Source organism: Phreatobacter sp. (assembly GCF_052440005.1).
Lineage (GTDB): Bacteria > Pseudomonadota > Alphaproteobacteria > Rhizobiales > Phreatobacteraceae > Phreatobacter.
In genome coordinates this window covers 1-47,790 of sequence record NZ_JBQVQL010000027.1, presented here as the reverse complement: position 1 = coordinate 47,790, position 47,790 = coordinate 1, and the positions used below count along the sequence as shown (strand labels likewise).

Sequence of the window (47,790 nt, the reverse complement as noted above, 5' to 3'; positions counted from 1 at the left end):
GGCTGGACGAGGAGCTGCCGGCGATCCTCGTCATGGGCGGAGGCGGCGGCATCGGCCCGATGGAGGCGATCGTCTCGCGAACGGCGGCGGCGCTCGCGGCGGCGAGCCCGGGCGCGCCGGCAGCGCAGATCGTCGTGGTCTGCGCCAGCAACGTGCGGCTGAAGCAGCGGCTCGCGGCGGAGGCCTGGCCGGTGCCGGTGACGGCTCTCGGCTATGTCGACCGGATGAGCGATCTCATGGGGGCCTGCGACCTGCTCGTCACCAAGGCGGGGCCGGGCACCATCGCGGAAGCCAGCATCCGCGGCCTGCCGATGATCCTCTACGGCTTCATTCCCGGCCAGGAGGCGGCCAATGTCGACCACGTGGTGGATGCCGGAGCCGGCCTGTTCGAGCCTGACGTCGCCGCCCTCGCGGGGCGCGTGGCGCATCTCGTCACCAATGGCCGTGGCGAACTCTCGGCCATGGCCGGGCGTGCGGCGTCCCTCGGGCGGGCGGATGCGACGCGCGCCATCGTCGGCTCGATCCTCACCGACGTGCTGGGAGCCTGAGCGGTCGCTCAGCCCCGCTCGACGCCCTCGATCTGGGTGCGCCGCTTGGCGATCTCGCTGCCGACGTGGTCCATGAAGACCCTGACGCGCGCGGTGGAGCGCAGGTCGGGATGGGTGAGGATCCACAGCGAGCCGGGAATCTCTGCGATCGGCCCCGAGAGCGGCACGAGGTTGGGGAAGGTACGGGCGATGAAGCAGGGCAGCAGCCCGATGCCTGCGCCCTCGGCGACGGCTTCGGCGAGGCCGAGCACCGTGTTGATGCGCCAGCCGATCCGGTCCTCGCCGACATGCTGGACCAGCCAGCGGCTGGGCTTCAGCGACGACAGGTTGTCGCCGAGGCCGATCCAGGCGTGGGAGCGGTAGTCGACCGGGTCGAGGTCGATGATCTTCATGCTCTCGGCCGCGTAGATCGCCCAGGGAATGGCCGAGAGGCGGCGGCCGACCAGCGTCTCGGGCGGGTCGGCGGTGGCACGGATGGCGACGTCGGCGTCGCGCTTCGACAGGTTGAGCGACTGGTTGCCGACGACCACGTCGAGGGTGATCTCCGGGTAGGCCTTGCGGAACGAGGCGAAGATCGGCGTCAGCAGGTGGACGACGAGGGTGTCGTTGGTCGTCACCCGCACCTCGCCCTGGGGCCGGAGGTCCTGGCCGGTGAGGCGCCGCTCGAATTCGACGATGTCCTCGGACATGCGCTCGGCGAGCCTGACCATGCCCTCGCCGGCGGCGGTGAGCGAGTAGCCGGTGCGGCTGCGCTCGAAGAGCCGCGCGCCGAGCCTCTCCTCCATGGCACCGAGCCGGCGGAAGACGGTGGACTGGTTGACGGCGAGGAGTTCGGCGGCGCCCGCCAGCGAGCGCGCCGAGGATACGGCGAGAACCGTGCGGTAGTCGTCCCAGGACACGAGCGGCTGCGTCATGGCTGTCAAGGCTCCGTCCGCTTGCAGGCACGCAAGCATCTCATGGCACTATCGTCAATTTATTTGCAGCGTGTGACGGCGCATATGGGGGTTCGAGCAAGGCTGCTCCCCGGTTTTCGTTTCCCACCCAAGGACCACCCCCATGGCCAAAGTGCTGTTCATCGAAGCGAGCCCGCGCAAGGGCCGCTCCTATTCGACCCAGGCCGCCCAGGCCTTCCTCGACGCCTACAAAGCCGCCCATCCCGGCGACACGGTCGAGACCCTGGACCTCTGGGCCGCCGACCTGCCCGCCTTCGACGGCGCCACGCTGGACGCCAAGTACGCTGTCATGGGCGGCAAGGACTTCACCGCGGAGCAGGCCCAGGCTTGGGCGAAGGTGGTCGCCGCCGCCGACCACTTCAAGGCCGCCGACAAGATCGTCATCGCGACGCCAATGTGGAACTTCTCCGTTCCCTACGTCCTGAAGCACTACATCGACGTCATCGCCCAGCCCGGCCAGACCTTCGGCTGGTCGCCGGACCAGGGCTATTTCGGCCTGGTGAAGGGCAAGCCCGCCCTGGTGGTCACCGCCTCGATGGGCGCCTACGGGCCGGGCACGGGCGCCGAGGCCATCGACTTCCAGAAGCCCTATGTGGAGTGGATGCTGAAGTTCTTCGGCTTCGAGACCATCCACTCGCTGCAAGTGATCAACACCGGCATGCCGGATTCGGCCGAGGCCTCCCTGACCGAGGCGAAGGCGAAGGCCGAGGCGCTGGCGAAGGCCTTCTGACGGCCCCAACGCTCCATCGGCTCCCCATGCCCGGCCCCGCGCCGGGCATGATGCGTTTCAGGGGGCGAGAGGCCCCGTGCTTCCGCGCACGACCAGGGTCGGGGGCAGGATGATGCGGGCGGCCGGCAACGCCGGGTTCACGGTGCGCACCAGCACCCGCTCGCAGGCCCGCCGGCCCTGTTCGCTCGGATGGGTGGAGACGGTGGTCAGGCCCGGCGCCCACATGGCGGCCTCGCGCACGTCGTCGGCGCCGACCACCGAGAAGTCGCGCCCGGCCTCGCGACCGCGCTGGCGCAGGCCCATCATCACGCCGAAGGCGATGAGGTCGTTCATGCAGACGGCCGCGGTCGGCGGCGCGGCGAGGTCCAGCAGTTGCTGGACGCCGGCAAAGCCGGTGTCGCGGGTGCCGAGACCGGTCACCAGGAGGGCGGGGTCGAAGGGCAGGCCCCGCTCGGCGAGCCAGGTGCGATAGGCGAGCCGGCGGTTGCGGCCGGTGGACATGGTGTCGTTGCCACCGACCACGGCGATGCGCCGGTGGCCGAGGCCGTGAAGGTGGTCGAGGGCGAGGCGCGTCGCCGCCACGTCGTCGGATGCGACCACGTCGAGGCCGATGCCCTCGATCTCGCGGGTGATCTGCACGACGGGGATGCCGACGGCGGCGATGGTGCTCAAGGCCTCCCCCGTCGAGCCATTGGCGGGGCAGAGGATCATGCCGTCGGGGCGATACTCCTTCAGCGTCGCCAGCACCCGGTCCTGCTTGACCGGATCGTCGGAATAGGTGCCAAGCAGCACCGTATGGCCCGAGCCGGCCAGCGTCTCCTCGATGGCGGCGAGGATCTCGCCGAAATAGGGGTTCACCACGTCGTTGACGCCGACCGCGATCATGTTGGTGCGGGCGGTGCGCAGGCTTGCGGCCGAGCGGTTGTAGACATAGCCGAGCTCGCGGGCGAGCGTCTGGACCTTCTCCCGCGTCGCCTCGGCGACGAGCGGGCTCGACCGAAGCGCGAGCGAGACGGTGGCTGTGGAAACGCCGAGTTGTTCGGCAATTTGCAGAAGGGTGACGCGTCCGGGCCGCGCGCCCTCCCCGATCATGTCGTTCATCGCCTGCGTCCCCGCCCCATTCTAAAACTCAATTTAAAAGTTTGAAGGCAAAATTCAATCGTTTTACCTCTCGTCCCTTCGGCACAGCGGCGCTAGGCTCCCGGTCAAACAAAGGTCACGGGAGGACACAATGACCAAGCAGAAGATCGGCTTCATCGGCGTCGGACTGATGGGCCACGGCATGGCCAAGAACATCGTCGAGAAGGGATATCCCCTCACCGTGATGGCGAACCGCAACCGCGAGCCGGTGGAGGATCTCCTCAAGCGCGGCGCGAGCGAAGCGAAGAGCGCGAAAGCGGTGGCGGAGGCGAGCGACGTGGTCTTCATCTGCGTCACCGGCTCGCCGCAGGTGGAGGCGGTGGTGAACGGGCCCGAGGGCCTGAGGGCCGGCGCGCACAGGGGCCTCACCATCGTCGACTGCTCGACGTCCGAGCCGACCCTCACCCGCCGGCTGGCGGAAGAACTCGCGCCCCTCGGCGTCACCTTCCTCGACGCGCCGCTGTCGCGCACGCCGAAGGAGGCCTGGGAGGGCAAGCTGGATGTCATGACCGGCGGCGCAGAGGCCGACCTCGCCCGCGTCCACGACGTCATCGCCTGTTTCGCCGGCCGCATCGTCCATGTCGGGCCGACGGGGGCCGGCCACACGATGAAGATCGTCAACAACTTCGTGTCGATGGGTTATGCCGCGCTCTATGCGGAGGCGCTCGCGGTGGCCAAGGCCAACGGCGTCGCCCCGAAGGCGATGAACGCGGTGCTGTCGGGCGGGCGCATGGATTGCGGCTTCTACCAGACCTTCTTCAAGTACGTCATCGAACGCGATGAGAACGCTCACAAATTCACGCTCGCCAATGCCCACAAGGACATGCGCTACTGCGCCTCCATGGCGCAGGCCTCGGGGATCGCCAACCCGATGGGCAATGCGGTGAAGAACTATTTCGCCATGGCCGAGGCGCAGGGCAACGGCGGCAAGTACGTGCCCATGCTTTCCGACGAGGTCGCCCGCTGGAACGGACTGAACCTGACGGACTGAGGCGCGGGGGGCCCGCACGGGAGACGCGCGGCGCCCCCTCCCGCCTTGCTTCGATGGGCGTTATGCTTATGTTCCGCGCATATTTCGAACCGCGTTGTTCACAGGGATTTCGCCCGTGGTGTCCTATGTCGAGGCTGGCTCGGCGCAGATGCGCAAGAACGGCCAGATCAAGCTCTATGGCGAGGAAGCCTTCGCCGGCATGCGCAAGGCCGGCCGCCTCGTCGCCGAATGCCTCGACATGCTCGTCGACGAGGTGAAGGAGGGCGTTCCGACCGACCGGATCGACCAGCTCGTCTTCGCCTTCGGCATGGACCACGGCGCCTATCCGGCGACCCTGGCCTATCGCGGCTACGAATATTCGTGCTGCACGTCGCTGAACCACGTGGTCTGCCACGGCATGCCCAACGACAAGCCGTTCCGCGACGGCGACATCGTCAACATCGACGTCACCTTCATCCTCGACGGCTGGCACGGGGACGCCTCGCGCATGTATGCGGTCGGCGACATTCCGCGCCGCGCCGAGCGGCTGATCGACGTGACCTACGAATCGCTGCTGCGCGGCATCGCGGCGGTGAAGCCCGGCAATACGGTCGGCGACATCGGCCACGCCATCCAGAGCTATGTCGAGCCGCAGCACATGAGCGTCGTCCGCGACTTCTGCGGCCACGGCGTCGGCAAGCTGTTCCACGACGAGCCCAACATCGTCCACCTCGGCAAGCCGGGCGAGGGAAGCCTCCTGAAGCCCGGCATGATCTTTACCATCGAGCCGATGGTGAATCTCGGCCGCCCGCACGTGAAGGTGCTCTCGGACGGCTGGACCGCGGTGACGCGGGACCGCTCGCTCTCGGCGCAGTTCGAGCACACGGTGGGCGTGACGCGCGACGGCGTCGAGGTTTTCACGCTGTCGCCGAAGGGCCTCGACAAGCCGCCGGTCGGCCGCGCCGCCTGATCAGAGGCGCCGCTCGGGCAAGGGATTGTCCTCGCTCTCGCGGATCATGCCGCGCAGACGTCGCCAGATGCGCTCGGCGAGGCTGAGCGCGCGGTCGACCTCGGCATCGCTCGGCAGGGTCATCCCCTCGCCTCCCGGCTGCGCCGGGCGGGACGCCTGGGCGCCGCCGCGCCGCAGCGCCTCGTTCTCCGCCTTCAGCCGCTCGACCTCCTGCTCGAGCGCTGCCCGGTCGTCGGGCACCAGCCGGCAGGCCAGCGAGCCGCCGGTGCGGGTGCACAGCGAGATCGCGCCGGTGCGGCTGTCCATCCGCAACAGGCCGTCCGGCGTTTCGCGCAGGACGAAGCGGCCGTTCTCGGTGCCGGTCCCCGCAGGAAACCCGGCCGGCGACTGGGCGAGCGCCGGGGTTGCGGCGAGAGCGAGGACGGCGAGGGCAAGACGGGCGTGCATGGCAGCCTCCGGTTCACCTCCCATCATCGCCACCAACATGTCGCGACGATGGCCGGGGGATGAACGACAGCTAACGGACGCGGTCGGCGGGATGGTGGTGGCCCGCGTGGCCATGGTCATCATGGTCGTGGTCGTGGTCGTGGCCATGCCCCAGCAGCGCGCCGAGATCCTCGCCGCTGCGCCATTCGCGCCATGACTGGGCGAGGATGAGCGTGGCGGACTGCAGGAACAGGCCGGCCATGACGAAGGCGACCGCGAGGTCCGGCCAGGGGCTCGCCAGCCACCAGACGAGCAGCGCCGCGACCATGACGATGACGTTGCCGATGGCGTCGTTGCGCGAGCAGAGCCAGACGGAGCGGACATTGGCGTCCCCGTCCTTGTGGGGCGCGAGCAGGAGGACGCTCGCGAGGTTCGCGGCGAGCGCGAGGAAACCTACGGCGCCCATGAACTCCGCCTTGGGCACGCCGAGCACCAGCACCTGCCAGGCGGTCGAGCCGAAGACCCACAGGCCCATGAGGAGGAGGCTCACGCCCTTGGCCATGGCGGCTGCGGACCGCACCTTCAGGCTTCTGCCGATGACCGCCAGCGAGAGCCCGTAGGTCAGGGTGTCGCCGAGGAAGTCGAGGGCGTCGGCCTGCAGCGCCTGAGACCCCGCGAGGCGCCCCGCAAGCATCTCGACGATGAACATCGTCGCGTTGATGGCGATGACGATCCACAGGATGCGCCGATAGCGCGGATCGGTGCCGTCGAAGCCGGCGGGATGTCGCTCGTGGGTGGCGGTGGACTGCATGGCATTCTCCTTCCCGGTGCGGCGACCGGTTGCATGGCGTGAAGGAGGGCATAACTTCTCTAGCCACTAGAGGATCAAGAGGGTTTCGCCATGGCCACGAAGAGCGAGGGGCTGCCCATCGGCACGCTCTCCCGGCGCACGGGGGTGAAGGTGCCGACCATCCGCTACTATGAGCAGATCGGCCTGATGCCGTCGGCGCCGCGCACCGCCTCGAACCGGCGCAGCTACGGGGCGGCGGACGTCGACCGGCTCGCCTTCATCCGCCATGCGCGGGCGCTCGGCTTCGGGATCGCGGAGATCGGCGAGCTGCTGGACCTCGCCGGCCATCCGGACAGTCCCTGCGCCGATGCCGACGCCATCGCCCGCCGCCACCTCAGGGCGATCGAGGCGCGGATCTCGCGGCTGGAGGCGCTACGGACGGAGGTGGCGCGGATGCTGGAGGCGGGCCCGCACGGCTGCATCGGCCAATGCCGGGTGATCGAGGTGCTGGCCGATCACGCGCTCTGCGCGGCGGACGGCCACTGACCAGCGGAGGCGCCCTCCTCCGCGAAGCGGGCCGAGATTTCCTGCTCGACGAGTTCGCAGGCCTGGTCGGTAGTCAGGAAGGCGATGTCGGCGGCGTCGCGGCCATGGCAGATGCGCACCATGCCCTCGACGGGGGCGAGCCGCGTCAGGTCGACGATCCACCACGAGCCGTCGAGGAAGACCTCCATCACCGCGTGGAAATCGGGGGGAGCGAGGTCGGCGGCGTAGCAGCTCACCGCACGGGCGGGGATGCCGAGGGCCCGGCAGAGGGTGATGCCGAGATGGGCGAAGTCGCGGCAGACGCCGGCGCGCAGGGTGAAGGTATGGGCGGCGTCGCTCTCCGCCGTGCTGACCCCGGCGACGTAGTCGACGTGGGCGGCGATCCAGTCCGCGATCGCCATGACGCGGCCGACGCCGTCCTCGATGCCGCCGAACTCCCGGCAGGCGAAGCGCACGAAGAGGTCGGAGGGGCAGAACCGGCTCGGCAGGAGGAAGGGCAACACGGCCAGCGGCAGCTCGGTGCGGTGCCACTGGCGTGCGGAGGCCGGCAGCAGCAGCCGCGCGCCGTTGTCGATCTCGGCCTCGTAGGCGAGTTCGAAGCGCTCGGGCACCTCGCCGCGCAGCCAGCGGGTGCCCTCTAAGTCGGCCTCCTCGGCAAGGCGCGTGTCCGGGCCGAGCGTCAGGCGTTCGGCGAGAATGCGCTGGTCGGGCGAGCGCGCCGCCTGGACGACCGCCGTGACATGGGTGCCGGGCCGGCAGGCATAGACCAGCCGGGTCGCTACGATGATGTTCATGGGAGATCGCCCTCTTCGCACCCGCACAACGACCGAAGCGGTGTCCAGTTCCCGTCGCGCCCGCAGCCACGCTGACAAATTCGACTTTGTCGGATAAACCGACAGGCATGGAACCCAACCGTTTCGAGCGACTGGCGCCGACGCCGACCTACCAGCGGGTGGCCGAGGCGATCGAGAACGACATCCTCGGCGGCAAGCTCCAGCCGGGCGACCGGATCGGCACCGAGGCCGACCTCGTCCGCCAGTTCGGCGTCAACCGCTCGACCGTGCGCGAGGGTATTCGCCTGCTCGAGCAGGGCGGCCTGATCCGCCGCGACCAGAGCCGGCGGCTCTATGTCAGCCTGCCGCGCTACAACCGGCTGGCGACGCGCGTGAGCCGTGCCCTGGTGCTTCACCAGGTCACCTTCCGCGAGGTCTGGGAGGCGGCGATGACGCTGGAGGCCGCCACCGCCGAGGCGGCCGCGGCGCGCGCCACGGCCGAGGACGTCGCGGCGCTGGAGGACAATCTCGCCCGCATGGCCGGGATTACCGACCACCAGGCGTTCTGCGAGGCCGACAGCGACTTTCACGCGCTGCTGGCGCGGGTGTCGAAGAACCGGGTGCTGGAACTGGCGCGTGAGCCGGTGGGGCTGCTCTTCACCCCGACGCTGAAGATGATCATGGATCAGGTCGCCTCGGCCGGGCCGCGCAATCTCGTGGCCCACCGCCATCTCATCGAGGCCTGCCGTTCCCACGACGTGGCGACGGCGCGGGACTGGATGCGCCGCCACATCGCCGACTGGCGGCGCGGCTTCGAGATCGCCGGGAAGTCGCTGGACGATCCGATCGAGCGGACTTTCGCGACCCATCTGGGCCTGCCCGGCGCCTATCGGTGAGCCGCGGCAGGCCGCCGCTCTCTCCTTCGACGGATGCGCCGAGAGGCTCGCGCGCGCGGTCCGAGGCTTGACCGCGCCACCCTTTGGCGGCCACTGTTCGATTGTCCGACAAAGTCGGCCGCCACGCTGCCGTCATGACGGCGCAGGCCCCCAAGACGGCCCCAAGGCCGCGCCCATTCGAGGAAACCGTCACCGCCGCCGGCGGACCAGGGAGCAGATCCATGTCGCCACACCCCATGCCTTCCTTCGGGCTGCGCCGTCTCGCCGGGCGCATGCTGGCCGCCGCGGCGGCCCTGACCATCGGCCTCGTCGCCGCCTCCGAGAGCCGGGCGCAGGAGACCTTCCGCGTCGGCATCGTCACCTTCCTGTCGGGCCCTGCCGCCGAGAGCTTCGGCGTCCCGGCGCGCCACGGCGCCGAGTTCCTCATCGAGCAGCTCAACAAGGGCGCCGCGCCCGCCCCCTACAACCAGGTCGGCTTCGGCGGCATGCGCATCGAGCCGGTCATCGTCGACGAGAACGGCGGCGCTACCAAGCAGGTCCAGGAGCTGCGCAACCTCTACCAGCGCGAGAACGTCGACGCCGTCGTCGGCTATATCGGTTCGGGCGACTGCCTCGCCGTCGCCCCGGTGGCGGAGGAGCTGAAGAAGTTCCTCATCCTCTTCGACTGCGGGACGCCGCGCATCTTCGAGGATGCGAGCTACCGCTACGTCTTCCGCACCGCGGCCCACGCCACCCAGGACAACGTGGCGCTTGCCCGCTACATGCGCGCCCGCAACATCAATGTCGGCAACTTCAGCCTGATCAACCAGGACTACGCCTGGGGCCAGGACTCGCGCGGCGACTTCATCGCCGCCATGCAGCAGCTCTATCCGCAGGCGACGATGAACGCCGACCTGCTGCCGAAGTTCGGCGCCGGTCAGTACGGCACCGAGATCTCGGCGCTGGCGCGCGCCAATTCCAACGTCATCTACTCGTCCCTGTGGGGCGGCGACCTCCAGGCTCTCATCCTGCAGGGCGCGCCGCGCGGCGTGTTCCAGCGCTCGCAGCTCGTCCTCAGTGCCGCCGACCACGTGCTCCAGCCGCTCGGCGAGCGCATGCCGAACGGCACGATCATCGGCGCCCGTGGCGCCTATGGCCTGATGTCGCCGGACACCCCGCTCAACCGCTGGTTCTTCGACGGCTACAGCCAGGCCCGCGGCGGCGTCTATCCGGTGCAGGCCGCCTATCGCGTCACCCAGGCCCTGCTCGGCCTGAAGGCCGCGGTGGAGAAGGCCATGGCGGCGAACGGCGGCAAGAAGCCGACGCCCGAGCAGATCGCCGACGCCATGCGCGGCCTCGAGTGGGAGAGCCCCGGCGGCCTCATCCAGATGAAGCTCGGCAACGGCCATCAGGCGATCCAGACCATGGCGATCGGCCGCACCCGGTGGGATGCCGCCCGCCGCCAGGTGGTGATCGAGGACATCCAGCGCTTCGCCGCCGAATGCGTCAATCCGCCGGCCAACATGCGTTCGCTCGACTGGATCAAGGCTGGGTTCCCCGGCGCCAAGTGCGACACGCCCGCCAACTGAGGCCTGCCCGGCGCCGCGGCCAGAACCTGGCCGCGGCGCCGCCCAATGCCCTGCGGAGACCCCCGTGCAGCTCGCCCTCACCATCCTCATGGACGGCCTGATCTATGCGTCCTGGCTGTTCGTCGTGGCCCTCGGGCTGACGCTGGTCTTCGGCGTCCTGAAGATCCTCAACATCGCCCACGGCAGCCTCTACGCCATCGGCGCCTATGTGGCGGCGAGCCTCGTCACCCTCTTCGCCTCCTGGGGGCTCGGCGGCCATTTCGCGCTGCTCGCCATGCTGCTCGCGGCCGTCGGCGTGGCGCTGGTCATGGGACCGCTGATGGAGCGCTATCTCCTCAGGCTGTTCTATGCCCGTGACGAGGTGGTGCTCCTGCTCGTCACCTACGCCCTCTTCCTCATCCTCGAGGACGCGGTGAAGCTGATCTGGGGCGTCAATCCCTACTACGTCTCGGAGCCCTACCAGCTCTTCGGCAACGTCGCCTTCGCCTCGCTGTTCTATGTCGGCTACGACTTCGCCCTCATCGGCCTCGCCATCGCCTGCGGCATCGCGGTGTGGTTCGCGCTGAACCGCACGCGCTCCGGCAAGGTGGTGCTGGCGGTGATCTTCTCGCGCGAGATGAGCGCCTCGATGGGCGTCAACGTCGACAAGGTCCACATGATCGCCTTCACCCTCGGCGTCTTTCTCGCGGCGATCGGCGGCGCCTTCACCGCGCCGATGATCTCGGTGCAGCCGGGCATCTCGGTCTCGGTGATCATCGTCTCCTTCGCGGTCATCATCATCGGCGGCCTTGGCTCCATCGAGGGGGCGGCCATCGGCGCCGTCATCGTCGGCCTGGCGCGCGCCGCCGCGGTCCATCTCATGCCGGAGGCCGAGCTCTTCTCCATCTATCTCGTCATGGCGGCGGTGCTCATCTTCCGCCCCGAAGGCCTGTTCCAGCGCGCCGCAGCGAGGAAGATCTGATGTCCCGCATCGCCCTCGTCCTCGGCGCCGCCGGCATCATGGCGGTCCTGCTGCTGGTTGGCCTCGCCCTGCCGCGCTGGCTGCTGTTCCTCGTCACCCTCGCCGCCTCGCACGGCATCGTGTCGGTCGGCATCCTCGTCATCATGCGCGGCGGCCTCGTCTCCTTCGGCCAGGGGCTCGTCTTCGCCATCGGCGGCTATGCAGCCGCCCTCTCGTTCACCCAGCTCGGCATCACCGACGTCATCGTGCTGATCCTCATCGGCACGCTCGCCGCGACGCTGGTGGGGGCGGCCGTCGGGCCGCTGCTCGCCCGCTACACCGGCATCTTCTTCGGCATGCTCACCCTCGCCCTGTCGATGGTCGCCTACGGCGTCCTCATCAAGTCGCCGGCGGTGGGCGGCTCCGACGGGTTCAACATCCCGCGCGGCACGCTGTTCGGCGTCCGGCTGGAGGGCGCCGGCGGCGACTACGCGCTCTACGCCCTCGCCATCGTGCTGACCGGCATCGCGGCCACGGCGGTGGCGCTCCACACCCGTTCGGCGCGCGGCCTGATGACCCGCGCCATCCACGGCAACGGCCTGCGGGTCGAGTACCTCGGAACCTCGGTCCAGTCGGTCATGGCGATCAATTTCACCGTCGCTGCGGCGCTCGGCGGCCTCGGCGGAGCGCTGACCATCGTCGCCCTCGGACACATCGAGCCGACCTTCGCCTACTGGACCCAGTCCGGCGAGTTCGTCTTCGTCGCCATCCTCGCGGGCTCGCAGAGTGTCACCGCCGTGTTCATCGCCTCGCTGGCGCTGGAACTCGTGCGGTCCTTCTCCAACCTCTATTTCCCGAACACCTGGCAGCTGGCGCTCGGCCTCTTCCTGCTCGCCATCATCCTGTTCCTGCCCGCCGGCATCGGCTCGCTGTGGGCGGGCCGACGCAAGGCGCCGGCGACCGGCGCGGAGACGCAGGCATGACCGCGGATACCCGCCCCGTCCTCTCGGCCCGGGGCCTCGCCAAGAGCTTCGGCGCCGTCGTCGCCGCGGCCGACGTCACCATCGAGGTGCCGGCGGGGCAGAAGCTCTGCCTGATCGGCTCCAATGGCGCGGGCAAGACCACATTCGTCAATATGGTCACCGGCTATCTGAAGCCGGATTCCGGCGCGATCGCGCTCGACGGCGAGGCGATCACCGGCCTCGCGCCCCGCGCCATCGCGCGCAAGGGCATCTGCCGGTCGTTCCAGATCCCGCAGCTCTGCATCGAGCTGACGGCGGAGGAGAACATGCTGGTGGCGATCGCCGCCGCCGAGCCGCGGGGGCTGTCGTTCTGGTCCGACCCGGCGGCGGGCGGACGCGACGCGCGGGCGCGCGAGCTCCTCGACCGCTTCGGTCTCCTCGCCATGGCCGAGCGGCCCGTGAGCGAGATGCCCGGCGGCATGCGCAAGCTCCTCGACATCGCGATGGCGCTGGCGCGGCGGCCGCGGCTTCTGCTGCTGGACGAGCCAACCTCCGGCGTCAGCGCCGAGGAGAAGTTCCCGGCCATGGACCGGGTCATGGAGGCGGTCTCCGGCCAGGCCTCGACCATCGTCTTCGTCGAGCACGACATGGACATCGTGCGCGGCTATGCCGACCGCGTCATCGCCTTCTATTCGGGCCGCGTGATCTCCGACGGCACGCCGGACCACGTGCTGAGCGATGCCGAAGTGAAACGCTATGTCAGCGGAGGCGCGGCATGACGGCCCCGAACCTGCTCGAAGCGAGCGACCTCTCCGTCTCCATCCAGTCGATGCAGGCCCTGCGCGGCTTTTCCATCGCCGTCCCGCAGGGCGCGATGATCGGCATCGTCGGGCGCAACGGCGCCGGCAAGACGACGCTGATGCGCACGATCATGGGCCACCTGCCGCTGGTCGCCGGCCGCGTGACCTTCGAGGGGCAGGACCTCGCCGGCGTGCCGCGCCACGGCCGGGCGCCGCTCGGCATCGGCTACATGCCGGAAGACCGCCAGCTGGTGCCGGAACTGACGGTGGAGGAGAACATCCTGCTGCCCGTCTGGGTGTCGAAGACGCTGAAGGCGGAGGAGCGCCTCGCCTTCGTCTACGGCATGCTGCCGGAGGTCGAGGCGATGAAGGACCGCAAGGCCCTGCTCCTCTCCGGCGGTCAGCAGAAGCTGGTGGCGCTGTGCCGGGCGCTGGCGGTGGGCACGCGGCTCCTGCTGCTGGACGAGCCCTTCGAGGGCGTCGCCCCTGCCCTGTCGCACCGCCTCTCGGAGGTCATTTCCGGCCTGAAGGGGACCGAGCTCTCGGTGCTCATCTCCCAGTCCGACCTCAACCATTCCCAGTCCCTGTTCGACCGGCAATATGTGATCGAGCGGGGCGCCAACGTGACCGCCTCCCATGCCGCCTGACACCTCCTCCGCCACGCCGAACTGGATCGGGACCGACGGCCCGCAGCTCCGCCTCGAGGCGCATTTCGGCGACCGGGTGGTCGCGTGTTTCCCCGACCGTCCGCAGAGCCTCTATGCCCTGCTGGCGGAGGCGGCGGCGCGCCGGCCCGGCGGCGAGGCCGTGGTCTGCGAGGAGACGCGGCTGACCTATGGCGACCTGTCGCGGGCCGTCGAGCAGCTTTCGGCGGCGCTCGCTGCGGAGGGCGTCGCCGCCGGCGACCGCGTCGCCATGCTGATCGGCAACCGAACCGAGTTCGTCACCGTCCTCTTCGCCCTGGCGAGGCTCGGCGCCATCGCCGTGCAGATGGGCCTGCGGCTGCAGGGCCCCGAGATCGCCCATGTCCTCGCCGATTGCGGCGCGAGCGTCCTGATCCACGAGTCCGACCTCGCCGACCGCCTGCCGCCGCCGGCGGAGGTGCCAGGCCTCGCCCGCCGCGTCGCGGTGGGCGGAACCGTTGCCGGCACGGAGACCCTGGACGCGGTCCTGGCGCGCCATGCCGGGGCGACCGCGCCCCCTGTCGCCCCGGTGGCCGAAGAGGACACGGCGGTCATTCTCTACACCTCGGGCACGACGGGTAGGCCGAAGGGCGCGATGCTCACCCATCTCGGCCTCGTGCACTCCTCCCTCGTCTACGAGCACTGCATGGCCCTGACGGCGGTGGACCGCTCGCTCGCCGCCGTGCCGCTCAGCCACGTCACGGGCCTCGTGGCCAACGTCACCTGCACGGTGAGGGCGGCCGCGACCCTCGTCATCATGCCCGCCTTCAAGGCGGCCGACTTCCTGAAGCTCGCCTCGCGCGAGCGGATGACCATGTCGGTGCTGGTGCCGGCCATGTACAATCTCTGCCTGCTGCAGCCGGACTTCGCCGCCTACGATCTCTCCGCCTGGCGTATCGGCGGCTATGGCGGCGCACCCATGCCGACCCCGACCATCGAGAAGCTCGCCGAGCGCTGCCCCGGCCTCATGCTGATGAACGCCTACGGGGCGACGGAGACGACGTCTCCGACGACCATCATGCCGCCGCGCTTCACCCCGACCCACGGGCACAGCGTCGGCATCGCGGCGCCGGGGGTCGACATCATCGTCGTCGACGACGCGGGCCGCGAGGTGCCGCGCGGCGAGGTCGGCGAGATCTGGATCCGCGGGCCGCATGTGGTGAAGGGCTACTGGAACAACCCGCAGGCGACGCGGGACGGCTTCACGGCGGGCTTCTGGCACTCCGGCGACATCGGCAGCGTCGACACGGAAGGCTTCGTGCAGGTGCTCGACCGCAAGAAGGACATGATCAACCGCGGCGGCTACAAGATCTTCACCGCGGAGGTGGAGACCATCCTCATCGCCTGCCCCGGGGTCGTCGAATGTGCCGTGGTGGCGGTCCCCTGCCCTGTGCTCGGCGAGCGGGTGCATGCCTTCGTCGTCACCGACGCCAGCGACCCTGCGCCCGACACCCTGCGTGCCTGGTGCGCGGCGCGGCTTTCCGACTACAAGGTGCCGGAGACGCTGACGCTCCAGAGCGAGCCGCTGCCGCGCAATGCCAACGGCAAGGTGATGAAGCGCGTGCTGCGCGACGGACTCGGATCGCCGCCCGCCCGCTGAGGCAGGGAACATCGGCCTCGTGGCGTGCGGCCCGCCTGGAGATTTCTTCTCTCATACATGCTGCGAAAGAGACGTTTTCTTTTATTCTCCGACCACAATTGTCGCGAATGGAGAATTTTCTTACTCTCATGGCTCGTTCTCCGCCTGAAACAGGTCGTGCCATGTCCCTTTCGCTGACCCGCCGCACCATCCTCGGCGCCGCCCTCGCGGCCCCCGCGCTCACCTCCGTCCGGGCTCAGGGCACGCGGGCCCGCGTCGGTGTCATCCCCATCGTCGGCGCCGCGCCGATCTTCGTGCTCGACCGCCAGGGCTGGGCCCGCGAGGCCGGCCTCGATCTCGCGTTCACCACCTTCGAATCCGGCCCCAACATGATTCAGGCGCTGGCTTCGGGCACGATCGACGTCTACGTCGCCGGCGTCGCCCCGCTCGGGGTCGCCCGCTCGCGCGGCGTCGACGTCAAGGTCGTCGCCAGCACCGCCACGGGCGAGAACGTCTTCGTCGCGACGCCGCGCCTCGCCGCCTTCTACAAGCCCGGTGCCTCCCATGCCGAGGCGCTCAAGGCCTACCGCGCCCAGACCGGCAAGCCGGCCAGGCTCGCCACCCAGCCGCCGGGCTCGGTGCCCAACACGACGCTCCAGTACTGGCTCTGGGAGCAGATCAAGGCCGACCGGGCCGATGTCGAGATCGTCGCCATGGGAATCGACGCCACCCAGCAGGCGATCCTGGCCGATGCGGTCGAGGGCGCCACCATCCGCGAGCCGGCGCTCACCATCGTCCAGACGCGCAATCCCGCCATCAAGCTCATCGCAGTGGGCGACGAGCTCTTCCCCGGCCAGCCCGGCACGGTCGTCGCCGTCTCCGGCGCCTTCCTCGCCCGCAACGAGGAGCGGGTGCAGGGGCTCGTCAACGGCCTCGTCAAGGCGGGTCGGCTGCTGACGCAGGACCCGGACACGGCGGCGCCGGATGTCGCCGCCAACCTCGCCAAGGGCATCGTGGACCCCGCGATCATCCGGGCGGCCCTGAAGTCGCCGGCGAGCAAGTTCAGCATTGATCCGCGCGCCATCATCGCCCCCACCAAGGCGATGCAGGATTATCAGGTGAAGCTCGGGTCCCTGCGCGAGTCCGTGTCGCTCGACGGCCTGTTCGAGACCCGGTTCTTCGAGAAGGCGCCGGCGGCGAGCTGAGCCGCTGGCAGGACGCACATCATGACCGACACCACTCTCGCTGTTGCCCCGCCGGCAGCTCCGCCGGCGCGGCCCGCACTGGACGGACTGAGGCGCGTCGGCCTCGCCGCCGCCGGCCTCGCGCTGTTCATCCTCGTCTGGGAGGCGCTGCCGCGGCTCGGCCTGTTCAACCCGATGCTGCTGCCGGCACCGAGCGTCATTCCCGCGGCCTTCTGGGCGGAGCTGCAGTCGGGCGCCTGGGCCTCGGCGGTGAGCGCCAGCCTAGGCCACTACACGATCGGACTCGTCGTCGGATCCGTGCTCGGCCTCCTCGGCGGCGTCGCCACCGGCATGTCGCGTCTCGCCGAGGACATGACATCCTGGGTGGTGCGCGTGCTGCGCCCCATTCCGGGCCTCGCCTGGGTGCCCTTCGCCATCATCTGGTTCGGCGTGAGCCCGTCGTCGGCGGTGTTCATCATCGCCATCGGCGTGTTCTGGATCGTCTTCTTCGCCGCCCAAGGCGCCATCCGCAGCGTCGACCGCGACCTGATCGAGGTCGCCGACGCCTTCGGCTTCCGCTCGGCACATGAGCGTCTCTTCAAGATCCTGCTGCCGGCGGCCATGCCGGGCATCCTGGTCGGCCTGCGCACCGCGCTCGGCCAGGCGTGGATGGCGGTGGTGGCAGCGGAAATCTTCGGAGTGCCGGGCCTCGGCCAGCGCATGATCCAGGCCTCCAGCCTGCTCGCGACCGAACTCGTCGTCGTCTACATGCTGACAATGGCGGCGCTCTACGGTCTTCTCGACACGGTTTTCGTGGCGGTTCAGGGATGGGTGCTGCGATGGAAAGCGTGATCGACATCGAGGGCCTGTCGCTCAGCTTCACGCGCGACGGCCAGCGCAACGAGGTGCTGCGCGGCCTCGACCTTTCGGTGCCGCGCGGTGCCTTCATCGCCATCGTCGGCTCGTCGGGCGTCGGCAAGTCGACACTGCTGCGCGTGCTGATCGGGCTCGCCACGGCGAGTGCCGGAACGGTGAAGATCACACCGCGGCCGGGCCAGCGCCAGCCGCTCGCCCTCGTCTTCCAGGATTCGCGCCTGCTGCCCTGGCGCTCGGTCGTCGACAACGTCGCCTTCGGCCTCGAGGGCGGCGGCCTATCCCGCGCGGAGCGGCGCGGCAAGGCCCGCGAGGCGCTGGAGATCGTCGGGCTCTCCCATCTCGCCGACCGCTGGCCGCACCAGCTCTCCGGTGGCCAGCGCCAGCGCGTTTCGCTCGCCCGCGCCCTCGCCGTGGAGCCGGAGGTGCTCCTGATGGACGAGCCCTTCTCGGCGCTCGACGCCATCACCCGCGAGGGTCTGCAGGACGAACTCGTCCGCATCTGGCAGGTCACCGGCAAGACCGTGCTCTTCGTCACCCATGACATCGAGGAGGCGACCTATCTCGCCGACCGGGTCGTCGTGCTGGCCCGAAGCCCCGGCCGGGTGGTGGCCGACCAGATCCTCGACGCGCCGCGGCCGCGTCGGCGCAGCCAGTCGCAGGAGCCGGACCTTGTGGCGGGAATCCGCCAGCACATCAGCGGCGAGACCATGGTGGACGGAACGGGCATCTGAGCCGCGGAGCGTCGCGGCTTCGCCTCTGGGTTGTCATCGGCGCGACTGTCGGCTAGCGGTGCCTCGCCACCTCTGCCGGAGTGAACATCCTTGCGCCGCCTCCAGTCGCTGTTCCTGACGCTGATCCTCGCTCTCGTCATGGCGGCGCCGCTGGTGCTGCGCGCCGAGACGATCACGGTGGAGGAGACCCAGAAGGTCGCCGAGGCCCGCCGCATCATCGCCGAGGTCGAGCGCGATCAGGAGGCGCAGGCGGAGAATTTCGCCGGCCTGCTCGACCTGCGCGAGAAGATCGAACCGGTCCGCGACACGCTGCGCGATATCGTCGGCGCCCTGCAGCAGCGCCTGACGGCCGAAAACGCCCAGCTCAGCGAGCTCGGACCGGCCCCCGCCGCGGGCGCGCCGGCCGAGGCGGCCGACGTCGCCGCATCCCGGCGGCAGAAGCAGGAGACGGTGGGCGAGATCGAGCGCCACCTTCGGGCGACGCGGGCCCTGCTCGTCCAGGCCGAGCAGATCTGGGGCGAGATCAACGAGGCGCGGCGCGAGCTCTTCACCTCGCGCATCTTCGCGCACCAGAACTCCATCCTCTATCCGCGATTCTGGCGCCAGCTCGTCGAGATCAGCCTGCCCAACCTCAGGGCGCGGCTCGGCTTCAAGGCGGAGGAACTCTCCCGCGGCATGGCGCGGGGCGACGCCTGGCCGGTCATCGGCGGCCTTGCCGGTCTTTCGCTGCTGGCGGCGGCGCTGCTGACCTGGGCAAGGCGGCGCTTCGAGCGGTTCAGGGCCCGCGCCATCGCCGCCGGCGAGGAGGCTCCCAGCAAGGCGCGCGTCGTCGCACTCGCCTATCTCGTCATGGCCATGCGGGCCCTGCCCTACCTGGCGGTGAGCCTCCTCATCTGGATCGCCGTCGCGCGGTTCGACGTCGGACCGGAGGACATCCAGAACTTCCTCCTGGGGCTCTCGGGGGCGGTTCTGGTCTACGGCCTGGCGACGGGAGCGACGCACGCCGTCTTCTCGCCGCGGCACGCCGCCTACCGCGTGCTGAAGACCGACGACGGGACGGCCGGCCGCGCGGTGCTGTTCCTGGACGTGGTGCTCGCCACCTATCTCGTCGGGCTGGTGATGCTGGGCATCGTGCAGCTTGCGGAGACGCACCTCTCCGTCACCGTGGCGGTGACCGCGCTGGTCTCGCTCTGGGTGACGGTGACGGGCGCCGCGCTGCTCCTGCGCTACAAGCCGCGCTTCGCCGACCCGCCGGTCTCCGGTCTCATCTCCCTGCCGCTGCACCTGATGCGGCCGATCTTCTGGGTCCTGGCGCTCGTCATCATCGGTTCGCTGCTGATGGGCTTCATCGCCCTGTCCGGCTTCGTCGTCGGCAGGACGCTGGCCACCGCCATCATCCTCTGCCTCGCCGTGATGATCTACGTCGCGATCGACACGGTGTTCTACGAGGCGGTGGCGCCGGGCGCCAAGGCCAACGCCACGCTCTCCTCGGCCTTCGGCGTGCGGCCGGCGACCATCGATCTCGCCGGCACCATCATCGGCGGCATGATGCGCGTGGCGACGGTGCTCTTCACCGTCCTCGTGCTGTTCAGCCCCTGGGGCCTCGAGTTCGGCAATCTCAACCCGTTCGAGGACGTGTTCTTCGGCGTGCGCTTCGGTGAGGTGCGCGGCTGGCTCGGCGCAGCGGGCATCGCCGTCATCTTGTTCAGCGCCGGGCTGATGGTGACGCGGCTCTTCGTCTCCTGGCTCGACGGCCAGCTCCTGCCGCGCACCGGCCTCAACGACGGCGTGCGGCATTCGGTGACGACGGTGGCGGGCTATGCCGGTTTCATCATCGCCATGACCGCGGCGCTGGCGGTGGCGGGCGTGCAGCTGCAGAACGTGGCGCTCGTCGCCGGCGCCCTGTCGGTCGGCATCGGCTTCGGCCTGCAGCAGGTGGTGCAGAACTTCGTCGCCGGGCTCATCGTGCTCGCCGAGCGCCCGATCCGGGTCGGCGACACGATCGTGGTGAAGGGCGAGGAGGGCAAGGTCACCAAGATCAGCGTGCGCGCCACCGAGCTGACGCTGGGCGAGAACTCGACGGTCATCGTGCCGAACTCGGACATCGTGTCGTCGATCGTGAAGAATCGCTCGCTGGTCGATTCGACCCACCGGGCGACGGTGCGCCTGTCGGTCGCACGCGACAGCGACCTCGACAGCGTCTTCGACATCCTTCGCCGGGCGGGCGAGGAGCACGCCAACGTGCTGAAGACCTCGGCGCCCTCGGTGTCCATCGTGCGCGTCAGCGAGGTCGGCATCGACTTCGACCTGTCGGTGCTCTGCGACCGCGTCGCGAATCTCGACAGGGTCCGGTCCGATCTCTACCGCGCCATCCTCACCGCCTTCCGGGCGGCGGGAATCGGTCTGGCGGAGGCGCGGACCATCGTCATTCCGTCCGGCCCCTCGGCCTGAGCAGCGGGCGGCGGACGGCGAGCCGCGGGAGCGACGACGTTTCGGGTTTCGGATGAAACGCCGCCGGGTGGGATGGTGGGGGAAGTAGGACTCGAACCTACGAAGGCGTAGCCAGCGGATTTACAGTCCGCCCCCTTTGCCGCTCGGGACATTCCCCCGTCCCAGTCCCGTGCGGCCGTGGCCGCAGGGCGTGGCGGGCTTGATAGGGACGCCCCCCCTCCCTGTCAACCGGCAAAGCTTCAACATGGTGCGCCCCATTGCGAAGGCGCGCGTCGCGTGGGATGAGGACCCATGACCACATCGCCTCCCAAGGGCCCGAAAAAGCCCTTCCGCCCCTTCTCCAAACCCGGCAAGCCGTTCAAGGGCCGCGGCGGACGCGTCTTGCGCGAGCCCGCCCCGGAATTCGCGACGGGAACGGTGCTGCTCTATGGCTGGCACACCGTGTCGGAGGCCCTGCGCAACAAGGACCGGCGCATCCGCCTGCTTCTCGCCACCGAGAACGGCGCCAAGCGGCTGGACGAGGAGGGCATCGCCCACGAGGCCACCATCGTGCCGGTGCGCGACATCGACCGCCGCCTCGCGGCGACGCCCGACGCGGTGCACCAGGGCCTCTTCGCCGAGGCCGACGCCCTCGATCCGCCCCATCTCGACACCATGCCGGCGGAGGGCGTGCTGCTGCTGCTCGACCAGATCACCGACCCGCACAATGTCGGCGCCATCGTGCGCTCTGCGGCGGCTTTCGGGGTGAAGGCGATCGTCACCACCAACCGGCATTCACCGGAGGCGACCGGCGTGCTCGCCAAGAGCGCCTCGGGCGGCCTCGAGCACGTGCCCTTCGTCACCGTGCAGAACCTGTCGCGCGCCATGACGGAGCTCAAGGACCGCGGCTTCCAGGTGATCGGCCTCGACAGCGAGGGCGAGGCGGACCTCGACGCGGTCAAGCTGCGGGAACCGGTGGCGCTGGTGCTCGGCGCGGAGGGCAAGGGCCTGCGCCAGCTGACCCGCGACACCTGCGATACGCTGGCGCGCATCGACATGCCCGGCGTGATCAAGAGCCTCAACGTCTCCAACGCCGCCGCGTTGGCGCTCTATGCCGTGACGACGCGGCTCGGCCTGCGCCGCTGATCAGTCGCGGCGCGGCGGACGCTGGCGGGGCTGCTGCAGCGGCGACCCGTCGAGGGTGATGACCCGCGCCGCGGATCCCCTGGGATAGTAGGGCTGGCGCGGGGCCATGGCAGGCCGCGCGGGCGATCCCGTCACCGGATAGGCGGCCGAGCCCGGCCCGACCGGCCGCAGCGGCATCACATGCGGCGGGTGGGTGTAGATCGGCGGCTGGTAGATCGGGAGCGCCTGCCGATAGTCGACGACCGGCGGCCGCTCGCGCCAGACACCGGCGCGGGTCCGGCGCACGGGGCAGCCGGCGCAATGGTAGACATGGCGGGTGACGATCTCGCCGCCCCTGCCCCGCTCGTCGATAATGGCGATGCTGCGGGTCTGCGCGGCCGCGGCGCCCGTCAGGGCGATGATAACCGGCAGCGCCAGCAGAGCCGGCATGGATGACCAACCACGCATGGCGGACCTTTCGCGTCGCAGTACCTGCCCCATGAACAGACTAGCGTTTCGGACGCGGCTCCGGAAGCAGCCGCGGCCCGTCACCTGCCGGCGTGGTGAATGCAGCAACGCTCAGCCGGACACGATCAGGCCGGCGAGCAGCGCCCCCGTGAGGAGCACGGCGGCGATGGTCGCGGCCATGTGGGCGAAGCGATAGAAGGCCTCGACCCGGGCGCCGGAAATGGCCGTCTGGGCGAAGCCGGGGCTCGGCCGGTGGGCGTCCTCGAGCAGCAGCCAGACCTCCGTGGACCGGAAGGGCATGCGCGGGGCGCGCCAGGCCTTGAGGATGAGGATGGCGGCGGCGAGCAGAAACGAAACGCCGCCGATCTTCAGCGCGAGCGCCGGCTCGGAGGCGAACCCGATCATGCCGGTGACGATAGCGAGGACCGCGAAGCCGCACCCGCGGGAGGTCGATACAAAGGCGGCACGCCTGATCTCTGGCGACATGGGCAACCACGACGAACGTGACGAATGTCGGACGCTATCATGCAGGGCGCGGCATGTGACCGCACCCTTCGGCGGCTCACGCGCTGTTGAACGGCCTCGCTCAAATGACCCCGAAGAGCCGGCCGAAGGCGGGCAGCGCGAGAGCGCCGATGCATGCGAGCCAGATGGCAAGAGACGTCGGATCGCTCTCCTTGCGGCCGGTCGCACGCTCGAAGATGGCGGCGGGAATGCCGGCGAGAAGCACTGAGCCCACCGCCAGGAGAAGCGAGGACAGGTAGAACTGGACCACCGGCGAGGTGATGAACAGCGTCGCCAGGATCGGCCGGAGCAGCACGAAGGCGCCGTCGTAAAGCGGCGAGAAGTGCATGCCGTTGACGAGGCCGAGGGTGGCGATGCCGAGCAGGTAGCCGTCCTGCTTCAGGGCTCTTTCACGATCGTCCATGTCAGGCTCCCACTTTCGGCAGGAAACCGAACATGGCGGCGATCAGCAGCCAGAGCATGCGGAGGATCACCAGCCAGAAGATGGCGGCGATCATGACGAGGCCGTTCGGGACGATGGCGGGCGTGATGGTCCTGACGGCGCCGAGCACGGGATCGGTGATTTGGGCGAAGACCCGCCAGATGACCTTGTCGCTGTCGGGCTTGAACAGCAGCGACAGGATGTAGCGCCCGATGAGCGTGTAGAGCATCGCTGCGAGCAGGAGATTGGGCCCGTGGTAGAGCCAGTCTGCGCCGGTGAGGTTCATGGTCACTCTGACCTAGCGCGAAGCAGCGCCCGGGACAAGAACGGGCGGGGGAGTTGAATCCCCCGCCCGATGGTCTCGTATCGAATGGAACACCCAGATCAGGCGGTCTTCTCTTCCATGATGGTGCCGCCCTTCGGTCGACGGCAGGCGTCGATGAAGTCCTGCATTTCCTTCGACGGAGCGGGGGTCAGCAGCGACACCACATACATCACCAGGAACCCGACGGGCAGGCCGAACAGGGCGGCGGAGATGTTGTTGATGTTGAACCAGCCGACCTTCGAGGCGAGCGGGTGCGAGGCGACGACCCAGCCGTCCATGGCGTTCGGAGCCGCCATGGCCGCGGTGAGATCGACGACCGGCGCCCAGGTGATCGGGTTGAGCAGCGCCGACATGCCCAGGTACTTCACACCGAAGCCCGGGAAGTAGCGCGTCACGACCAGATACATCATGCAGACGCCGAAGCCGGCGAGCATGCCCCAGAAGGCGCCCTGCTTGGTCGTCCGCTTCCACCACACGCCGAGGACGAGTGCGGGGAAGAGGCCGGCCGCCGCGATCGAGAAGGCCCAGGCCACCATCGAGAGGATGTCGGCGGGTCTCTGCGACGCGGTCCAGGCTGCCGCGACGGCGACGATCACCAGGAAGATGCGCGAGACGATGAGACGACGCTGGGTCGGCGCATTCGGGTCGATCATCTTGTAGTAGATGTCGTGCGACAGGGCGTTGGCGATGGCCAGCAGGAGACCGTCGGCGGTCGACAGCGCGGCGGCGAGGCCACCGGCGGCGACGAGGCCGGCGATCACATAGGGCAGACCGGCGATCTCGGGCGTCGACAGCACCACCACGTCGGTGTTGATGCCGAAGTCCTGCCAGCGGAGGATGCCGGCATGGCCGGCGACCGCACTGCAGGCCTCACGGATGGCCTCGGCCGAAGCCGCCGCCTTGCCGCAGACCGTGACCAGGCCGAGCGAGCCCCAGTTGTAGACCCACTGCGGCATGTCCGCGATGTTCTTGCCGATCAGGGTCGAATAGACCTCGAGCTTGGAGAACGCCGCATAGGCCGGAGCGGTGAAGTAGAGCAGGAAGATGAAGAGCAGCGACCAGGCCACCGAGATGCGGGCTTCCTTGACGCTGGGCGTCGTGAAATAGCGCATCAGGACGTGCGGCAGTGAGGCCGTGCCGACCATCAGGCAGAGGATCAGCGCGAAGTAGTTCGCCGGCGAGTAGCTGGTGAACGGCGCGACGTGCTGCTTCATGCCCGCGGGAGCAAGCCCCTGCTGGATGAAGCTCTGCTCGAGCGAGGAGATCTGCGAGATCGCCTGGCCGTAGGTGAGCTGCGGCACCGGGATGCCGAACTTCTTCGCGGACAGGATGATGACCGGGATGAGGTAGGCGACGATCAGCACGATGTACTGGGCAACCTGGGTCCAGGTCACCGCGCGCATGCCGCCGAGCATCGAGCAGACGAGAATGCCGAGCAGGCCGACATAGACCGCCACGACGAAGTCCATGCCCAGGAAGCGCTGGGCGATGATGCCCGTCGCGAAGATCTGCGCCACCACGTAGGTGAAGGAGCAGGCCATGAGCACGATGACACCCATCATGCGGGCAGCGTTGCCCTCATAGCGGGCGGCCAGGAAGTCGGGCACCGTGTAGGCACCGAACTTGCGCAGGAACGGCGCGACGAGGATGGCCACCAGCACGTAGCCGCCGGTCCAGCCGAGCACGAAGGCGAGACCATCGTAGCCGAGCAGGAAGAGCGAGCCGGCCATGCCGACGAAGGAGGCGCCCGACATCCAGTCGGCGCCCGTCGCCATGCCGTTGTAGAAGGCCGGCACGCGCCGCCCCGCCACATAGTATTCCGACACCTGCATGGTGCGCGAAATGATGCCGATGAACGCGTAGACCAGGATCGTGAAGCCCACGAACATGTAGCCGAGCACCCGGTTGGGGACGCCCAGCTGCTCGAGGATGGCGATCAGCACGATGAAGGCGGCGAAGCCTCCGGTGTAGATGCCGTAGACCTTGCCGAGATTGTTGAGAAAGTCGCCACTGCCGGCGGATTCTTGCGTTGCCATGTCCGCCCCCTCTTATTCTTCCGAAACGCCTTCTTCGACATCGATCTTGTCCTGGGCCCTTGCGAACCAGAACAGCATGATGACGAAGGCGATGAGAGACCCCTGAGCGGCCATGTAGAAGCCGAGCGGGAACCCGAGGATGACGATCTTGTTCAGCGGAACCACGAACATGTGGACGGCGAAGCTGAAGAAGAACCATAGACCCAACATGATATACATGAGGGTACTGGTCTTGGCCCAATAGGAATCGTGTTTTTCAGGCATCCAATTATCCTCCCTGATCTTTGCGACGCCTCTTGTGGGCGCTTGGGGCGGGAACCACCCAGCGGGCCCGTTTAGAATCCGGGCTGAAACATGACCGTATTTAGGCATACGCAGTTGGTCTCTTAAACTTTTGTCTAACCATGTGGCGGCCGGCCCGGATGGCCCGGTTCGAGGCCACAAGTGCGCTCTTTTGCCGCTGCAAACGGGATTTCGCTTCCCGGTCGGATGTCACCGACCAAAGTCTCATCGACCATTGTCCAAGCGACAGGACGCCGCACAGTCCGTAGCCAATCCGGCAAGGGATGCACCTGCATGGTGCCGACCGAACGACAATAACAATGGAATAGAGCGCCTCCTGCCGAAGGAGGCACTCCCACCCCGGAAGGAAAACGCCATGACTATGGCCACAGCCGCCGTGCCGGCGGGCGCATCCGTGCGCCCGATGACGAAGGAAGAGCGCAAGGTCATTCTCGCCTCTTCGCTCGGTACCGTTTTCGAATGGTACGATTTCTATCTCTACGGCTCTCTCGCCGTGATGATCGGCGCCCAGTTCTTCGCGCCCTTCGACGCCAATACCCGCGCCATCTTCGCCCTGCTGGCCTTCGCCGCGGGCTTCCTGGTGCGCCCGTTCGGCGCCCTGGTGTTCGGCCGGCTCGGCGACATCGTCGGCCGCAAGTACACCTTCCTCGTCACCATCCTGATCATGGGCATCTCGACCTTCCTGGTCGGCCTGCTGCCCTCCTACGCCACGATCGGCTGGGCCGCCCCCGTCATCCTGATCATCCTGCGCATGCTGCAGGGCCTCGCCCTCGGCGGCGAATATGGCGGTGCGGCGGTCTATGTGGCCGAGCACGCGCCGGTCGGCCGGCGCGGCTTCTACACCTCCTGGATCCAGACGACGGCGACCGTCGGCCTGCTGCTCTCCCTCGTCGTCATCCTCACCATCCGCATGTATCTGGGTGAAGAGGCCTTCGCCGCCTGGGGTTGGCGCATTCCCTTCCTGCTCTCGGTCTTCCTGCTCGGCGTGTCCGTCTGGATCCGTCTGCAGATGAACGAGAGCCCGGCCTTCCAGAAGATGAAGGAAGAGGGCACCGGCTCGAAGGCGCCGCTGTCGGAAGCCTTCGGCCAGTGGAAGAACGCCAAGATCGCCCTGCTCGCCCTGTTCGGCCTCACCGCCGGCCAGGCCGTGGTCTGGTACACCGGCCAGTTCTACGCCCTGTTCTTCCTGCAGAGCATCCTGAAGGTCGACCTGTTCACCGCCAACGTACTGATCGCCTGGTCGCTCATCCTCGGCACCGGCTTCTTCATCGTCTTCGGTGCGCTGTCCGACAAGATCGGCCGCAAGCCGATCATCCTGGCCGGCTGCCTCATCGCGGCGGCGACCTTCTTCCCGCTGTTCGGAGCGCTCACCAAGGCCGCCAATCCGGCCCTGCACCGCGCCCACGAGCAGGTGAAGGTGGTCCTCACCGCCGATCCCGCCGGTTGCGGCAACGTGTTCAACCCGGTCGGCACCCGCGTCTTCACCGCACCCTGCGACGTCTCGCGCGTCGCCCTCGCCAACCAGGCGATCAAGTACGAGACGGCGAAAGGCCCGGCGGGTTCCGGCGCCTCGGTGACGGTCAACGGCACGGCGATCCCGATCGACGCCGCCTTCGCCCGCAACCTCGCCACCGCCACCGTGGCCGCAGGCTATCCGGCGGCCGGCAACGCCGAGATCATCAAGGTCAACGGCTTCTTCGCCGCCCTCGGCAGCGCAACCTCGCTCTGGATCATCGGCATCCTGACGATCCTCGTCATCTACGTGACGATGGTCTACGGCCCGATCGCCGCCGCGCTGGTGGAACTCTTCCCCACCCGCATCCGCTACACCGCCATGTCGCTGCCCTATCACATCGGCAACGGCTGGTTCGGCGGCCTGCTGCCGGCGACCTCCTTCGCGATGGTGGCCGCCACTGGCGACATCTACTACGGCCTCTGGTACCCGATCGTGATCGCGCTCATGACCTTCGTCATCGGCCTGCTCTTCGTCCCGGAGACCAAGGATCGCGACATCTTCACCTACGACAACAAGTAGGACGCAACGTCCCATCCCGATTGCAGGGCGGCGCCGGAGACATCTCCGGCGCCGTTCCCGTTTCAGGGCCCCCTTTGATCGCCCATGGCCCCTCCCGCCGTCAGGCGGATTGCCAGCACCTCCGCCACGCCGCGATACTGGCGCTGAAGAGCCGCAACGGCCGCCGCACCCCGGAGGAGCCTCCATGCAGACCCACTCCCTCGACGATCTCGCCCGGATGGTGCCGAACGGCGCCAAGCTCGCCCTGCCCGTCGACTATGCCGGCGTCTCCATGGCGATGACCCGGCCGCTCATTGCCCGCGGCCTGACCGGCCTGCACGTGGTCTGCCTGCCAACGGGCGGCATGCAGCCGGACATGCTGATCGGGGCGGGCTGCGTCGCCACCATCGAGACCAGCGCCATGACGCTTGGCGAGGCGGGCGGCGCGCCCTGCTTCTCCCGCGCCGTGCGCGAGGGGTCGGTCAAGGTGATGGACGCCACCTGCCCCGCGGTCCACGCAGGCTTCCTCGCCGCCCAGAAAGGCGTGCCCTTCGCGACGCTGCGCGGCATGATCGGCACCGACCTCCTCGCCAACCGGCCGGACTGGAAGGTGATCCAGAACCCCTTCGCCGAGGAGCCGGACCCGATCGTCGCCATTCCCGCGATCCGGCCGGACGTGACCATCTTCCACTGCCCCATGGCCGACCGGGACGGCAACGTGTGGATCGGCCGGCGGCGGGAACTCGCCAGCCTCGCCTATGCCTCCGAGCGGACCCTCGTCACCGTCGAGCGCATCGTCGAGACGAGCCTGCTCGCCGACGAGGTGATGGCGGCCGGCGTCCTGCCCGCCCTCTACGTGGAGGCGGTGGCGGTGGCGCCGCAGGGAGCCGCCCCCATCGGCCTCTGGGGCGAATATCCCGCCGACATGGCGGAGGTCACGCGCTATGCCCGCGAGGCGCGCACGGTGGAAGGCTTCCGCGCCTTCCTCGACGGCGCCGACCGGGCGCTCGAGGCGGTGTCGTGAGCGCCGTGCTGCCGCGCGAGCGGCTGATCGTCTCCATCGCCAGGCTGCTGGAAGGCGTGCGCCACGTGGCGGTGGGGGCCTCCTCGCCCATTCCGGCGGCCGGGGCGATGCTGCTGCGGGCGCTGGCCGAGCGAGACGGCAAGCCCCGCGTGCGTATCTCCATCCTCGGCTCGCGCGAGCACAACTTCTTCACCAACGGCTCGGCGGAGCTGTTCGACTGCGCGGGACAGGGCCGGATCGACGCTTTCTTCCTGGGCGGCGGCCAGATCGACGGCGAGGCCAACATCAACCTCGTCGGCACGGGCGACTATCCGCAGACGCCGGTGCGCTGGCCCGGCTCGTTCGGCTCGTCCTATCTCTATTTCGTCGTGCCGCGCGTCATCCTGTTCCGCGAGGAGCATACGCCGCGGGTCTTCGTCGAGAAGGTCGACTTCATCTCGGCGCCCGGCACCAGCCCCGAGGGCGTTCACCGCTCCGGCGGACCCCACGCCCTGCTGACCAGCCTCGGCCTCTTCTCCTTCGACAAGGCGGCCAAGCGCTTCCGGCTGGAGAGCGTCCATCCCGGCCACACGCTGTCGGAGATCAGGGTGGCGACGGGCTTTGCCTTCGACCATGACGCCGAGGTGGCGGAGACGGCCGGGCCGGACGCCGCCACGCTCGCCCTGCTGCGCGGCCGGGTGCTGACGGAGCTCGGCGAGACCTACCCGGAGTTTGCCCGGCAGATGAACGCCGACGTCGCAGGCCTCGACATGAGGCGGGCGGGCTGAGGGTCAGCCCTCCGCCTGGACGGCACCGCTCGCAACGAGGCCGTCGATCTCGGCCTTCGCCAGTCCCGCCTCGGCGAGAAGCTCGCGGCTGTGCTCGCCGAGCCGCGGCGCCGGCCGGTGAGGCTCAGCCTGGGTCCTCGACCAGCGGCTCGCCGGCTGGATCTTGCGGATCGCGCCTTCGCTCGGATGCTCGACCACCGGCATGAAGCCGACGGCCTTCAGGTGCGGGTCCTGCATGATCGATTCGAAGTCGTGCAGCGGAACGAAGGGGATGTCGGCCTTCTCCAGCAGTTCCATCCACTCGGCGGTCGTGCGCCCCGCAAAGGCGGCGGAAACCTCGGCATAGAGCGCGTCGATGTGCTCGGTGCGCGTCTTGATGGAGGCGAGGCGCGGATCGGCGTCATAGGCCTCGGCCCGGTCCGTCGCCGCGTAGAAGCTCCGCCACTGCTTGTCGTTGTAGACGAGAGCGCAGATGTAGCCGTCTTTCGTGCGGTAGGGCCGGCGCTCGGGCGACAGCAGGCGCTGATAGCCTCCCCCTCCCAGCGGCGGGTCGAAGGTCAGGCCGCCGAGATGGTCGGCGAGCGTCAGGCTCACCATGGTCTCGAACATGGGCACGTCGACCCGCTGGCCCTCGCCTGTCTTCTCGCGGTGATAGAGCGCCGCATTGATGGCGCCGACCGCAGCCAGGCCGACGATGCGGTCGGCGATGGCGGCAGGCACGTAGCGCGGCGTTCCGTCGCCGGCGCGGGCGATGAGGAAGGGCAGCAGCGCGGCGCCCTGGATCAGGTCGTCATAGGCGGGCCGCGCGGCATAGGGCCCGTCCTGGCCATAGCCGAACATGCCGGCATAGATGATGTCGGGCCTGACGGCGCGGACGTCCTCATAGCCGAGGCCGAGCCGGGACATGGCCTGGGGACGGATGTTGTAGGCGAGGATGTCGGCGCTCTCACAGAGCTTCAGGAGGGCGCGCCTGCCGCCCTCGCTCTTCAGGTCGATGACGATGGAACGCTTGGAGCCGTTGGCGTTGAGGAACAGCGCGCCCATCCCGTGGTGGCGGGCGGGGCCGATGTAGCGGACCGGGTCGCCGCCGGGCGCCTCGACCTTGATGACGTCGGCGCCCATCTCGGCGAGCACCTGCGTCGCCGAGGGGCCCATCATGACGGTGGTGAGGTCGAGGATGCGGACGCCCGCCAGCGGTCCCACGGTGCGGTTCCCCGCTCAGCTCTTCGGCGAGTAGTCGCGGCCCTTCACGAGGCGCGTCGGGCTGTAGGTCATCACCGTCTCGCCACGCTGGTTGACGACGCGGTTGATGGTCTTGACGATGCCGCGGCCGGGCTTGCGGGTGGCGCGGGACTCGACCACCTCGCATTCGACGTGGATCGTATCGCCGGCGAAGGTCGGGCCCTCGACGTTGAGCTCCATGCCGAGGAAGGACAGGCCGACGCCCTGCACCACCGTCTGCATCAGCAGGCCCTCGGCGAAGGAATAGACGAGGGCACCCGGGCTCAGGCGCTTGCCGGCGAAGAGCGATTCCTCCTCGAGATATTCGAGATTGGTGAAGAGCACCTCGACCATGCCGGTGACGCCGACAAAGAGCGTGATGTCGGCTTCGGTGATCGTGCGCCCGATGGTGCGGAACTTCATTCCGACCGGGGTGTCCTCCCAACGCAGGCCGAGGCCCACCGTCTGCATCGTCTCCGCCATGGTCATCTCCCGTTCTTTCTCAAAGCTTGGTTCGGTGCTAGTTCACGGCCTGGAATTCGTCAATACGATTAACTCAATCACATCTGTGATTATACGAGGTCCCTCATGCCCGCCTGCATCACCGTCTCTCGCAAGGGCCCGGCGGCCATTCTCACCTTCGACCGCCCGGACGCCCTCAACGCCTGGCACGCGGCGATGCGGGCCGAGATCGTGGACGCCCTCGCCGCCCTCGATGCCGATCCGGCGGTCCGGGTGGTCATCGTCACCGGGGCCGGGGCGCGCGCCTTCGGGGCCGGGCAGGACCGCGACGAGCCGCCACCCGCCGATGACGCGATCGAGGGCTGGGTTGCGGACTGGGGCCGGTTCTTCGGCGCCTTCCGCAGCCTGTCCAAGCCCCTTGTCGCGGCACTGAACGGGGTCGCCGCCGGTTCGGCCTTCCAGGTGGCGATGCTCTGCGACTTCCGCGTTGGCCATGCGGGCGTGCGCATGGGCCAGCCGGAGATCAGGGCCGGCATCGCCTCCAGCTCGGGACCGTGGATCATCGCCTCCGCCCTCGGGCTGACGATCGCGACCGACCTCTGCCTCACCGGCCGCATGATTGAGGCGGACGAATGCCGCCGGCTCGGCCTGTTCAGCCGCGAGGCCGAACCCGGCGAGGTCATGGCCGAAGCCCTTCGCCTCGCCGACGACCTCGCCCGGCTGTCGCCGGTGGCACTGGCGCTCACCCGCCAGCGGCTGAAGCGGTTCGACGAGGCGGGCTTCGCCGAGACGCTGGCGCTCTGGCCCGCCATGCTGCGCGCGGTGCGCGACCGGCAGACCTGAGCCCGTCGGTCGCCCTCGCCCGAAGGCCTCAGTTCATGGTGATGCCGTTTTCCTTCACGACCTTGTCCCAGCGGGCGAGCTCGGCGAGGATGTACTTGCCGTACTCCTCCGGCGTGCTGCCGAGGGGCGTCGTCTGCTGGGTCTCCAGCCGCGACAGGAACTCCGGGTTCTTCAGGGCCGTCATCATCGCGCCGTTGACCTTCTGCACCACCTCCGGCGGCGTGCCCGCCGGGGCGACGATGCCCTGCCAGGCGCCGATTTCGAGGTCCTGCAGGCCGAGCTCGGTGAGGGTCGGGATGTTGGGCAGGGCGGCGAGGCGCCTGGTGCTGGTGACCGCGAGCGGCTTCAGGCGGCCGTCCTGGATGAAGGGCAGCGACGAGTTGATCGTGTCCGTCATGAAGTGGACGCGGCCGCCGGCGAGGTCGACGAGCGCCGGGGCGCTGCCGCGATAGGGCACGTGCGTGACCTTGGCGCCGATGCGGCCGAGGAGGAGCGCGCTGCCGAGATGGGTGATCGAGCCATTGCCGGTGGAGGCATAGGACAGCTTGTCGGCATTGGCCTTCACGTAGTCCATGAACTCCTTGACGTTGTTCACCGGCATCTGGGGGTGCACCTCGAGCACCATCGGGACGGTTGCGGTCAGCCCGATGGGCACGAAGGCCTTGGCGTCATAGCCGAGGCGCGGATAGAGCGCCGGGCTGATGGCGATCGCGGAGGTGTTGTAGAAGAGGTTGTAGCCGTCGGGCTGGGACTGGGCGATCTCCTGCGCCGCGATGTTGCCGTTGGCACCACCGCGGTTCTCGATGACCACGGTCTGGCCCATGGACTCGGCCATGTACTGGGCGAGCTGGCGGGCGACGATGTCGGTCGGGCCGCCGGCAGCGAAGCCGACGAGCATGCGGACGGGGCGGTTCGGGTAACCGGCCTGCGCGCGGACGACCGCGGGCGCCGCCAGCGACAGGCCGAGGGCCGCCGTGCCGAAGCCGAATGTGCGACGATCGATCATGAAGTTCCTCCCTTGGATGGCCGGTTCGGAACGCCGCCGGAGCGGCTCATCCCTCTCCTGCACCGGATACCACGCCCCCATGACGCGGCTCGATCCGCCTTGCGGCGGAGGCCATGTCGTGCACGCGGGCATCGACATAGGCGATCTTGTGACGCTGGACCTTCTCGGTCTCCGTCTTCGGCACCGAGGCGGCGAATTCGACGTAGCGCGGGATCATGAAGGACGGCACGCGGCCGTCGAGGAAGGCAACGACGTCGGCGGGGGCAAGGGGCGCCTCCTCCGGAACGACGAGGACCTTGATCTCCTGGCCGAGCACGGCGTCGTCGACACCGACCACGGCGCAGTCGGCGACGCCCGGCATCTTGCGCAGCACCGTCTCAACCTCGACGGGCGAGACCATCTCACCGCCGCGGCGGATCAGTTCCTTGATGCGGCCGTGGAAGTGGAGATAGCCGTCGGCGTCGAGATGGCCGCGGTCGCCGGTGTGGAACCAGAGATTGCGGCAGGCCTCCGCCATCTTGTCGGGCTGGCGCCAGTAGCCGGAGAGGATGACGCCGGGCTTCAGCGGCCGCACCACGATCTCGCCCTGCGCGCCGGCGGGTAGTTCCTCGTCCTCGGCGTCGACGATGCGGACGTCCATGTCGGGGCGCAGGCGACCGCAGGAGCCGATGCGGGTTGCCGCTTCCGTATTCAGGGAGACGAAGCCACCGATCTCGGTCATCCCGTAGAGTTCGCGCACCGCGACGCCGAAGCGCTGCTCCACCTCGCGCCAGATCTTCTCGGGCGCGCCGCCGCCGGTGCAGAAGCGTAGCGTGTGGTCGTGGTCCTCGCCGTGGCGCGCCACCAGGATCGACAGGATGGTGCCGACATAGGTGAAGCAGGTGGCGCGGTAGCGGCGCGCGTCGGCGAAGAAGGCCGAGGCCGAGAACTTCTCCCGCAGCACCAGCGCGTAGCCGACCACGAGCGCCGACATGACCGCATACATCTGCGGATTGGCGTGGAAGAGCGGCAGCACCACCATGCAGCGGTCCTGGGGGCTGAAACCGAGGGCCGCCACGATCTCGGCGCCAGCGGCCTCGTAGGCGGCGTGGCTGTTGACGACGCCCTTTGGCAGGCCCGTCGTGCCGGAGGTGTACATCATGGTGGCGGGGGCGAACGACGGCAGGCGGACGGGCTGGAGTTCGGCGCCGCCGTCGCCGCCGGCCATGAGGTCGGCGTCGGGCGCGAGTTCGATGAGCGGAATGCCCTGGAAGGCGCCCTGCCCCACGGCGCCCTGGGCCGCCAGGAAGGCGCGATCGGCGACCACGAGCTTCGCCTCCGACTGCGCGACCACATAGGCGAGGCCCTCGCCGACGAGCTGGGTGTTGACGGTGACCGCCACGGCGCCGGCGAGGTTGATCCCGAACCAGGCCACGAGAAAGCCGGCGCTGTTGCCGGCGATCAGCGCGACATGGTCGCCGGGCGCGATCCCGCGCGCCTGCAGCATCGCCCCGAAGCGGCGGGCCGCCCCGTCCACCGCGCCGAACGACCACTCCGCCGCATCCGTCACCACGAAGACGCGGTCGGGATCGGCCTTTGCATGGCGGGCGAGGAGGTCCGTGATCATGAGGCGGCGAGGACGCGCGTGAGATACTTGCCGATGGTGTTCTTCAGGATCTCCGCCGAGCCGCCGGCGATCTCATAGGCCTTGGCATCGCGCAGGAAACGGCCGAAGGGCGCATTCTCCATCACGCCGTAGGCACCGCACACCTGGACCGCGAGCGAGGCGACGTCGGTCGCGACCTTGGCGGCCTTCAATTTGGCGGCGCTGGCATAGCGGTCCTGGTCGACGCCGGAATCGAGCGCCTCGGCGGCACGATAGACGAGCAGGCGCGCGGCCTCGATCTCCGCCAGCATGTCGGCGAAGTACCACTGTATCCCCTGGAATTCGATGACGCGCTGGTCGAAGGCCTTGCGCTTGCCGACGAAGGCGAGCGCCGCGTCGAAGGCGGCGCGGGCGATGCCGATGCTGATGGCGCCGGCGAGCGTGCGGGAATAGTTGAGCGTGCCGACCGCCTGCCGCACGCCCTTGCCCTCGACGCCGATCAGCGCATGGGCGGGCAGCCGGACCTTGTCGAGCACGAGGTTGACGTGCGGGCCGTTGCGCAGGCCGAAGGTCGCCGAATTGGTGCCGATATAGGAGGAGAGGCCGTCGAGCCCCGCCGGCACGGCGAAGGTGGACACACCGACCGGGGTCTCGGCGAGGATGATGAAGAACTCGGCGGCCGAGCCCGAGGTGATGAAGGACTTCTCCCCCGTCAGAACCCAGTCGTCGCCGTCGCGCACCGCCTTGGTGTCGAGGCTGCGGATGTCGCTGCCGTGGTTGGCCTCGGTCAGGGCGTAGGACGACAGCAGCCCCCGGCCGAACTGCGGCAGCCATTCCTGCTTCAGCGTCTCGTTGCCGAAGGTGCGGATGATCGTCTGGGCCTGGAAGATGGTGATCAGCGAGATGCCGACGGCGGCGCTGGCATAGGAGACCTCCTCGAAGACCGCCGCCGCATGGCCGTAGGTAAGGCCGGCGCCGCCGTCTGCCACGGGCAGGGCGACGGCGTTGTAGCCGGCCTTCGCCATGGCTTTCAGGATGTCGCGCGGATAGACGTCGCGGCGGTCGATGTCGTCGGCCTGGGGCGTGATCTCACGCCGCGCGAAGTCGCGGATTCCCGCGACATAATCGGCGTCGATACAGGCCGGCCAGAGTTCCATCCGCTCTCGTTTCCCCGTTTTTTGGTGTTGCGGCAAACTGGCAGCATCCCTCATATTCGTCAATTTGATTTTATTTATCACATATGCGATGTAATTCGGCTGGAGGTGCCGATGCCGAGGCCGCGCAGATCGTTCGACACGGGAGGCGTGAAATCCGCCACGCGGGTGCTGGCGCTGTTCGAGCTCTTCGACCGGCTGGAGCGGCCGGCGAGCGTCACCGAGATCGCCCGCGAGATGGGCATCCCGCAGTCCTCGACCTCCATGCTGGTCAACGGCCTCATCGACCTCGGCTACCTCACCGCCCTGCCCGACCGGCGCGTGCAGCCGACGCCGCGGGTCTCCATGCTCGGGCGCTGGATCGACGGGCGCGTCACCGACGGGCGGGTGACGCGGCTGATGCGCGAACTCGGCGAGGAGACCGGCGAGACCATCCTCCTCGGCATCGCCAGCGACATCCACGTCGTCTACATCGCCGTCATCCCCGCGACACGGGCCATGCGCCTGCACATTCCCGCGGGCACCCGTCGCCCCATCGCCGGCTCCGGCATGGGACTGATGCTGCTCGCGGCGATGGACGACGCGGAGATCGGCCGGCGCATCGCGCGGGTGAACCTCGCCCGCGAACCGGAAGCGCCCGCCGTCGACCTCGCGGCGGTGATCGCAGAGGTCGGCGCCATCCGGGCCGAGGGCCATGCCGTCTCGGCGAGCCGCATCGTGCCCGGTGCCGGAATCGTCTGCACGCTCTTGCCGACCGCCGACCAGTCGCAGCCCATGGCGGTCGGCATCGGCGGCCAGGCCTTCGAGGTGGTGGAGAAGGAGGCGGCCTTCGCCGCGCTGCTGCGGGGCAAGATCGCCCGCCACTTCGGCGCGGCGGACTGAGGGAGACTGGCGCTCCGCGCAGTGCAGCGCGAACCGACCCCGCAGATCGTTTGACAGCCGCCAGGGAAAGCAACAGGGAAAACGCCGATCTCAAGGCCGCCCAGCAGAAATAAATCAACAAAACTCGATTGTTACGAGCGCAATATTATATTTTTCCAATAAATATAAATAATATAATCAAACAAACACATTCAAATATGTGTCGCTCGGTTTTTATGCTCGCTTTTGCAGGCATCAAATCATAAAAACCGATGACTATTGATCCAACGGCGCGGTTTTGAGACAATGACCTTACGGCACTTGGCTGGGTGGGGGCTGATTCTTGCAGCAAGCGCTTGGGAATGAGTGGATCCATGACGTCTATCGCTGTGCGATGGAAGAGCAGCCTTGGGAAGTTGCGCTGCGCCCTCTGATGGCGGAGTTGCGTGCCACTTGTGCCGGTGTGGTGAAGCATTCCATCGCACCGACTGGCGCCGAAGTCCTTCTGCGTGTTGACGTCGATCCGGGCACTGAACAGGCCTACGTCCAGACATACGTCCACCAGAACCCGGTGATGAACTGCCTGTCGGCCATGCCGCTTGGGCATGTGACGACCGGTTCCGGTGCGGTGGATGAGCGGTTCTATTTCTCGAGCGAATTCTACAACAGCTGGCAGAAACCATCCGGGTACGCGGACAACATGGGGATCTCCCTCGCGCGCCGGAATGGCCAGTTCGTCATGTTGTCGCTGCCCCGCGATTTTGATGCCGGCCTTTATTCGCGGGAAGAAATCAGCGCGGTCCTGCCCTACGTGCAGCATCTCGTCCGCGCCTTCAACATCTGGCTGCGACTGACCTCAACAGAGGCGCATGCCGGCTGGGTGTCCGAGGCTTTCGACCAGTTGGCTCAGGGCCTGATCATCATCGGCGATGACCGGGTGATCCTCTACGCAAACAAGGGGGGCGAGAAGATCCTGTCCGACATCGGGCCTCTGCAGCGGACGAATTTCCGCCTGCGAATCAAGGATGAGACGGCCTCGGACAAGATTGATGCGATCCTTCGCCTGTTTGAGTCGGGCGAGGCCAGCGAGACCACGGACTACGCGGTCGCAGTTCCCCGTGGGCCGGCCCGTTCTCCGCTTTTCCTGCGTGTGCAGCCTCCGCTGGGATTGCGGCCTGGCCAGCGCACCTTCGGCCTGCCCAAGGCAGTCGCGTTCCTGCATGTGGTCGATCCTGACGAAAGGCAGATTCAAAGCCTCGCCGCCTTTTCTCAGGCTTATGGGCTTACGGGGGCCGAGCAGCGATTGGCCGAAGCACTGGTGCGCATTGAATCCATTGTCGACGCTGCCAGGGCCGTTGGCGTGAGCGAAGCGACGGGGCGGACGCAGATGCAGAGCATCTATGCAAAGACCGGCGCAAGAAGTCTGGCGGGACTGCTGGCCCAGATCTATCGCAATACGCTCCCGTGACACGTTTGAGGCGGACGCTGCCTCAACGCTGAATCCGTCTGCCGACGACCTCATCGGTTCCGATGATGAAAGGCGTCCCTGCGCGGCCCTAACCTTTGGGCAACCAACAGGCAGGCAGGGCGGTTTGAAGTAGCAATCCCGACTTTTGACGATCGGCAGCCGCCCGCCGCTCCGGAAGCGGAGGCGCCTTGGAACCATGCCCGGTCCGGCCTTGCCGACAGTCGCGGAATCTCCAGACCGCTTCGCCTTTCTGTGAGTTTGCCGAGGTGACCCATGAGACCGACCATCCGCCTGAACGCGTCCTCCGATACCGGCGTCTCCCAGACGGATCGGATCACAAGGAACACGCAACTCCTGCTCTCCGGCACGGCGAACCCCAATGCGCTGGTCACCATCTTCGACGGATCGGATGTCGTCGGGACCGTTCTGGCCCTGCCGAACGGCAGCTGGCAGTTCGAGACAGGCCTGCTGGACGACGGCCTGCACAACCTGACGGCTGTGACCTTCACGTCGCCGACGGTCAGGGAGACGTCGGCAGCGCTGGCCGTCACGGTTGATACGACGACGATGAAGCCGAGCATTTCGCTGGCCGCCTCGTCTGATTCAGGGGCAAGCAGCACGGACAACCTGACCAACAAGCCAAACGTCATCCTGAATGGAGGCGGAGAGGTCGGCGCCCGGATCGAGATCCGGGATGGCGCTGTCCTACTCGGGACAACGACAGTCAATACTCTCGGCAAGTGGCAGTTCAATGCCACGAACCTGACGGAAGGCGACCATCGCCTGACCGCCACCGCGATCGACAAGGCGGGCAACGTCGCACAATCCGATTCCCTGGCGATCCGGGTCGATCGAACGCTCTCAGCGCCATCGATCCAGCTGCAAGCGGGTTCGGACAGCGGCCGGAGCGGTTCGGATTTCATCACCCGCAACACCTCGCCGACCGTCGTCGTCGCCAGCGAGGCAGGGGCGACCGTCCAGCTTTCAATCAATGGCGCCCCCGCATTGACAGCGGTCGCCGCGGAGGATGGCCGCGCCACGTTCCAGCTCAGCGAACTGCCGGATGGCGCCTATCGTATCTCCGCGACCGCGACGGACCGTGCGGGCAACACCAGAACGACGCCGACGCTTGAGCAGAAGATCCTGAAGGTCGATACGTCCGTCGTCGCTTCGAAAATTGACCTGACCGCATCAAGCGATACCGGCGAGAGCGCAACGGATAATGTCACTGCAGCACAGGACATAGTTCTGAATGGCAACACGGAAGTCGACGCAACGGTCATCCTGCGGCGTGATGGCGTTGTCATAGCCAATCTGCAGGCGGACGCCACTGGCCGCTGGACATTCATCGACGCAGGCATTCCCGAAAAGCTGGGCGCCTATATCTACACCGCCTCCATCTTTGACATCGCCGGAAATACTGCTCAAGTCACAACTGGGGTGGTTGTTGACCGGGCCGCGCCACGCAAACCTACGTTCGACTTGCCGAGTTCGATGGATACGGGCGCGTCAACAACGGACAATGTCACAAGCCTGACGTTGCTGGGAAACAGTCTCGTACTGACAGGCACAGCCGAAGCCGGCAGAACAGTGGAAATATTCCGCGATGGCGTCGCTACACCCATCGCTCGCGTGGTTTCTGTTGATGGCACATGGTCGCATGGATTTGCCAATGCCTCCGGCAGCCTCAGGCCCGCGGCCGATGGAACCGTCGTACTGCGCGCCCGCACAATCGATCTTGCCGGCAATGCAACGATGTCGGACGATTTCACCCTGCGCCTGGATTCCACGATTGGCCCGCGCACCATCGACCTGCTTGCGGCCTCCGACACCGGCATTTCCGACACGGACAACTTCACGGCCGACAGGACACCGGTCTTCACCGGCACGGCCGAGGCAGGCGCACGGGTCGAGCTGTTCATCGATGGCGTCAATGCTGGCACGGTGACCGCGGATGCATCCGGTGTCTGGTCGCTGCGCACGAACGAGCTCGCGCCCGGCGCCCATTCGGCGTTGGCCCGCACCACCGACGTCGCCGGCAATACGGGAAACACATCCCCCCTCGCCTTTACGATCACTGGCGATCCGCGCGCGCCGACCATCGATCTTGCCGAAGGTTCGGATACCGGACTGTCGCGCCTGGATGGCATCACGTTCGGGCGCGGCAATCCGACGACGCAACAGTTCCTCAATCCCGTATTCGCCGGCACCGCATCCGCCGGAGCGACTGTCTCCGTGATCGAAGGCGGTACGACGCTCGGCACGGTGGTTGCCAATTCGGCCGGCCGATGGACCTTGCAGATGCCGGATGGTTCGCCGCTGCTGTCCGAAGGCCAACACGAGATCACTGCGATATCCATCGACAGAGCCGGCGTGACGACGACATCCGGACCTCTCGAGATCACGATCGACCGCTCGACGACGTTTAACGCGTCGTCCCTGTCGATCGACAACAGCATTCGGCTCTCGACAACTGCTTTCGAGACATCCGACGCCGATCTCGTCCTTCGTGGAATCGCAGATGAGCCGGGGTCCCTGATCCACGTCCTGCTTGGGAATGTGGTGATAGGGTTCTCCGGGACGGGACCAACGGGGAGCTGGTCTATCCCGTTGCCCCCGCTTTCCGACGGCCTGCAGCGACTGAAGGTGGTGACGACGGACATTGCCGGGAACAAGGCTGGAATCGACCTTTCGATCCTGGTCGATTCGACCACGCAGGCGCCGACCATCGATCTCGGCTCATCCAGCGATACTGGCGCGTCCAGTTCAGACAACATCACGAACAGGGACATTCTGACGCTTTCGGGCACGGCCGAAGGGAGGTCGGTTGTCACCATTTTCGATGGCGATACGGCGATCGGCACCGCAACGCCCCGGGGCGGCAGCGCGACAACCAATGGCGCCTGGACGTTCTCCGCCTCAGGTCTGGCGGAGGGGGTCCACAACCTGCGTGTCGAGGCTCTGGACGCATTCGGCTTAAGGCAAGTCTCCGATACTCTTGCGGTCACGATTGATCGCACGGCGCCCGGCAAGCCGACGCTCGTCCTCGACGCGGCGAGCGACAGCGGCTTGTCGAACACCGACAACATCACCAATGCATCCATTCTCACCCTGCGAGGCGTCGCAGAGCCGGGCGTGCGCGTGGAGTTGCTGCGTGACGCGCCGATACCGCAGGTCGCTTCTGGTTTCGCAACTGCAGACCCGTCAGGCAATTTCAGTTTCTCGATTTCAGCGGACCGGATGATCGCTGCGCCGACCGGATTCATCGTTCAGGCTGTCGATACGGCGGGCAACATTTCCCGATCCGATCCGCTGAAAGTGACCATCGACACGGCGGGGCCGACGGCCGGCACGCCTCTCCTCTCGACATCGTCCGATACGGGCATTTCCGCGACCGACAACCTAACCCACGACACGACGCCGACCTTCATCGGGCGGACGGAGGCGGGCGCTCGGGTTGAATTGAAGATCGACGGCGCAATCGCAGGAACGGCGTTTGCGGATGCGGCGGGCGACTGGTCCATCACCGCGCCCGGCCTGGCTGCAGGCTTGCACACCGCCATGACGACGATCACCGATGTCGGCGGGAACGGCACGGACAGCAGGACGCGATCCTTCACGATCGACGATGCGACCGTGAGTCCAACCATCGACTTGACCGCATCCTATGACAGCGGTCGCTCGAGCACGGACAACAACACGAGGATCGTCGATCTCGACTCGTCCGATTTCGCGCCGCTGTTTCAAGGTACGGCGGAGGCTCTGGCTTCCGTCACCGTCACATTCGGGGGGCGGCAGATTACCACGACGGCGAATGCGCTCGGCCTCTGGAGCGTCGCCGGCAGCCAGTTCGCAAGCCTCGTCTTGGCTGAGGGCCTTCATGATGTCTCGGTCAGCGCAACGGATCGGGCCGGAAACGTGGCCAGCGGCGTGCCCCTGCAGATCACCCTGGACTCCACCGCGCCAGCGCGCTTCAACGTTCTCCTTGATCCCGCATCGGACAGCGGCGCGCCGGACGGCGCCTTCGACGGAGGTGTTGCGGCTTCTTATCTGACCAACGATCTGACGCCGACCTTTACCGGCGTCGCCGAAGCCTTTTCGGAAGTGCGGCTGATCCGCAATGGCGCGGGCTCCATCGGCTCGACGATTGCCGATGCGCAAGGCGCCTGGTCCTTTACCCCCGCCAATCCCATTGGCAGCCATGGCCAGTCGATTGCGGTCGACGCCAGTGTGACGGATCTGGCAGGGAACGTCAGCGCCGCCTTCGGAGCATTGATCCGGTTCGACACCGTCGCGCCGAACATCAGCATCACCACGCCGAATTTTGCGGCAACGGATACGACGCCCGATATTGCAGGCGTCACCGAAGCCGGCGCGACCGTTGAGATCTTCCGGTCTCGCCAGGGCGAAGCTGGTGTCCGAAAACTCGGAGAAACGACTGCCGCTGCCGACGGCGGCTGGCAGTTTGCCGCACCCGAACTGGTGGACGGCTTCTACAGCTTCTATGCCACGGCGACTGACGTGGCGGGCAATATGCGGCCTTCAACAGTTCTTTTCCGCACCATCGAAGGGCTGGTGGTCAGACCCACGATCGACCTGCTGCCGCAATCGGACAGTGGCCAATCGAGCACAGACAATGTCACCAATGCCAATGTCCTTTCGCTCAGCGGGACGGCGGCCCCCAATGCGGCGGTTGTAGTCCAAACGCTTTCAGGCGGGCATTTCGTCGAGACAACCGCCGATTCATCAGGTGTCTGGCGCGCAGATCTGGGCGGACTTGGCGAAGGCTCGATTTCGATTGTCGCCAGTGAAGGAACCTTGGTGGCGCCTTCGACAAACACCTCCACCCCCCTGACGGTCACCATCGATCGTACCGCGACCGTGACAGCGATAGACCTTGGCACCGATTCCGACACCGGGCTTTCTCCCACGGACAACATCACGAGTGACGCAACGCCCTCGTTCTTCCTGACAGCCAGTGAGCCCAATTTTCTGGACCCCAGCAGGGGTTCGTTCGGCGAGGTGCTCATCGACGGCAGCGGGTCGCCTATTGCGCTGGGCGCGAACCTGTCGGTCACCCTGCCTTCACTGGTCGATGGCGCGCATTTCATCGAGTCGCGGCTGGTCGACAGGGCCGGGAACGTTTCGACGCAGCGGTTGGATTTCGTGATCGACACGACGACGGTCGCTCCGACGCTGGCCCTGGACGCCGGGCAGGATACCGGCAATTCGGCAACGGATGGCATCACCCGGATCCCGACGATGGCCTTTGTCGGAACTGCCGAGCCCGGCGCGCTCGTGCAGATCGTCGTCGAAGGCACCGCTGCCGATGGCTCGGCGGTGAATGGCTCCTTCAGCTCCTTTTTTGTCGATGCGACAGGCACTTTCCAGCGCTCGATGCCGCAGGGATTGCCCGACGGCACCTATGTCTTGACGGCTCGCGCGACCGACATAGCCGGCAATGAAGCGGTTTCCGCGCCCTTCAATGTCACTCTCGACACCTTGACACCCGTGCCGACGCTGGAGCTCGCGCCGGACGTGCCGACGATCAACTTCAAGGGTCTGCCATACGTTACAGCGTCCAGCTTCGCGGTTCAGGGAACTGCAGAGGCGGGTGCGACCGTCACCGTTTCTGACGGCGGGATCGTGCTGGGCACAGCATTGGCGGCAGGCGACGGCACCTGGAGCTTCGATGTCTCCGGACGGGCACCGGGGCCTCGCAGCCTCTCGGCGGTGGCAGTGGACGTCGCCGGCAACAGCGCAGCCTCGGCAAGCCTTGCTTTCGGAGCCGCGCTCACCGGCAACGCGTTCGACAATCTGCTCATCGGCACTGCAAACGACGAAGTCATTCTCGGCCTTGGCGCCAATGACGTCCTGCGCGGGCTTGCGGGCGACGACCTGCTCGATGGTGGAGAAGGCAGCGATACGGCGGACTATTCCGTCGGCCCGACGGGCAGCGTGACGGCGAACCTGACGCTTGCCGGCCCGCAGGCTATCGGCGGTGGCGCAGGCGCGGATACGTTGGTCTCGATCGAGAACCTGATCGGTTCCAATTTCAACGATACGCTCATTGGCGATGCCGGTAACAACGTCCTCGAAGGCGGGGTCGGCAATGACGACCTCTTCGGTGGCGCAGGCCTCGACACGGCGAGCTACGCCAGCGCGTCCGGGGCGGTTGAAGTCAAGCTCCTGAAGAACCCGGCCGCCGGCCAGCCCAACGGACTGACCTTCTTCTTCGGGGGAGGCTTGGCCGCGGGATCCGACCGGCTCTTCGACATCGAGAACCTCACGGGCAGCGGCTTCAACGATCGCCTCGAGGGCGACGACCGTGACAACGTCCTGTCCGGAGGTGCCGGCAACGACACGCTCACGGGCGGCGCCGGCAACGACGTGCTCAACGGCGGCGAGGGCAACGATACCCTGATCGGCAATGTCGGCAACAACGTGCTCAACGGCGGCGCCGGCGACGACACGATCCTGGATGGGAACGATGGCGTGGCGGCCACGACCACGGCCACGACGACGATCGACGCCGGCTCGGGCGACGACCGGATCGAGATCGCCTCGACGGTCTTCGCCTCCGGCTCGATCGACGGCGGCGAGGGGACGGACGTGCTGCTCGGCGCCAATGCGACGCTGACGAACCTGACGCTGTCGAACATCGAGATCCTCGAGACGCAGGCGCTTCCGGTGATCGGTCGTGCCGCTCAGTTCGAGGCGTTCGATACCATCCGGCACTCGGCGGCCGATCTCACCACCCGCGTGGTCCTGACGCTGGCCGTCTCGGGCACGGCGACGACGCTCGATCTCGTCGACGAACTCGCGCTGGCGGGCGGCGGCAACCGGGCGGTCCTGGTCAACGGCACGTCCGACGACGAGACGATCACGACGGGTGCCGGCAACGATACCGTGAACGCCGGCAACGGCAACGACACGCTCGACGGCGGCGGGGGCAACGACACGCTGAACGGCGGCAGCGGGGCGGATCGCTTTGTGTTCGGCCCCGGAGGCGGCGCCGATACCGTGCAGGACTTCCTGCGCGGCACAGACAAGATCGACCTGACGGCCTACGCATCGCAGGGAATCGTCGGCAGGGTCGACCTGAGCTTCACCGATCTGGGGAGCAACACCCGGATTTCGTTTGCGGATGGTAGCACGATCACGTTGAACGGTGTCAGCGATCCTGCCTTGCTGACCGACTCCGATTTCATCTTCGGAGCCGCCCTGACGCCGATCGGCGCCTTCGACGCGCCGGGCGAGATCATGCCAAACCTGCCATTCGTGGGCTCAGACGGCGCAGCCATCAATCTGCTCGATACGGCCGGTGGGGCGCGCTTCCTTGTCCTGTCTGTCTGCGCAGAATGGTGCACACCATGTTTCGGTTACTCGGCCGATCTGGGTGCTGTTGCTGCGAATGCGGGCCCCGATTTCGCCTTTGTCGAAGTCCTGATCGAGAACCAGGACCAGCAGCTTTCGCAGACGGCGGATGCGCTGCAATGGCGTGACCGCTTCGGCCTGACCATCCCTGTCCTGACCACGGATGGCGATGCCCAGGCGATGACGAACTTCGTGCGCGGTGTAAATGCCGCCGCCATCCCCTTGTACTTCGTCATCGATGCCGCGACCGGCGAAATCGTCGACCGATCCACCGGCTACAACACCGTCAACGAGCGCGTGCGCGAGCTGCTGGATATCTCTGGCGGCACCCACCCGGTTTTTGGTGCAGCACCGGTCGTCCAGAACGATGCGTATGTCGTCGATCAGGATCAGACAACTGCGATCGCTTTGAGTGTGCTCGCCAATGACAGTGATCCTGAAGGCAACGCCTTGATTGCGTCCCTCGTTGCAGGTCCCGCCCATGGTTCGCTGGATCTGTATGATGATGGCACCTTCACCTATACACCGCAGACCGGCTACACCGGGTCCGACTTTTTCACGTACCGCGCGTCCGACAGCTTCAATTTCAGTGAGATCGGGACTGTCGCGCTGACGATTGAAGTCCCTGATGATGATCCGCCAACCGCCATTGCCATCGATGGTCTTGCGGCAAACATTCGCGAGAACGATCCGAACGGCTTCGTTGCAGTCGGCCAGGTGCGTGTGATCGACCCCGATGTGCAACCGGAGTTCAGGAACAATCCGGTCACGTTGTCAGGCGATCCTCGCGTCGCGTTGTCCGGTGACCAACTCTTCGTCTTTGCCGATGCCATCGACTTCGATGCGGGCGATACCGAGATCACGTTCACGCTGAGCACCGGGCCGATCTCCAGGACCGTCACGATCCCTGTCCTGGATCAGAACGAGGCACCGGTCGCCGTCGATGATGGGCCGTTCCAGGTGAGCCCAGGTCAGGACCTCTCGATCCATGTTCTGGATCTGTTGGCCAATGACAGCGACGTCAATGCAGGTGCTGTCCTCGAGATTTACGCGGTCGATGACGCCGTGAATGGCACTGTTGCGCTGATCGATGATCACGTCGTCTTCCAGGCGGACAACATCGCCTCTGCCGAGGGCTCGTTCAGCTACTTCGTTCGTGACAACCAGGGTGGCACGAGCGGAGCGACGGTCCTGCTCAACATCCAGCCCTTCGATGTGTTCCTGTGATGGCATCCGACAGTTGCTCCGGCCACTGCTTCGCGCCGTATTCCACGAAGGGCCCGACCATGACCGAGGCCGTCTGATCCTCGCCGGATCGAAGGCGCATCGGGCATTCGCGACTTTCGGCTCTCCCTGAGGAAGGGGCTTTGGCCTGAGCCCGGGAAATCGCCCGCCGTTTCTGCCAGAACCGGAAAATCTTCGGTTCGAGAGTGGCTGGTGCCGGCGGAGAGGATCGAACTCCCGACCTTCGGTTTACAAAACCGCTGCACTACCGCTGTGCTACGCCGGCCCCGGGGCGGCGTCGGCGACGCGTCCCTGAGCCTGCCTTCTACCCGCTGGCGGCGGCGATTTCAAATCGTCCGGCGTGGCGAAGACATCGGTAGCGCGATGGGGAAACGGCGGCGTTCCGGCCTTTGCCACCATCACGCGGCGGCCCGCTTCACCGGCCGTTAACCAGTCGCGCGCCTTATGGTCGCCCAAGTTCTTTGGCTCATGCGTCGCCAACGTCCGGTCGGCCGGACCCGCGTCGAACCCTTCAGGGGTTGCGCTGGTCGGGCTCTCTGGCACATCTTCGGGGGACCATGTGCCAGGCGTATCAAGGCTCTTGCGTATGCGTGACCTGACCCGCGGCCGTTCCGGCAAGCCTGCCCGCCCCGCCCGGCAGGACGGGCCCCGCTTTCCCTGGCTGACCGTTCTCGCCGTCTCGGCAGGCCTCGCAGGCCTCGCGACCTATTCGCTGCGCGGCGACAAGGGGGCCGTGGCGCTCGCCGCCATCACCGCGGTGGAGACCGGCTCGCTCGCCGACCCCAGGCCCTCCTTCGCCGCCCTCGGCTCCTTCGCTCCGCTGCTCGACCCGGCGCTGGCGCTCGGCCATCCGCCGGCGACGCTCGCCGAGAGCCGCCCGCTCGGGGCCCACTGGCAGCCTGCCGCGCCTGTCGCCGTCGCCCGTGCCGCACCCGAGGCCGCACCCGCGGCGCGCCCGAACGTCCTGGCTCTCGCCAGCCTGCCGGGCCGTGAGGCCGGACTGCCCGAGGTCAGCAGCCTGATCCAGCCGGCCCCCCTCCCCCCGGCGCGGCCGCAGGCGCAGGC

Annotated in this window: 40 protein-coding genes, 2 tRNA genes and 1 pseudogene; 25 read left to right on the top strand and 18 right to left on the bottom strand. The window is 67.6% G+C overall.

Annotation, left to right across the window (positions count from 1 at the left end):
- Positions 1 to 548: glycosyltransferase (locus ACT6XY_RS09070; RefSeq protein WP_444748007.1), on the top strand; the 548-nt coding region annotated here is incomplete at its 5' end.
- An 8-nt stretch (positions 549 to 556) separates the two neighbouring features.
- On the opposite strand, the gene ACT6XY_RS09065 is transcribed toward ACT6XY_RS09070, so the two are convergent.
- Positions 557 to 1,462 (bottom strand): LysR family transcriptional regulator, encoded by a 906-nt coding sequence (locus tag ACT6XY_RS09065; RefSeq protein WP_444748006.1) that lies wholly within the window; start codon positions 1,460 to 1,462, stop codon positions 557 to 559.
- A 142-nt stretch (positions 1,463 to 1,604) separates the two neighbouring features.
- Here ACT6XY_RS09065 and ACT6XY_RS09060 point away from each other — a divergent pair, with 142 nt between their 5' ends.
- Positions 1,605 to 2,231, top strand: a complete 627-nt coding sequence (locus ACT6XY_RS09060) for an FMN-dependent NADH-azoreductase (protein ID WP_444748005.1) — start codon at positions 1,605 to 1,607, stop codon at positions 2,229 to 2,231.
- Between the two features lie 57 nt (positions 2,232 to 2,288).
- Here the strand turns inward: ACT6XY_RS09060 and ACT6XY_RS09055 are convergent, their stop codons facing one another.
- Positions 2,289 to 3,332, bottom strand: a complete 1,044-nt coding sequence (locus ACT6XY_RS09055) for a LacI family DNA-binding transcriptional regulator (RefSeq protein WP_444748004.1) — start codon at positions 3,330 to 3,332, stop codon at positions 2,289 to 2,291.
- Between the two features lie 130 nt (positions 3,333 to 3,462).
- On the opposite strand from ACT6XY_RS09055, the gene ACT6XY_RS09050 reads away from it, so the two are divergent.
- Together ACT6XY_RS09050 and map are read left to right on the top strand one after the other, a co-directional pair.
- Positions 3,463 to 4,362, top strand: coding sequence for an NAD(P)-dependent oxidoreductase (locus tag ACT6XY_RS09050; protein WP_444748003.1), 900 nt, complete (start codon positions 3,463 to 3,465; stop codon positions 4,360 to 4,362).
- A gap of 118 nt (positions 4,363 to 4,480) precedes the next feature.
- On the top strand, positions 4,481 to 5,311 hold the full coding sequence (gene map / locus ACT6XY_RS09045) for a type I methionyl aminopeptidase (RefSeq protein WP_444748009.1): 831 nt from the start codon (positions 4,481 to 4,483) through the stop codon (positions 5,309 to 5,311).
- Here map and ACT6XY_RS09040 read toward each other — a convergent pair whose 3' ends face one another.
- Together ACT6XY_RS09040 and ACT6XY_RS09035 are read right to left on the bottom strand one after the other, a co-directional pair.
- Complete coding sequence (locus ACT6XY_RS09040; protein WP_444748002.1) at positions 5,312 to 5,758, bottom strand: hypothetical protein; 447 nt, start codon at positions 5,756 to 5,758, stop codon at positions 5,312 to 5,314.
- A gap of 70 nt (positions 5,759 to 5,828) precedes the next feature.
- Positions 5,829 to 6,548 carry a cation transporter gene (locus ACT6XY_RS09035; protein WP_444748001.1) on the bottom strand — a complete coding sequence of 240 codons (720 nt, stop codon included), beginning with the start codon at positions 6,546 to 6,548 and terminating at the stop codon, positions 5,829 to 5,831.
- A 90-nt stretch (positions 6,549 to 6,638) separates the two neighbouring features.
- Between ACT6XY_RS09035 and ACT6XY_RS09030 the strand changes: the two genes are divergently transcribed.
- Positions 6,639 to 7,073, top strand: coding sequence for a MerR family transcriptional regulator (locus ACT6XY_RS09030; RefSeq protein WP_444748000.1), 435 nt, complete (start codon positions 6,639 to 6,641; stop codon positions 7,071 to 7,073).
- On the opposite strand, the gene ACT6XY_RS09025 is transcribed toward ACT6XY_RS09030, so the two are convergent.
- A complete protein-coding gene (locus ACT6XY_RS09025) occupies positions 7,043 to 7,867 on the bottom strand; it encodes a transglutaminase-like domain-containing protein (RefSeq protein ID WP_444747999.1) in 825 nt (274 codons plus the stop codon). The genes ACT6XY_RS09030 and ACT6XY_RS09025 overlap by 31 nt on opposite strands.
- A gap of 107 nt (positions 7,868 to 7,974) precedes the next feature.
- Between ACT6XY_RS09025 and ACT6XY_RS09020 the strand changes: the two genes are divergently transcribed.
- The 11 genes from ACT6XY_RS09020 (at position 7,975) to ACT6XY_RS08970 (ending at position 20,516) form a co-directional block, all read left to right on the top strand.
- On the top strand, positions 7,975 to 8,742 hold the full coding sequence (locus ACT6XY_RS09020) for a FadR/GntR family transcriptional regulator (protein WP_444747998.1): 768 nt from the start codon (positions 7,975 to 7,977) through the stop codon (positions 8,740 to 8,742).
- A 221-nt stretch (positions 8,743 to 8,963) separates the two neighbouring features.
- Positions 8,964 to 10,310: an ABC transporter substrate-binding protein gene (locus tag ACT6XY_RS09015; protein WP_444747997.1), complete on the top strand. Its 1,347-nt coding sequence runs from the start codon at positions 8,964 to 8,966 to the stop codon at positions 10,308 to 10,310.
- 88 nt (positions 10,311 to 10,398) lie between these two features.
- Complete coding sequence (locus tag ACT6XY_RS09010; protein WP_444748008.1) at positions 10,399 to 11,271, top strand: branched-chain amino acid ABC transporter permease; 873 nt, start codon at positions 10,399 to 10,401, stop codon at positions 11,269 to 11,271.
- Positions 11,271 to 12,233, top strand: coding sequence for a branched-chain amino acid ABC transporter permease (locus tag ACT6XY_RS09005; protein WP_444747996.1), 963 nt, complete (start codon positions 11,271 to 11,273; stop codon positions 12,231 to 12,233). The genes ACT6XY_RS09010 and ACT6XY_RS09005 overlap by 1 nt, the downstream gene beginning before the upstream one ends.
- Positions 12,230 to 12,991 (top strand): ABC transporter ATP-binding protein, encoded by a 762-nt coding sequence (locus ACT6XY_RS09000; RefSeq protein ID WP_444747995.1) that lies wholly within the window; start codon positions 12,230 to 12,232, stop codon positions 12,989 to 12,991. Before ACT6XY_RS09005 ends, ACT6XY_RS09000 begins: the two co-directional genes overlap by 4 nt.
- Positions 12,988 to 13,659 (top strand): ATP-binding cassette domain-containing protein, encoded by a 672-nt coding sequence (locus ACT6XY_RS08995; RefSeq protein ID WP_444747994.1) that lies wholly within the window; start codon positions 12,988 to 12,990, stop codon positions 13,657 to 13,659. Before ACT6XY_RS09000 ends, ACT6XY_RS08995 begins: the two co-directional genes overlap by 4 nt.
- Positions 13,649 to 15,295, top strand: a complete 1,647-nt coding sequence (locus ACT6XY_RS08990; RefSeq protein ID WP_444747993.1) for a class I adenylate-forming enzyme family protein — start codon at positions 13,649 to 13,651, stop codon at positions 15,293 to 15,295. The genes ACT6XY_RS08995 and ACT6XY_RS08990 overlap by 11 nt, the downstream gene beginning before the upstream one ends.
- A 161-nt stretch (positions 15,296 to 15,456) precedes the next feature.
- Positions 15,457 to 16,479 carry an ABC transporter substrate-binding protein gene (locus ACT6XY_RS08985; RefSeq protein ID WP_444747992.1) on the top strand — a complete coding sequence of 341 codons (1,023 nt, stop codon included), beginning with the start codon at positions 15,457 to 15,459 and terminating at the stop codon, positions 16,477 to 16,479.
- Between the two features lie 21 nt (positions 16,480 to 16,500).
- Positions 16,501 to 17,310 carry an ABC transporter permease gene (locus ACT6XY_RS08980; protein ID WP_444747991.1) on the top strand — a complete coding sequence of 270 codons (810 nt, stop codon included), beginning with the start codon at positions 16,501 to 16,503 and terminating at the stop codon, positions 17,308 to 17,310.
- Positions 17,298 to 18,065, top strand: a complete 768-nt coding sequence (locus ACT6XY_RS08975) for an ABC transporter ATP-binding protein (protein ID WP_444747990.1) — start codon at positions 17,298 to 17,300, stop codon at positions 18,063 to 18,065. Before ACT6XY_RS08980 ends, ACT6XY_RS08975 begins: the two co-directional genes overlap by 13 nt.
- Positions 18,066 to 18,155: 90 nt before the next feature.
- On the top strand, positions 18,156 to 20,516 hold the full coding sequence (locus ACT6XY_RS08970; protein WP_444747989.1) for a DUF3772 domain-containing protein: 2,361 nt from the start codon (positions 18,156 to 18,158) through the stop codon (positions 20,514 to 20,516).
- Between the two features lie 73 nt (positions 20,517 to 20,589).
- Here the strand turns inward: ACT6XY_RS08970 and ACT6XY_RS08965 are convergent.
- Positions 20,590 to 20,674 (bottom strand) — tRNA-Tyr (locus ACT6XY_RS08965).
- Between the two features lie 133 nt (positions 20,675 to 20,807).
- Between ACT6XY_RS08965 and rlmB the strand changes: the two genes are divergently transcribed.
- Positions 20,808 to 21,641, top strand: a complete 834-nt coding sequence (gene rlmB, locus ACT6XY_RS08960; protein WP_444747988.1) for a 23S rRNA (guanosine(2251)-2'-O)-methyltransferase RlmB — start codon at positions 20,808 to 20,810, stop codon at positions 21,639 to 21,641.
- Here the strand turns inward: rlmB and ACT6XY_RS08955 are convergent, their stop codons facing one another.
- The 6 genes from ACT6XY_RS08955 to ACT6XY_RS08930 form a co-directional block, all read right to left on the bottom strand.
- Positions 21,642 to 22,088, bottom strand: coding sequence for a hypothetical protein (locus tag ACT6XY_RS08955; protein WP_444747987.1), 447 nt, complete (start codon positions 22,086 to 22,088; stop codon positions 21,642 to 21,644).
- 111 nt (positions 22,089 to 22,199) lie between these two features.
- A complete protein-coding gene (locus tag ACT6XY_RS08950; RefSeq protein ID WP_444747986.1) occupies positions 22,200 to 22,574 on the bottom strand; it encodes a hypothetical protein in 375 nt (124 codons plus the stop codon).
- Positions 22,575 to 22,674: 100 nt separating this feature from the next.
- Positions 22,675 to 23,016 (bottom strand): hypothetical protein, encoded by a 342-nt coding sequence (locus ACT6XY_RS08945; protein ID WP_444747985.1) that lies wholly within the window; start codon positions 23,014 to 23,016, stop codon positions 22,675 to 22,677.
- A gap of 1 nt (position 23,017) precedes the next feature.
- On the bottom strand, positions 23,018 to 23,320 hold the full coding sequence (locus ACT6XY_RS08940; RefSeq protein WP_444747984.1) for a YggT family protein: 303 nt from the start codon (positions 23,318 to 23,320) through the stop codon (positions 23,018 to 23,020).
- A 98-nt stretch (positions 23,321 to 23,418) separates the two neighbouring features.
- Positions 23,419 to 25,395, bottom strand: a complete 1,977-nt coding sequence (locus ACT6XY_RS08935) for a sodium:solute symporter family protein (protein ID WP_444747983.1) — start codon at positions 25,393 to 25,395, stop codon at positions 23,419 to 23,421.
- Positions 25,396 to 25,407: 12 nt separating this feature from the next.
- Positions 25,408 to 25,659, bottom strand: coding sequence for a DUF4212 domain-containing protein (locus tag ACT6XY_RS08930; RefSeq protein ID WP_444747982.1), 252 nt, complete (start codon positions 25,657 to 25,659; stop codon positions 25,408 to 25,410).
- Positions 25,660 to 26,053: 394 nt separating this feature from the next.
- Between ACT6XY_RS08930 and ACT6XY_RS08925 the strand changes: the two genes are divergently transcribed.
- The 3 genes from ACT6XY_RS08925 (at position 26,054) to ACT6XY_RS08915 (ending at position 29,503) form a co-directional block, all read left to right on the top strand.
- Positions 26,054 to 27,733, top strand: coding sequence for an MFS transporter (locus tag ACT6XY_RS08925; protein ID WP_444747981.1), 1,680 nt, complete (start codon positions 26,054 to 26,056; stop codon positions 27,731 to 27,733).
- 184 nt (positions 27,734 to 27,917) lie between these two features.
- Complete coding sequence (locus ACT6XY_RS08920) at positions 27,918 to 28,736, top strand: CoA transferase subunit A (RefSeq protein ID WP_444747980.1); 819 nt, start codon at positions 27,918 to 27,920, stop codon at positions 28,734 to 28,736.
- Complete coding sequence (locus ACT6XY_RS08915) at positions 28,733 to 29,503, top strand: CoA-transferase (RefSeq protein WP_444747979.1); 771 nt, start codon at positions 28,733 to 28,735, stop codon at positions 29,501 to 29,503. The genes ACT6XY_RS08920 and ACT6XY_RS08915 overlap by 4 nt, the downstream gene beginning before the upstream one ends.
- A 3-nt stretch (positions 29,504 to 29,506) precedes the next feature.
- Here ACT6XY_RS08915 and ACT6XY_RS08910 read toward each other — a convergent pair whose 3' ends face one another.
- Positions 29,507 to 30,706 carry a CaiB/BaiF CoA transferase family protein gene (locus ACT6XY_RS08910; RefSeq protein ID WP_444747978.1) on the bottom strand — a complete coding sequence of 400 codons (1,200 nt, stop codon included), beginning with the start codon at positions 30,704 to 30,706 and terminating at the stop codon, positions 29,507 to 29,509.
- 15 nt (positions 30,707 to 30,721) lie between these two features.
- Positions 30,722 to 31,207, bottom strand: coding sequence for a MaoC/PaaZ C-terminal domain-containing protein (locus tag ACT6XY_RS08905; RefSeq protein WP_444747977.1), 486 nt, complete (start codon positions 31,205 to 31,207; stop codon positions 30,722 to 30,724).
- Between the two features lie 105 nt (positions 31,208 to 31,312).
- Here ACT6XY_RS08905 and ACT6XY_RS08900 point away from each other — a divergent pair, with 105 nt between their 5' ends.
- On the top strand, positions 31,313 to 32,029 hold the full coding sequence (locus ACT6XY_RS08900) for an enoyl-CoA hydratase/isomerase family protein (protein ID WP_444747976.1): 717 nt from the start codon (positions 31,313 to 31,315) through the stop codon (positions 32,027 to 32,029).
- A gap of 28 nt (positions 32,030 to 32,057) precedes the next feature.
- Here ACT6XY_RS08900 and ACT6XY_RS08895 read toward each other — a convergent pair whose 3' ends face one another.
- Genes ACT6XY_RS08895 through ACT6XY_RS08885 form a run of 3 tightly spaced genes read right to left on the bottom strand, consistent with a single transcriptional unit; the run spans position 32,058 to position 35,777 of the window.
- Complete coding sequence (locus ACT6XY_RS08895) at positions 32,058 to 33,035, bottom strand: Bug family tripartite tricarboxylate transporter substrate binding protein (protein WP_444747975.1); 978 nt, start codon at positions 33,033 to 33,035, stop codon at positions 32,058 to 32,060.
- 46 nt (positions 33,036 to 33,081) lie between these two features.
- Positions 33,082 to 34,641 (bottom strand): class I adenylate-forming enzyme family protein, encoded by a 1,560-nt coding sequence (locus ACT6XY_RS08890; RefSeq protein ID WP_444747974.1) that lies wholly within the window; start codon positions 34,639 to 34,641, stop codon positions 33,082 to 33,084.
- The gene (locus tag ACT6XY_RS08885) at positions 34,638 to 35,777 is read right to left on the bottom strand and encodes an acyl-CoA dehydrogenase family protein (protein ID WP_444747973.1); all 1,140 of its coding nucleotides are present in this window, start codon (positions 35,775 to 35,777) and stop codon (positions 34,638 to 34,640) included. The genes ACT6XY_RS08890 and ACT6XY_RS08885 overlap by 4 nt, the downstream gene beginning before the upstream one ends.
- Before the next feature lie 147 nt (positions 35,778 to 35,924).
- Between ACT6XY_RS08885 and ACT6XY_RS08880 the strand changes: the two genes are divergently transcribed.
- The 3 genes from ACT6XY_RS08880 (at position 35,925) to ACT6XY_RS08870 (ending at position 46,707) form a co-directional block, all read left to right on the top strand.
- Positions 35,925 to 36,656 (top strand): IclR family transcriptional regulator, encoded by a 732-nt coding sequence (locus ACT6XY_RS08880; RefSeq protein WP_444747972.1) that lies wholly within the window; start codon positions 35,925 to 35,927, stop codon positions 36,654 to 36,656.
- A gap of 322 nt (positions 36,657 to 36,978) precedes the next feature.
- Positions 36,979 to 38,103: a helix-turn-helix transcriptional regulator gene (locus ACT6XY_RS08875; protein ID WP_444747971.1), complete on the top strand. Its 1,125-nt coding sequence runs from the start codon at positions 36,979 to 36,981 to the stop codon at positions 38,101 to 38,103.
- A gap of 273 nt (positions 38,104 to 38,376) precedes the next feature.
- Positions 38,377 to 46,707 (top strand): Ig-like domain-containing protein, encoded by an 8,331-nt coding sequence (locus ACT6XY_RS08870; RefSeq protein WP_444747970.1) that lies wholly within the window; start codon positions 38,377 to 38,379, stop codon positions 46,705 to 46,707.
- 208 nt (positions 46,708 to 46,915) lie between these two features.
- Here ACT6XY_RS08870 and ACT6XY_RS08865 read toward each other — a convergent pair.
- Positions 46,916 to 46,990 (bottom strand) — tRNA-Thr (locus tag ACT6XY_RS08865).
- A 321-nt stretch (positions 46,991 to 47,311) separates the two neighbouring features.
- Between ACT6XY_RS08865 and ACT6XY_RS08860 the strand changes: the two are divergent.
- A pseudogene (locus tag ACT6XY_RS08860) lies at positions 47,312 to 47,790 on the top strand (hypothetical protein); the annotation flags it as partial.

Excerpts from the sequence above, each read along its gene's own strand:
- rlmB (WP_444747988.1), top strand. The coding sequence starts at position 20,808 with ATGACCACATCGCCTCCCAAGGGCCCGAAAAAGCCCTTCCGCCCCTTC.
- ACT6XY_RS08995 (WP_444747994.1), top strand. The coding sequence starts at position 12,988 with ATGACGGCCCCGAACCTGCTCGAAGCGAGCGACCTCTCCGTCTCCATC.
- ACT6XY_RS09050 (WP_444748003.1), top strand. The coding sequence starts at position 3,463 with ATGACCAAGCAGAAGATCGGCTTCATCGGCGTCGGACTGATGGGCCAC.
- ACT6XY_RS08890 (WP_444747974.1), bottom strand. The coding sequence starts at position 34,641 with ATGATCACGGACCTCCTCGCCCGCCATGCAAAGGCCGATCCCGACCGC.
- ACT6XY_RS09025 (WP_444747999.1), bottom strand. The coding sequence starts at position 7,867 with ATGAACATCATCGTAGCGACCCGGCTGGTCTATGCCTGCCGGCCCGGC.
- ACT6XY_RS08945 (WP_444747985.1), bottom strand. The coding sequence starts at position 23,016 with ATGGACGATCGTGAAAGAGCCCTGAAGCAGGACGGCTACCTGCTCGGC.
- ACT6XY_RS08900 (WP_444747976.1), top strand. The coding sequence starts at position 31,313 with ATGCCCGCCTGCATCACCGTCTCTCGCAAGGGCCCGGCGGCCATTCTC.
- ACT6XY_RS09020 (WP_444747998.1), top strand. The coding sequence starts at position 7,975 with ATGGAACCCAACCGTTTCGAGCGACTGGCGCCGACGCCGACCTACCAG.
- ACT6XY_RS08990 (WP_444747993.1), top strand. The coding sequence starts at position 13,649 with ATGCCGCCTGACACCTCCTCCGCCACGCCGAACTGGATCGGGACCGAC.
- ACT6XY_RS09030 (WP_444748000.1), top strand. The coding sequence starts at position 6,639 with ATGGCCACGAAGAGCGAGGGGCTGCCCATCGGCACGCTCTCCCGGCGC.
- ACT6XY_RS08870 (WP_444747970.1), top strand. The coding sequence starts at position 38,377 with ATGAGACCGACCATCCGCCTGAACGCGTCCTCCGATACCGGCGTCTCC.
- ACT6XY_RS09060 (WP_444748005.1), top strand. The coding sequence starts at position 1,605 with ATGGCCAAAGTGCTGTTCATCGAAGCGAGCCCGCGCAAGGGCCGCTCC.
- ACT6XY_RS08885 (WP_444747973.1), bottom strand. The coding sequence starts at position 35,777 with ATGGAACTCTGGCCGGCCTGTATCGACGCCGATTATGTCGCGGGAATC.
- ACT6XY_RS09055 (WP_444748004.1), bottom strand. The coding sequence starts at position 3,332 with ATGAACGACATGATCGGGGAGGGCGCGCGGCCCGGACGCGTCACCCTT.
- ACT6XY_RS08930 (WP_444747982.1), bottom strand. The coding sequence starts at position 25,659 with ATGCCTGAAAAACACGATTCCTATTGGGCCAAGACCAGTACCCTCATG.
- ACT6XY_RS08905 (WP_444747977.1), bottom strand. The coding sequence starts at position 31,207 with ATGGCGGAGACGATGCAGACGGTGGGCCTCGGCCTGCGTTGGGAGGAC.
- ACT6XY_RS09015 (WP_444747997.1), top strand. The coding sequence starts at position 8,964 with ATGTCGCCACACCCCATGCCTTCCTTCGGGCTGCGCCGTCTCGCCGGG.
- ACT6XY_RS09010 (WP_444748008.1), top strand. The coding sequence starts at position 10,399 with ATGGACGGCCTGATCTATGCGTCCTGGCTGTTCGTCGTGGCCCTCGGG.
- ACT6XY_RS09040 (WP_444748002.1), bottom strand. The coding sequence starts at position 5,758 with ATGCACGCCCGTCTTGCCCTCGCCGTCCTCGCTCTCGCCGCAACCCCG.
- ACT6XY_RS08935 (WP_444747983.1), bottom strand. The coding sequence starts at position 25,395 with ATGGCAACGCAAGAATCCGCCGGCAGTGGCGACTTTCTCAACAATCTC.
- ACT6XY_RS08985 (WP_444747992.1), top strand. The coding sequence starts at position 15,457 with ATGTCCCTTTCGCTGACCCGCCGCACCATCCTCGGCGCCGCCCTCGCG.
- ACT6XY_RS09035 (WP_444748001.1), bottom strand. The coding sequence starts at position 6,548 with ATGCAGTCCACCGCCACCCACGAGCGACATCCCGCCGGCTTCGACGGC.
- ACT6XY_RS08925 (WP_444747981.1), top strand. The coding sequence starts at position 26,054 with ATGACTATGGCCACAGCCGCCGTGCCGGCGGGCGCATCCGTGCGCCCG.
- ACT6XY_RS08950 (WP_444747986.1), bottom strand. The coding sequence starts at position 22,574 with ATGTCGCCAGAGATCAGGCGTGCCGCCTTTGTATCGACCTCCCGCGGG.
- ACT6XY_RS08975 (WP_444747990.1), top strand. The coding sequence starts at position 17,298 with ATGGAAAGCGTGATCGACATCGAGGGCCTGTCGCTCAGCTTCACGCGC.
- ACT6XY_RS08920 (WP_444747980.1), top strand. The coding sequence starts at position 27,918 with ATGCAGACCCACTCCCTCGACGATCTCGCCCGGATGGTGCCGAACGGC.
- ACT6XY_RS08940 (WP_444747984.1), bottom strand. The coding sequence starts at position 23,320 with ATGAACCTCACCGGCGCAGACTGGCTCTACCACGGGCCCAATCTCCTG.
- ACT6XY_RS08955 (WP_444747987.1), bottom strand. The coding sequence starts at position 22,088 with ATGCGTGGTTGGTCATCCATGCCGGCTCTGCTGGCGCTGCCGGTTATC.
- ACT6XY_RS08895 (WP_444747975.1), bottom strand. The coding sequence starts at position 33,035 with ATGATCGATCGTCGCACATTCGGCTTCGGCACGGCGGCCCTCGGCCTG.
- ACT6XY_RS08980 (WP_444747991.1), top strand. The coding sequence starts at position 16,501 with ATGACCGACACCACTCTCGCTGTTGCCCCGCCGGCAGCTCCGCCGGCG.
- ACT6XY_RS09005 (WP_444747996.1), top strand. The coding sequence starts at position 11,271 with ATGTCCCGCATCGCCCTCGTCCTCGGCGCCGCCGGCATCATGGCGGTC.
- ACT6XY_RS09065 (WP_444748006.1), bottom strand. The coding sequence starts at position 1,462 with ATGACGCAGCCGCTCGTGTCCTGGGACGACTACCGCACGGTTCTCGCC.
- ACT6XY_RS09000 (WP_444747995.1), top strand. The coding sequence starts at position 12,230 with ATGACCGCGGATACCCGCCCCGTCCTCTCGGCCCGGGGCCTCGCCAAG.